Consider the following 57,671-nt stretch of genomic DNA (forward strand, 5'->3'; position numbering starts at 1 on the left):
AACAAGATTTTATTAGTATAAGGAGGATATTTAGCATGAAGTTACTAGGGATATCAGGAACAATTACTGGATCGAAACCACGGGTTGTCGTTCAACAAGTATTAGACGAAGTGAAGAGAAACAACCCGGAAATTGAAGTAGAATTACTTGATTTGAAGGATTATAATATTCAGTTCTGTGATGGCCGTAATCCGTCAACTTATACGGGGGATACGAAGAAAGTGATCGATATTGTTTCCACAGCAGATTTTTATATTATTGGTACTCCAATTTTCCAAGGTTCTATTACTGGGGCTCTAAAAAACTTATTTGACTTAATTCATCCAAAAGATTTACGCAATAAAGTTATGGGGTTTATTGCTACTGGGGGAACATATCAACACTATTTAGTCATTGAAAATCAACTGAAACCAATTGCAGGATATTTCCGTGCATTTGTTGCACCAGGATTTGTTTATGCTCATAATGATCATTTTAGTCCTCAAAATGAACTAGTTGATAAAGAAGTATTAGAACGGGTGACCGCTTTAAGTGAAGAAGTCGTGCTTATGCAGAAAGCACTAAAAGCTTCAAAGAGCGCTATTCAATTTAATTGAATGGCAAATTGAGGTGATCGTTCATTAAACGAAGCATTAATGAAAAAAAGAATGAACAACGTGTAGAATAACCTCTTTTTTCTAAGAATTCAACTAGGGAAAAGAGAGTTTTTCTTTTTAGAAACATTAACTATTTAGGAATAGCCGAAACAATGATTTTCTTGATTATTAAAGTGTTAAATGTGCAATTCTTCTCGACTGAACTTAGCCTATGGAAGTTGTTGAATATACGTATAGTTTCTTAGATGATAACGGTAATGAATTTCAGCGAACATTAGGATATGAAAATGAAGCTGTAATCATTACATTAGGAGGGGCAATTATGAGTTTAGTGGATATTGCTAGAACTAAACACAAAGAGAAGACAGTACGTTTGGGCTTTATGTGGGCTTTATGGGCAGCCATATTGTGGGGAGCATGGTATGTACCTGGATCAGCGATTTGGTATGAGTTTCCTTTCGTTTCCATGCCTTTTCATACAAATTCTGAATATGTGACAGCGGCAGCCGTAATAGCCGGTTTAAATGCAATCGCTGTATTATTGTTTATGTTTGTGTGGACAGGCGTTTTAGGTAAATGGAAAGATTACGGACGGACGATTGTTCAGTTTAAAAAAGTGACGAAATGGTATTTTGTAGCCGCAATTTTCGGCGGACCAATGGCTATTTTCGGAAGTTTTTTAGCAATCGGCTTTATAGGCGGTGTTTTTGCCGCAGTGGCAGCATTAATGTATCCCATAGTAGGATCAATATTAGCGTACAAATGGTACGGTGAAAAGATAACTCGTAGGGCTGCTATCGGGATCGCAATGATTATTATCGGTGGGATCGTCGTATTTGCACCCGGTATTTTAGGTGAGCTCAAGGACAGCTCTGGCGCTTGGTTAGGATACTTGGGTGGATTAATGGCTGCCGTTGGCTGGGGAATTGAAGGTGCCATTGCTGGACGGGCACTGGATGTTACAGATCCTGATATTGGGTTAACTCTTAGGTTCACGGGTGAAGTTTTCTGGTGGGTAGCTGTAATCTTTCCGCTGTTTATCCTATTTGGAGATGTACCTATTGTACCAATGATTGCGCAAACAATGACATTGTTACCGGTAACTTGGCTACTTTTAGCTGGAATTACATTTGGTTTTTGCTACGTGTCATGGTACAAGTCTTTCCCATTGATTGGTGTTGGAAGAGGTCAAGCAATCGGGGACTTATATGGAATCTTCGCCATCATTTTTATAAGTATCTTCACACTTACTCCGCCAGAATGGAATTTCGTTTTGGGAGCTTTGGTTGTAATTATCGGCGGATTTGTTATGTTTACTGAAAAGAGGGACGTCCTAGATGTTATCCGTTCTGTGCCTTCAGACAATAAAGAAAAAGAGGAGGCAATGTAAATGCCTAAAATTCATATAAAAGGTAGGATTCTACAAATAATCCGCGAGCACACCAAGGAAAGACCCGATAAAGGAATATGGGATTATGAAATTGCAAAGCAAATTCTTAAAGAGTATGGGTTGGCAGGAGCATATGCCTTAGGTAATGTTCGAGTAACATTAACTGATTTATTTTCAGGGGCGCTTATAGAAACCATTGATGAAAAGATAGACAAAGGTGAGCACTTTAGTGAAGGTAAGTTATTATTTAAATATTCACTTACTAGTTTCGGTGAAGACAGGATGCGTGATACAGGGATTATTTAACTAACAAAGGAGTGAATGATATGCCTGAAATGAGCGAGTTTTGGGGATTTAGCTTAGCACCATATATTTCAATCGTTGGAATTACTATCTTAGCACTATTTTGCCTGTTTATAGCTAGAACATATGTAAAGAAATTATAAGAAGTTTGAATAATTGTACAAATAGATAATAATAGGAAAAATAATATGAAATTCTAAAACGAGTGTGTCGCAAAAGTAAAGGGGTCAGACTATACAACATAATATCTAGTATTATTCGCTTTTTATTAATCTAGATATTATGTTGTATATGAGAGTTCCTCTTTTCTTATGGGACATCCTCGTTTTGCTTTTTTTATGGCTGTTTTCTAAAAGATTGTTGTTTTTTAAAGTGCAATTCCTGACTTCTTATATTTTCTGTTAAAATAAGGATATATCTAACACGAAATCGAGTAGAGAATAGGGTGTAAATATATAATAAAGTCAAGATGTTTCTCTTTAAATATATTTATCTAGGGCAATTTTTTTATTCAACTAAACTTATAATATGAAAGAAAACAGAATAGGAATCAAAGTACGCATTTTCTGGTAAAGGGGGAAATCTCATGAATAAATTTGTAAATGATAATCTTTATGAAACGAGAAATAACCTAGTAAAGGAAATTGTTTTATTAAGTGATGATCAACTTAATAGTAAACCTGATATGAATATGTGGAGTATAGCACAAGTTTGCCATCACTTGGTTTTAGTGGAAGAGGCTTCTATAAAGGCTATTGCATGGGGTTTAAAAGAAAGTGATCGTACTCAAAAAGAACGTAAAAATATACACTTTATATTATTGGATAGAACGAAAAAGATTAAAGCTCCAAAAATAGTTGAACCAGATGTAGAATCATTTGAAGTTCCGCAAATAATTGATTTGTTAAACGATTCGAGAAAAAAATTGATGGCTTTTCTTAGTACTATAGAAGATAAATCCATATTGGAGGAAAAATCAGTGAAGCATCCTTCTTTAGGTGAATTACCTCTTGATCAATGGATTGAACAGATATATTTGCATGAACAGCGACACATAGAACAAATAATAGAGATAAAATTACTTTTAGATGTAAAGCACTAAACTTAGGGGGATAAACGATTCTTGTGATCAAACTTTTTTATAAAAATCTAAAACTTAGCTAAAGTAAGTAACGCCAATTTGACCAATTTTTATTCAAATTGGAGATATTTACGTTTGCCGTTAAATAAGGAATGAAGGGAACTTTTTAATCAAACTTTATTCTAATGTTACATAGGGGTGATTAAATTGAAATTGTTACTAACCTCGAACGGTTTTACACTGATGCGATTAAAGAACAATTTTTAAAGCTCATTAACGGCGCTACTAACGAACTGGACGTTGCTATTATCACCACTGGATCGGACGCAAAAGGAGACTTTAGAGAAACGGGGTTCCAAAACATTGCTTTTATTAATTTAGAGTTCGATAATCCAGAAAGTCTTACACATAAAGATGTTATTTACATCAACGGTGGGAAGATGTGAATTTACGAGACTAAAAGATGATGAATATATCACAGTAGAAAAGTAATTTATTGACCCCTAATTTGATGTCTTTTTTATGCACATCGTAATATCTCAACCGTTGTATAATTGGATTTTTGACACGCTGAATTTAGCATTTGCTCAACACATATATCAAATGCAAAATTTTTCCCTATTCCAATCCAAAGAAACCAATATAAATAGTTGTCTAAATAATGAGTTCCTACACCTTGGAAATCGATCCATCCAACCTTTTAAACGATTGTGGAAGTTGGTGACGTGTTGGATATGATATATCCCTTTCTTAACTCTTAGTTTTTGGCGTTCATTTACGGTTTCGTGTAGTAAGCCTATCAGTGTAGCGAACTTCTTGTAAATTGTAGCAGTATATGTACATGACACAAAGAAGATGGGTGAAGAAATTCACCCATCTTCTTTGTGAATTTCTTCCTCTTTAACACGACCTGTCCCTGCTTTTCGGGCAATCATCTTACCATCGCGGTCTTGTGCAACTACGACAATAATTTTTTGGATTGAAATGCCCCTCTTTCGTATTTTTTTCACCACGTTTCTTGGGTATTCTATGAGAAATATTACGAAGACCTTTTAAAGACTCACGAAAGAAGGTTTCATCACTTTCAACGATACCTTGCAGTTGATTAAACACAAGACCTACTAATGCTTAATGCGTTCAAAATTTTACGCCTCCAATAAAAGACAGTAGAGATGTGTATTTTTAGTCGCTCTGCAATTTTAGGTAGAGTGAATCCTTCTAACATTAGCTCAATATTTCTTACCCATTTTTCAGGGTTGCGAGATCCTGAAAATGGTATATTTGTCATATCATTAAATGTTTTGTTGCAATCATTACAAAAATAGCGTTGTCGTGTGCTTGCCATTGGGCTTAACAGAAGTACTTCCGCAATGAACACAAGCCATTCCCGAAGAAAATCGGGCTTCACGAATAGTTTTGAGTAATTTTGTGATTTTGTCGGGTTCTTCTGAAAACAAGTCTTGTTTCATTGCTTCAAACAAAGCCAATCGCTATGATTTCGTTAACTCTAAACCTTAATACACACCTTCACACATAATTGAACGCCTCCTGAACCTCATTCTATCAACCATTATATGGAATTGTTCGAGGAAGCAACAGTCTTTGCGTAAACAGCCTTTTTTATTTAGGCTCTTTTCGTAAAGATTGTTGCTTTTAGCAAGAAACCAATTCGAACAGATGTTGATCTTCGTTACAGGTGCGAGACTCCTGCGGGAAAAGCGTGTTGAGGGAGACCCCGCAAGTGCAAAGCACTGAGGAGGCTTCTGAGACCGCCCGCGGAAAGCGAGTACCTGCAACGGAAATCAACCCGGGTTATTAGTGTAAAAATGATTGCAAAGCAACAAAGTATGTGAAAACAGCCTTTATTTATTAGGATATGGTAAAGAATAAACAACTGAATCTAGCTTTTTTAGTTATAAGTTGATATTATTGAAATATATAGTCAATTCGGAATATTATGTAGTCATTACTGACTAGGGAGGAAATTCATGCTTATACAACAAATTCACCTACTTTTAGATCATATTATTAAATATTCATTTGACGAAATCTTTGTAACAGATGCAACCGGTAACATTATATTTTTAAGTGAAAAATTTAAAGATTTGTTTGGAATGGAGACAGAGAAAATGCTCCATCAAAATGTATATTCTTTAGAGAAGAATGGCATATTATCACCTTCCGTTACTGGAAAAGTGCTGCAGACACAAAAAATTGAAACTATTATTCAAGAAACTGCAACGGGTAGAAAACTAGTTGTGTCTGGTTATCCCATTTTTGATGAAAAACAAAAGATTTTGGGGGCTCTTAGCTTTTCGAGAGATATTACTGAACTTGATTATCTCAAAAAATCTAATGATCAAGTGGCTAAAACAATGCTTTTATATGAAAAAGAAATTGAAAAAATGAAAAATAATCAAATGTACGCATCGCCGATTAATAACGGAAAAATGGGGCAAGTATTTCATATTGTTGAAAAAGTCTCTAGCTTAGATGTCACTGTATTATTAGTAGGAGAATCAGGTGTTGGGAAAAACTATTTCGCTCAAAAAATTCATCAGCAATCGAATCGAAAAAATGAACCTTTTATTGAAGTAAATTGTGGAGCAATCCCAGAATCATTAATTGAATCAGAGCTGTTTGGCTATGAGGAAGGAGCGTTTACTGGCGCAAGAAAAGGTGGGAAGAAAGGATATTTTGAAGCTGCTGGAAACGGTACTATTTTTCTTGACGAAATAGCTGAGCTACCACTTAATCTCCAAGTTAATTTATTATCTGTTCTCCAAAATCGAACGATTCAACGTGTAGGTGGCCAATCAATAAATCATGTAAATTGTAGAATAATCTGCGCTACTAACCAAGATTTACAAAAATTAATTGCTGAAAAAAAATTCCGCGAAGATCTCTACTATAGAATTAATGTGATTAAAATTGACATTCCACCTTTGCGTGAAAGAAGAGAAGAAATTAATCAATTAGTAACTGATCTATTAGATGAGTTTAATGATAAACATAAAATGAATAAAGAATTGTCTAGTAATCTAATTGCCTGGATCAATAGACAAGATTGGCTCGGGAATATAAGAGAGCTTAGAAATTTTATAGAGCGCATATTAATTACTTCAAATGATAACTTTATTGACGTTGACCAAGTGGGCATCACACCTTCAAATAAAGATGATCTGACCTTAGATCAATATATCGAGTTGATGGAAAGAGACTATATTGTTAGGATGTTTGAAAAATATCCAAGCAGTATTAAGCTAGCTAAGAAATTAGGGATTAGCCAATCCACAGCAAATCGGAAAATCAATCAATATGTTCGAAAAACTTAGTCAATTTTGACTAAGTTTTTATGAAAAACCTTTATTCTTCAGTTGGCACGGAACTTGCATTATATTAAGTTAACAAGTAAAACAGCGCTTACAAAGCTCGTTTTCTTGAAACTTTTACTATAGTGGGGGATGCACAATGACTAATCAAAATGAAAAACAAATTCTAAACCTTCCGTTTACAGGTATTTGCTCTTTTGGCAAATATCCTATTTGTACAAACCTTGATGAGCTAGATGCAGATGTGGCTGTTATTGGAGTGCCATATGATATGGGGACACAATGGAAATCTGGAACAAGGATGGGACCTCGTGGACTCAGAGAAGGTTCTACTTTATATAGTTTCGGTTTAGATGGCGCTTATGATATTGAAAAAGATATTATGTATCTAGGTCCAGACTGCAAAGTAGTTGATTGTGGAGATGTAGATATGGTACATGGTGATCTGGAACAAAGCTTCGACAATGTTGAAGAATCGCTTCGAAAAATCATTGCAAAAGGAGCAATGCCTGTCGTATTGGGCGGGGATCATTCCATTACCATACCAGTTGGTAGAGCACTAGATTCTATCGGTCCTTTCCACGTCATCCAAATAGATGCTCACTTGGATTGGGCAGACCATCGCTCAGGACAAAGATTTGGTCATGGAAGCTCACTACGCCGTTTAGCTGAAATGGATCATGTTGAACAAATGTTCCAATTTGGAATCCGTGGTATTAGTAGTAGTAAAAAGGAAGATGTAGATGCGGCTAGAGAATATGGCAGCCAAATCCTATCCCCACGTCAAATGCGAAAAATGGGTATCGAATCACTATTAGAACTAATCCCTGAAGGAGAAAATTATTATGTAACCATTGATATCGATGGACTAGATCCTTCTTTAGCACCTGGAACGGGTACACCTTCACCTGGTGGTCTATATTATGATGAGGTAAATGAACTGTTAGAAGGAATCGCGAAAAGAGGAAATGTAATTGGCTTTGATTTAGTAGAAGTATCTCCACCATACGATCCTACTGGAATTACAAGTCAAGCAGGAGCAAGAATTATCCTCGATTTTATCAGTTTCATATTAAAGGAAAAAGAAAATAAATTTCAGTTAGCATCAACTAGCGCAGTAAATCGATAAAGTGAAACTGCAATCAGTGGGTTTTTCACTGATTGTTAGTCCCGTTCTAGTATCGCTAATATTCCCGCTACCGCGAGGATAAAGCGATACTACGAACCCGATTGGTTCAACTAAACCTCTGCGGCAAGTTCAATGTATCTTACCAATCGGGCTTTTACGGGCAGTTAACCCCCACATACGCTTCTTCGAGATTCTTTCAAACCTTGAGATGGGGGCCTACTGCCCGTTAATGCGGGATAATAGTAAGTGAGATGAAATAGAGAAAGATATAAATTCTTTTCTCTATTTCATCTATTCCATTCATAAATGTATTATATGATTGAGTAATGCCTATTCTTAATCTCTAGTATGGACAAGCGAAACAAAGAAATAATCTTCCAAAATTTTGTAAGCGCTTCACTGTTAGGAATCTGCGAATAAATAAAAGATCAAGGACCTAGACTAGATTTATAGGAGGAACATGATGGAAACAAGTGCCTACAGTTCAAATAAAATGATTACTGGTATCGTATTTGCTGTACTTACATTTTGGCTATTTGCTCAGTCTATGGTAAATATCATTCCAGTCGTCCAAGGGGATTTAGGTATCTCATTAGGTACGCTAAATATTGCAATTAGTTTAACTTCCTTATTTTCAGGAATGTTTATCGTTGCAGCTGGTGGGATTTCAGATCAAGTTGGCCGTAAGAAAATGACTTTTATAGGGCTTATTTTAAGCATAATTGGCTGCTTATGCATTATATTAGCGCAAAATGCTACACTTTTAATTGCGGGGCGTATTATCCAAGGTTTTTCTGCCGCATGTATTATGCCCTCAACCATTGCCTTAGTTAAAGCGTACTTCGAGGGGGAAAATAGACAGCGGGCGCTTAGTTATTGGTCATTTGGCTCATGGGGAGGTGGCGGAAGTTGTGCTTTTATAGGTGGTGCAATTGCTACATATATGGGTTGGAAATGGATTTTCATCTTTTCAATTGCTCTTTCTTTGGTAGCGATGTACTTATTAAAAGATGCACCAGAAAGTAAGGCTGCTGAAAAATCAACCAAATCGAAATTTAATTTTAGTGGGCTCTTCATCTTTGTCATTATTATGCTGGCAATCAACCTAGTCGTTACACGAGGACACGATTTGGGTTGGACAAGCCCGATTACTATCGCATTAATAGGTGTCATTATTTTTGGTAGTGTGATCTTCTTTACTCTAGAAAGTAAAAAGCGCAATCAATTTATTGAATTTTCTTTATTTAAAACGAAAGCTTATACCGGTGCTGTCACTTCTAACTTTTTACTAAATGGTGTTGCTGGAACGGTTGTCGTTGCGAATACGTATGTACAAGTAGCAAGAGGTTTTACACCATTTCAAAGCGGATTATTAACGCTCGGTAACTTAGTCGCTGTACTTGTGATGATTCGTGTCGGCGAGAAAATAATGCAAAAAGTTGGCGCAAGGAAACCAATGATAGCCGCTTCAATAATATCAACTGTTGGGCTTAGTATGACAGCATTAACTTTCTTACCTGACTTAGCGTATATTATCACCTTCTTTATCGGCTTCATGCTTTCCGGTGTTGGCCTTGGCTTATATGCGACACCATCAACTGATACTGCAGTAGTCAATATTCCAGAAGATAAAGTTGGCGTTGCTTCAGGTATTTATAAAATGTCCAGCTCTCTAGGCTTTTCATTTGGAATAGCCATTTCAACAGCGGTATATGGTGTACTTGTATCTACAGGGAATCTAGAATTTGCAGCTTCTGCAGGCATCATGGTAAACATGGCATTTGCGATCCCTGCACTAATCTTAATCATGTTCACAATTACAGACAAAGAAGGAAAAATTATTTCCAAGCTTTCAGCGTAAAAATCTTGATTGCCTTGAAACAAGTGATATCCACTGAATACTTGGCGCTTCTTATCCGTTTAAAGAATAGTCAATTAAGCTAATATGTGACATTCTAAGTGTTATTTTCTATAGAAAACAGCTGTCCAATCAAAAACGTCATTCTTTTAGAGACTTAAACTGAAAGAATAACGTTTTTTTTAACTTTGGAGAATCTATTAAAATCATAGACTTCTAATTCTGAAATAACCATTCAAAGAATGTCTAAAAAAATGCATCTACACAGAAATCATTTCACAATAAAAATAACTGATTTGATCCGGATAAAAAGACATGAAAATTTTAAATATTAGGGTTGTAGCTTTAAAGAGATTTTGTTAGAATGTAAGAAATGAAAAGACTATGTGTGACTGGCGAAACACGGATCACCGTGAGGGAGCACATAATGTCGTAGCCGTTCGCCTGGGCAGAGGTAAGGGAAACTTCCCTTGCCTCTTTCTGTATATTAGGAGAGAATATAAAAGTCAATACTACTTTCTTATTCCATTTTTTTAGAAAATACAGATTTTCATAAAATTTGAATATTAAAAAGAGGGGCAAAAAAATGAGCACATTAATTTTAGACAAAGTGAAAACAATCAAAACTCTAAATAATATTACAGAAAGCGGACTAAATGTATTCAATAACGATACATTTACGATTGACAATGATAGCGAAAATCCCGATGCTATTGTAGTTCGTAGCTTTAACATGCATACAATCGAATTCGGCAATAATTTAAAAGCAATTGCACGTGCTGGAGCCGGTGTTAATAATATCCCCGTAGACAAATGTTCGGAACAAGGAATTGTCGTATTTAATACTCCAGGAGCTAATGCCAATGCTGTAAAAGAAATGGTCCTAACAACATTAATGGCTTCATCCCGTAACCTTTTTGCAGGTGTAGCTTGGACAAAGACTTTAGAAGGTGAAGGAGACAAAATTCCTAAGCTTGTAGAAACAGGAAAGAAACAATTTGTCGGTAAAGAAATCAAAGGAAAAACGCTTGGAGTTATTGGTTTAGGGGCAATCGGTGCACTAGTAGCGAATGATGCGCTTGATTTAGACATGGATGTTATTGGTTTTGACCCATTCATCTCTGTTGATACAGCTTGGAATTTGTCTCGAAATGTACAACGTGCTATGACGATTGAACAATTGTTCGCTAACTCTGATTATGTTACTGTACACGTTCCGTTAACTGATGAGACTGCAGGAATGTTTAACCAAGAAATATTTAGTATCATGAAGCCAGGTGTTCATATATTGAATTTCTCACGTGGTGAGCTTGTAAATGAAACAGATATGGAAGCTGCACTTGAAAGCGGAAAAGTTGGCATGTATATTACAGACTTCCCAAATGAAAATGTGTTACAAATGAAAAATACAGTTCCAATTCCACATCTTGGTGCTTCTACACAGGAATCAGAAGAAAACTGTGCGATTATGGCCGCTCGTCAAGTTAAGGATTTCTTAGAAACAGGAAACATCAAAAACTCTGTGAATTTTCCAAATACAATCCTTCCTTATACAGGAAAACAACGTGTGGCAGCTTTCCACAGAAACGTTCCTAACATGGTTGGTCAGATCACACAAGCAATATCAGGTCATAATTTAAACATTGCTGACATGGTAAACAGAAGCCGTGGGGAATACGCATATACGATGATTGATATTGATAATAAAGTAAATGGCGATATCATACCTGACTTAAAAGAAAAAATCAATCAAATTGAAGGTATCATAACAACTCGCATCATCTAATAATGGTAATCTGATTGTGATTAAAATTAATAAGCAAGAGTCTCAATTCTAAACTGCACCCTGAATATTAGACATGGTCTAATATTCGGAGGTGCTTTTCTATTGGCTAAATTTATTAGCAATGACAAATAAGAACAGTAAAACGTTATTTAGAGGGTAATGAAGGTTACGAGGTCATCGCAGAGGATATTAGGGTGAAAAGGGATAATCACCATGGAAAAAAGGCTTTTTTAAAGTACTATACAAATTATTCAGTCCAATATAAACTAGATGAATGAAAATGGTACGTCTATCTTTGGAACGGTTGCAATATTAATTTTCTTTCCGACTATACTCTTTGGTATTAGCAACACTTACTTGAAATACAAGGATTAGATGCCTAAAACTAAAGAATAAGTGACGTCCATCTATGAAATATAAAAAAACACCGGAATAACAAATGCCAGCTGAAAGTTCAATTGAGGCATTACTGGCGGAAAATGAAGATTGTGAATAGAGTATACATGTTAAAAAAGTTGAATGCCTTAGTTAGAAACAAGGTAAAATCACCAAGCAAAACAAAGTACAAGTAGTCTATGATAGTTGAATAAGCTTATGTTAGAAGGCCTCAACTATGGTAGCCGCGACTCTTCATAGCATTCAAACCCGTAATCTTACAGGAATATCGATTGCCGAATGCGTTCCTGACAATCTTGTGAAAGAACATTTGCATTTGTTGGAAATGCTACACATGCACTTACATAACAATACTACTGTTATTACTAAGGTGACTAGGTTTTATTTTTATCTTCAAAATCAGTTAGTTAACATACGAAAAAACGTCACAATGAAGGGAAAGTCATTATGCGAATTATTAGCGTTAAGGAACATCCAGAGTATAAAGAAAAAGCAATTAAATATTTTCAAAGCAAATGGGCTAACGAAAATAGTATGAAAGTTTATGAGGATTCTATTACACATAGCATAACAACGGACAGTCCCCTTCCTATTTGGTATATAATGGAGGATTCAGGTCGGATTATTGGCTGTGCAGGTCTTATTAGTAATGATTTTATTAGTCGTATGGATTTATGGCCTTGGATTTGTGCTATTTACATTGAAAAAAGCTATCGTGGTAAATCCTTAGGTAAAGAGCTACTTATACGTGCTAAAGGTGATGCAGAAAAAGCAGGATTCAATCAAGTTTTCCTTTGCACTGACCATATTGGATACTATGAAAAATATGGATTCACTTATATAGGTGACGGATATCATCCATGGGGGAGTAGGTCAAGAATTTATACGAGTAATAACTAAAATAAACATTTTTGAGTTTATCTATTTTTACTTCAAAAAACGGGTGCTAATTTTCAACAAAACATATCCTAAAATTACCAAACTTTTTTATAAAACTATGATCCATTTAAATATATTAAGAGAGTGTTTTGATCAATCTAAGTTTCAAAACACTCTCTTTCCTTTGTTCTTTTATCAAGGTTTATTTGAATCTGCTCAAACATTGTACTATAGCAACATAAAAATGTGGTGTGAACTTTTGGGTCTAACTAAACATTAAAGCTGGTAACTAAATGAGCATTTTTGTTCTCAAAATAATCCTTGGTACTGGCAGGAATTTTGAAAAGTATTCGGGAAGCAAATAAAAAGCTCATATTAATAATGCATTGACTATTATTTCGTACTCTCATATATTTAATAAATGCAATATTTTCACGTAACGAGTTTAAATCAAATTCCGAAAGAGTTTGGAGAACTCAGAAGGTCATTTGTTTTACCTCTTTCCAAACGGAAAAGAACAACTTGCCCTTGAATCGTTACAAATGACAGCTAAGTTCGTTACTGATAATATTATTGTGTAAGTTTTACAAAACTCGTCTGATCCTGTAATTGCAATTCATGACTTTATGATTTGAAACTTGAAACAATCCTAATTGCATTTTACAAGGGAGAATATCATGTTCATTCGAAGAATTCAAATAAGTATAGGTAGCTAATTTAAAAAAGGAGAGAAGGAAATGGGTTTTTTTCAAGATATGTTACAAATATTCAAAAAGAGAGAATTATTATTTTTAGAAAGCTATAAAGAATCAGATGATGTCTATACCTTTCTTTTTGAAAAAGAGAAAGATTTAACCTGGGTAGCAGGGCAATATGGTTTGTTTAAAATTACTCATAAATCGATAAAAAAGCCGACACGACCATTCACTGTGGCATCTGCTCCCACAGAAAATATTGTGAGGCTAACAATAGGAATTAGTGATGACCCCAGTGATTTTAAGAAAGCGATGTTAGAATTAAAACAGGGAATGAAAGTGAGTATGAGTGGGCCTGTAGGATCTTTTAATTTTAAAAATACCAGTCCTTCTCTCCTGATTGCAGGCGGAATTGGAATTACACCATTTCGGTCGATACTAAAACAAATAGAGGCAGAAGAAGATGGTGTAGAGAATCCAATAAATCTACTCTATATGGATAGCAAAAAGTCATATCTATTTAAAGATGAACTTGATGAAATGGCTAATAATACTTCAATAAATATTACTTATCTTGATTCAAGGGATGAATTACATCAGGAGATCGATAAGTTTACAACCTTTTATCAAAATAATGGGAAATACTTTATTGCAGGACCGAAGTCAATGGTAGATTCTATGTCTACTTATTTACAAAATCAAAAGATTTCAAAACAGAATATCAAAAAAGATGCCTTTTTTGGGTATTAGTTTTAAATGAGTACGAATGGTTTAAGAAAAGAAGTAGAGCTGTTTTAGATAAAATCTGCTGCAGTTCATCTTCTTTTTTTCTTTAAATTTTTGAAATTTACAGAAAAAACAATTTAACTGAAGGGATGAGGCGAATTGAATTAATGTCTTTTTTCGAATTTTCAACGGCTGGTTCAAATTGTCCTTAGTTCCTAACTTCTTAAATCTAGTGTTCAGTTAGCAACAATAATGTAAGTTAAAAACAGATATCCTTCCTTACTGAAAATATTATTTCCATATAATATATTACATCTAATACCTCGTGTATTATTGCATAATTGCAGTATTTAGGTATATTGATAATAATTTATATTGGATGACCTTGTGAAATATCCCATATTTTGTTACAGAATTGGTAGCTAGGTACTCTCTATCAGTATATAATTGAACATGACTTACGTTCTTTTTTATATGTCGCTGGAAGACGGGTTAATAATAGCTTTATCAATCGACATATTATAATAATTTATGTTGTTTTGAATATTAGTTCATTTTAGAACTCTATTTTCACAAATTAAATAGATTGTGAGGGATATATATGGGTAACCAACCGCGATGGCCCGGGTTTATATTTGTTATACTCGGTGCAAGTTTTTGGGGAATAGGAGGTACGGTAGCACAGCGCTTATTTCAAGAAGATGGTATAACAGTTGAATGGCTTGTATCCACTCGTTTATTAATTGCAGGCATTCTATTACTTGTTTTATCATTTATAAGAGATCGAAAACAAGTTTTAAAGATTTGGTCAGATAAAAAAGCAAGAATACAGATCGTGATTTACAGCTTATTAGGGATGCTAGCCGTTCAATACACGTATATGGCTTCCATTCAGTTGGGGAATGCAGCCGTTGCAACATTATTACAGTATTTAGCTCCTGTTTTTATTATTATATATTTAGTTTTGACTAAAGTAAGCAAATTGAAAGCTAGAGATATATTTGCTGTGGTTTTAGCTTTATCCGGTACATTTTTATTGTTAACGAATGGATCATTGGCTGGTCTTTCAGTGCCTGCATCTTCTGTAATATGGGGAATAATTTCAGCAATTGCTCTTGCATTTTATACTTTATATGCAGGTGTATTGCTGAAAAAGTGGGGCTCACTAAACGTTATTGGCTGGGCAATGATTATTGGTGGAATTGGTATGAGCATAATACAGCCTCCTTGGTCGGTTGACTCTAGTAATTGGTCCATTGACACGTATCTATTTCTAGGGTTTGTAATTTTGTTTGGAACGATGATTGCTTTTTGGTTTTACATTGAAAGTCTTAAATACTTAAAACCGCAAGAAACTACTTTATTAGGTAGTTTAGAACCATTAACAGCTATTATCACTTCAGTTTTGTGGCTTCACATCTCATTCGGAATTTATCAATTTTTAGGTACTAGCCTTATACTATTTATGGTTCTATATTTATCGATATTCAAAGATAAACCCGAAGAAAGTTTACAAATTATTCGAACAGAAGAATTGGGTTCTTAAAATTAGTCACTTTAAGAATGCGATTTTCTCATTAATCAACTGCATAATGTATAGTTAATGTGAGACCTTAGAGTATTAAATAACTCGAAAGTGGGATGAAATCGAATATGAATAACATAACAAAATTTAAAATATTAAAACCAGCTCATGAAGTATTTGAAGCGTTCGTAGACCCTTCAAAAATCGGCAATTTTTGGTTTACGTCAAGCTCTGAACGATGGGAACAAGGTAAGACGGTTACATTGAAATATGATGAATATGATGCACAAGTGGATATTAAAGTAATAGATGTCGAGCAAAATAAAAAAATAGTATTCAAATGGGGGGGATATGAGGAAGAACATATTGTTACAATAACTCTAAATGAATTGGATCAATCGAATACAATTATTGAAGTGACTGAACAAGGATTTAATGAAAGTGATGGAGAATTATTACATAAATTAGTTGACAATAAAGAAGGTTGGGTTTTTATGTTGACTTGTTTAAAAGGTTATTTAGAATTTGGTGTAAATAATTTGAGAACAGGAATCGTGAAGAATTAACCTAAAAAAGAGCCAATTGGCTCTTTTTTTGTATGGTATATTACCCTATATATTCTTATAACAACCGATTAACCATTTTAAGCGAGAGTAACAATTGATTTATTTGGTTTTAAAGGAAATTATGCTAGCTTAGACAAAGCTTGTACAACTGTTAGTAAGATCCCTATTATAAAACCGCAAACTGCTCCGTTAACACGAATCCACTGTAAATCTTTTCCGATATTATTTTCCATCATATCAATCAGTGTATCATTGTCTAACTTATCTAAATTCTCCTGCACAAGATTGCCAATTTGTTCATGATTATTTTCAACGAGAACTATTATTTGTTTCTGTATCCAATTATCAATATTCGTGCTATTTTCTTTTATATTGTCTAGTATGTGGTTCATTAATGGAATAAGATACATATCAATGAACTCATGATCTTCTACGAGATCTATTACATTTTTTTGAATTTGTTGAAGACTCTCAGTTATTGCTTGATCAGGTTCCCATTTATCTAGAAGTTGACCTTTCCATTTTTCAATACTTACTAATACGTCCTTATTATCGTTAATACCTTGTATCTCGTTCCGGATATATAAGATTAAAGCTTCTCGATTCGGTTCGTTCTCATATTGCAAACTCTTTATCACACTTAATAATAGATTTTGCACGATATTGCCGAGTTTCTCCTCGGTAAGCAGACTTTGAATGGATTTAAGTGCAAATTGAAGCATGCCATCTGCTTCAATTTTGCTAAGTACATTCATGGAAACTGTTCCTAATCGTTGACTAGTTTGTTCTTTTCTTAACCAAGTCTCAGCTTTATTCAAAATATGATCCAATGCTTTTTTATCAAACTGTTCGTTAAGCAGTTGTGAACTTACGAGTTGAAGAAACTTGCTCATTTCCATTTTAGATAGAGTCGATATGATTTGTTTTTTTACGAAGGGTGTAATCTTTTCGATTTCTATATATTTAATCATTTGCGTGATCAGCCTAATAATACCCTTTCTAAACTTTTCAGTGTGTATCTGCTTGACTAAAATGGCGATCAGCTTTTCTGTTAAAGGAATTTGTTTCACTTTTTCCTGAATACTTTCCTTCGAAAGCCAGTCGTTTTTCAACATCGAAACAAGGCCATTTGTCATTCTTTTTCGATTATTGGGTAGAAGTGCTGTATGTGGAATTGGTATTCCAAGTGGATGGCGAAATAGTGCAGTAACTGCAAACCAATCGGCTAATCCACCAACAAGACCCGCTTCAAACCCTCCATGTAATAATTCTACCCAAAATGAACCTTGAAATGGGGCAGTAGCAATGAATCCTACCCCCATAATAATTAGTGAATACCTAGCAATTTTCCTCGATGATTTTGTTTTTGTTGTCATTAAATTCCCTCATTCTTAAAAAATATACAAGTACTTAAACGATATCATTAGCAATTTTTAAATAGTACTTATGTTAATAATACTTTAAATCGAAATATGTATTAGTACTATTTAGTAGTATAACAGGTAGATTAATAAAAAATAACTATATTTCTTTTAGACATCTAATGTTTTCGGTTAATTCTTGTTAAGTAAATGATACATCAACCATTGCAGCCATCATTTTTAATGTTCCTGACATTAATCTTTTTAAGATTTATTACTTGCTATTCATTCATTTGAGTAGTAAAGTGATAACAAGATTAACAAAGAGGAGGGAAATAAAATGCGGAATAATACGCTAGGTTCATTAATTTGGTTACGTTTAATGCGATTTACGAATCAAAGTAACCAAATGTCGAATGACTTCTTAAAACGATTTGATATGACGACTGCTCAATTTGATGTTCTCATGCAAATCCGCATTTATCAGCCACTTACGCAAATGGAGTTAGCCGAGAAAGTGACAGTAACGCAAGGTGGTATATCGCGTATGCTCGTACGTCTTGAAAAAGAAGGTTATATTGTTCGTAAGCAAGATTGGAAAACGAAAACGATTAGCCTTACAGATAAGGCGGAATCTATTTTAAAACAAGCAATGCCTGAACAACTTGCCTTTCAATCGTCATTTTTTGAAGATGTATTAAACGAAGAAGAACAAAAAACGCTATATACACTAATGACACGTGTCCATAAATATAGTCAAAAAAGAGAATTACCGCCTGAGTAATTTTTTTTGCAACATCATTTGATTAGTCAAGTTAAAAAGGAGGAACAAACATGTATACAATTTCTGGCCATCATCATGTTTCGATGCTTACAAAAAATGCTCAAATGAATCATGATTTTTATCAAAATGTATTAGGGCTTCGCCGAGTGAAAAAAACTGTGAATCAAGATAACCCTTCTATGTATCACTTATTTTATGGAGATTTAACAGGTAGTGCGGGAACAGAGCTGTCGTTTTTTGAAATGCCGATTGCAGGAAGAACAGTTCGCGGCACAAACGCAATTACACAAATTGGTTTACTAGTTCCGTCATTTGACAGTCTTATATTTTGGAAAAAGCGTTTCGAGTCATTAGTTGTAAAGCACGGTGAATTAACGACATATGCCGGTCGAGATGCTTTACATTTTGAAGATTCAGAAGGCTTGCGAATGGTTTTGTTAAATAATAACGGCGAGAAGGTTCCTGAACAATGGTCAGGATGGGAAGGCTCCATCATCGAGCAACAACATCGCATTTTAGGAATCGGAACAATCGAAATCACAGTGCGTTACTTAGAACGATTAGCGAAAACATTAAAGGACATGTTTGGTTATCTAGAAGTGACTCGGTCTGACACAGAAGCCATTTATCAAGCTGTTGCTGGACAGTCATTCGGAGAGATTTTCATCAAACAGAAAGAAGGGCCAAGTGAGAAGCACGGAAGAGGAAGTATTCATCATTTAGCCATTCGTGTGAAAGATGAAGAAGAGCTGCGCTATTGGAATGAGATCGTTAAAGAACGTGGTTTCCAATCAACTGGGGTTGTGGATCGTTTCTATTTCCAAAGCCTCTATTTCCGTGAAGCAAACGGTATTTTATTTGAAATTGCGACAGATGGTCCTGGATTTACCGCCGATTCGACGGTCGAAGAACTTGGTAAAACTTTAGATTTACCACCATTTTTAGAAGAACGACGTGCTGAAATTGAAGCAAAATTGACACCACTTGATTAAAAGGAGAGAGAAAATATGAAGCAATATCGTATTGATACAGATAAAGGACTTGAATTCGGTTTATATTCAATTGGGGATCATTTACCTAATCCACATACAGGCTCAAAAATTAGTGCTGAACAGCGGATTCAGGAATTAATTGAAGCAAGTAAGCTAGCTGATCAAGCAGGACTTGACGTATTTGCTGTTGGTGAAAGCCATCAAACGTTTTTTACAACACAAGCGCATACGGTCATTTTAGGGGCCATCGCACATGCAACAACAAATATTAAAATTGCCAGTTCAGCAACGGTGTTAAGTACATCCGATCCTGTTCGAGTGTATGAAGATTTTGCCACACTTGATTTGATTTCAAAAGGTCGGGCAGAAATTGTTGCGGGTCGGGGTTCACGTGTTGGAGCATATAGTTTACTAGGGTTTGATGTCCGTGATTATGAAGAATTGTTTGAAGAAAAAATGGAGCTTCTTATGAAGTTAAATAACGAGGAAAAAGTAACGTGGGAAGGTCAATTCCGTGCGCCGTTAAACAATGCATCCATTTTGCCGCAACCTCAAAATGGTCAAATGCCAATTTGGCGTGCAGTAGGTGGCCCACCTGCAAGTGCAATTAAGGCTGGATATGCAGGTGTACCGATGATGTTGACAACACTTGGTGGTCCTGCTATTAACTTTAAAGTTTCGGTTGAGGCGTATCGTGAGGCAGCGGAGCGAAGCGGTTTTGATCCAGCAACATTACCAATCGCAACAACGAGTTTATTTTATACTGCAGAAAATTCACAGGATGCACTTCGTGAGTACTATCCACACGCTAATTCTGGTATGCAGGCATTACGTGGCGGCGGCTATCCAAAACAACAATTTGCGCAATCTACAGATTATCGTGATGCGTTAATGATTGGTAGTCCCCAACAAATTATTGAAAAAATGCTCTACCAATATGAATTATTTGGTCAACAACGCTTTATGGCACAAATCGATTTTGGTGGCGTGCCATTCGATAAGGTTGCAAAAAATATTGAACTGATTGCAACAGAAATTTTGCCAGCGATTAAGAAACATACAGCTAAAAAATAAGGAGTGATTAGGATGAAAATTGTAGGAATCTCAGGTTCTAATGTAGGCTCTAAGACACGAACAGCGATGGAAATGAGAAATATCCTGATGCAGAAATCACATTATTAGATCTAGCAGAATATGAACTGGTGTTTAGTGATGGACGAAATTATTGGGAATATGAAGGAGATACTAAGTATGTAACGGAAACTATCATGGCAGCAGATGCTATTATTATTGGTACACCTGTATTTCAAGCATCTATTCCAGCGACATTAAAAAACATTTTCGATTTATTACCAGTCAACGCTTTCCGAGATAAAGTGGTGAGTATAGTTGTTACTGCTGGTACAGCTAAGCATTATTTAATGGTGGAACAACAGTTAAAACCGATTTTAGCTTATATGAAGGCACATATTGTTCAAACCTACGTATTTATCGAAGAAAAGGATTTCCATAGAAAAGAAATAATCAACGATGATATCATTTTCCGTATGGAGCGTTTAGTGGAAGACACCGTGCTACTTGTTGAAGCATACTCGAACATTCGCCAAGCAAAAGATGCGGAATATGATTTTTAAAAAGAGTAAGATGGAAAATGCGTAGTCTTACAAAATACGTGGGATGCATTTATATAGATAGACATGATTAATAATGGCTCGTTATTTGCTAGTTCTTTATTTTAGTTGCTAATGATCTTAGTTGGGTTGCTAGTTAGGAGCAAATACGAACTTTATTGAGGCGATCGCAAACCGAAAACATTAATCACATGTAAATGGAAACTTCAGACTCTAAATAAACGCTGATGATATCCTTGTTGCGGCCATTACATCTCAAATTAAAGATTTATATTATTACGAAAGAGATATAAATATGTTAGCCCTATATAATAGAAGAAACACATTAAAAAAACAGCCTTAGCTCCATCGCAGAGGCTTTTTGAATAGGGACAAGGGAAAATCCTCATCTGCAATTTTAACATTCGCTTTGGCCCTTTTCTTTGGGAGAGCACCAATGCGAGCCCTGCATTGATTCATCATGAAAGCAAGTTGTAGAACAGCCGTCTTAATTATCATTCCTAAGAATTCTCCTTTTTTTAGAGTATTTTTTGGTGAAATTATCTCTTCTAAGTTGAAGATAGTTAAGCGTCTTTTGCTTAAATAGAACGCTAGAAACTCAGATGTTGGGCAAATTAATTGATAACAGAAACATTATTGTTTCGAATCTGATAATCTGGATTTATTTTTCGGTCTATCCATTCTCATAAAAAGGTATACCTGTTCAACTAGACCCAATGTATTAACTAAATGAGTGAAATTAATGTGATATTCATGTTTCCCGCGCACAGATTCAGAAAAAATAGTATTAAACACCACTCAAAACGTACTGCTTCTGTTGGGGAAAGGGTTAAAATAGGAATCAATAATAAAATTATTGGTTGATCGAAAAAAGTTCTTGAAAATGGAATTAAAGTCATTAATGAGCGAAGGTGTTGACAATAAGAATTGAATCACTTAATATTATCTCGTATTAAAGATATTTAAATATAATATATATTAATTCGAGATAATTTTATTAATAGATAATTGGATTGGAGGTAGATGGTGATATACAAGAACTTACTTTTGAATTTTTGTGGAATTTTTCTAAATCTGCACAAGAAATCTTCAAGTACGAATTGAGTAATAATACCCTTGGCCTTTCATAGTGATCTGTATTAGATACTCTGTATCATAATGGGAAACAAACTATTCGAACATATCGGCGCAGGGTTTCATTTCAAACACTTTAATGACATATGTCATCAATAAAATATGGCAGCTCGGTTAGCTCGGCTGGATAGATTGCCGAGAAGACCGATGAATTATATATAATAATAATGGAAAAGCAATACTTTTCATTGTTAAGGTTATTACAAGGTATCGAAAAGTAACTAAATTAAAGAGATAATGATGATAAGCATGTTAAATAAAATATAGCAAAAGCAAGTTTCCATTTTTGAACCAATAGCCTTGAATGAACAGTAACAAAGAAGCTAATAGTGCTTAAAGATTCTGTTAGGTAGCCATTAGTTTTTTTAAAAAAATATATTGAAATCGAGAATTTAAAATTAAAAGTAACCGTGTTGCTATGCGAAGGAGGAATAATTAATGATCGAAGTATTTGTTACAGTTAAATGTAAAGGTAAAAATTATCAAACTAACGTCATTGCCCATAAAGGAATATCAGCTGAAGAAATTAAGCTTTTAGCTGAAAAACAGGTATTAAAACAATTGAGTAAATAAGTAATTAAATTTTTATAACAAAGGGGAGATATTAAAATGAACAGAAATTTATCAATGGAACTTGTGAGAGTGACTGAAGCCGCAGCTTTAGCTGCTGGACAATGGATGGGAAGAGGGAAGAAAGAAGAAGCAGATGAAGCAGCAACACAAGCCATGAGGGACAAGTTTAATTCCATTCAGATGAAAGGCACTGTTGTTATTGGGGAAGGTGAAATGGATGAGGCTCCAATGTTATTTATTGGCGAAAAACTAGGAACAGGGACTGGATCTGAAATTGATATTGCTGTGGACCCATTAGAGGGAACGAATATTGTTGCTGCGGGGACATCAAACGCTCTCGCCACAATAGCAGTGGCAGACCGTGGTAACCTTTTACACGCACCGGATATGTATATGGAAAAAATAGCTGTAGGTCCCGAATCCGTTGGGAAAATCGATATTAATGCGCCGGTCATTAAGAATTTAACAGCTGTCGCGAATGCAAAAAATAAAAATATTGAAGATTTAGTAGTAGCCATTTTAGATCGAGAAAGACATGAAAAAATGATTCAGGAGATTCGTGATTCTGGTGCAAGAATTAAACTCATGCAAGATGGGGATGTGGCAGCTGCAATAAATACTGCTTTTGATAATACAGGTGTTGATATAATGCTTGGCTCTGGAGGAGCCCCAGAAGGTGTATTGGCTGCTACCGCACTGAAAAGCTTAGGAGGGGAGTTTCAAGGAAAGCTTCTTCCACAAACAGAAGAAGAAAAAAATCGTTTGAAGAAAATGGGCATTCTCGATTTTAATAAAGTTTTATTAATGGATGACATTGTGAAAGGCGATGATGCCTACTTTGTAGCAACAGGCGTGACAAATGGGGAGCTTCTAAAAGGTGTTCAATATAAAGGAAATATTGGTACTACACATTCAATTGTTATGCGCGCTAAAACGGGGACAGTTCGTTTTATTGAAGGACAGCATAGCTTGATCAATAAAAATAATTAAATAAAGTAGTTATTAGGATTTTTTAGTTGTTAGATTATATTTTGTGGCTTGGTAGCTAACTTAGGTTAATTAAGCATATTGAATTAATATCATATATTGGAATCTATTACCTATGTATTTACACATGATTCAATTGCAGTAGGCGAAGATGGTCCGATACATGAACCAGTTGAACAACTTGCAGCTCTTCGTGCGATCCCAGGACTGACAGTCATTCGTCCCTCTGACGCAAATGAAACAGCAAGTGCTTGGGCATATGCTTTAAGTCAAACAGAAGGTCCGGTTGTATTAGTATTAAGCCGTCAAAACTTACCTGTGTTTGATGAAACGCAAGCCAATATTGAGAACCTTACTAAAGGTGCTTATGTTTTAACTCAAACAAATGAAAATCCTAATGTTATTCTCCTAGCTACAGGTTCTGAAGTATCCTTAGCTGTCAACGCAAAAGCGGAACTTGCAAAAGACCACGTATCAGTACGTGTTGAGGCAATGCCGAGTTGGGAACTATTCGATCGTCAATCTAAAGCATATATAGAGCTGGTACTACCATCTACAATTACTAAACGAATAGCAATTGAAATGGGTATTTCCCTTGGTTGGGATCGTTATGTTGGAAATGAAGGGAAAATTGTATCCATTGCTACATATGGTGCTTCTGGTACTGGAGTAGCCGTAATGGAGTTATTAGGATTTACAACAGCAAATGTTGTTGAAACAACAAAAAGTTTATTAAATTCTTAAAGTGAAAACATAAGGACATTACGAAATATCTTTTTACAACTATGAAAAGTTAAATTGAGGGGGAAAAAACATGCAAGTCGGATTAATTGGATTAGGAAAAATGGGATTAAATCTTGGTAAAAACTTAATTGACCACAATCATCAAGTAGTAGCATTTGATCTAAACCCAAATGCAATAGCAGACATACAAAAGTACGGTGCAAAAGGGACAACGAATTTAAGCGAACTTTTCCTATCATTAGACAAACCAAGAGTAATGTGGATTATGGTACCACACTCGGTTGTTGATTCAGTTCTTAGTGAAATTACTCCATTGTTGGAAAAAGGAGATATTGTGATTGAAGCTGGAAACTCTCATTATAAGGAATCAATTCGACGTTACAATTACTTTAAAGAAATTGGGGTAAACTTCTTAGACACAGGTACTTCTGGCGGTATGGAAGGTGCACGTAATGGTGCCAATTATATGGTTGGTGGGGATGCGGAAGCATGGTCGATCGTAGAACCTATTTTCCGAGATACCTCTGTTGAAAATGGCTATATTTTTACAGGTAAAGCAGGTGGGGGTCATTTCCTAAAAATGGTTCATAATGGTATTGAATACGTAATGATGGCTGCCATTGGTGAAGGATTTGAACTCCAAAAGTGAATTTGACTATGATTATGAAAAAGTTGCAAGGATTTGGAACAATGGATCTGTTATTCGTTCATGGTTGATGGAATTAACAGAAAATGCATTCTCTAAAGACGCAAAACTAGACAATATCAAAGGAGTCATGCACTCTTCGGGAGAAGGAAAATGGACGCTTGAAACAGCGTTAGACCTTCAAATGGCGACTCCAGTCATTGCGATGTCCTTGTTAATGCGTTATCGCTCACTGGAAGAAGATACGTTTACAGGGAAAGTTGTCTCCGCACTCCGCAATGAGTTTGGTGGACATGCTGTAGAGAAGAAGTAAGCAAGTAACCAAAAACTCCATGAGGGTCTACACTAAGCCCAATTATGAACAAGGTTCAGGTTCTAAAAACTGTATCACCTAATGAAGGTGGCGGAGCGGAGCTGAGTTTGCGAGGCCCCGCACCTTTTCCACAGAAAAAATTAATGAAAATATGGGGGTAATTTATATTGAAATTTTTTATCGATACTGCAAACCTAGAGGATATTCAAAAAGCGTATAAAATTGGCGTTCTTTCTGGTGTAACAACAAACCCTTCCTTAGTTGCTAAAGAAGGGGTTAAATTTGAAGATCGTATTGAAGAAATACTTAAAGCTGTACCAGCTGTTGAATCTGTATCTGCGGAAGTTACGCCTGCTGCTGTTTCAGCAGAAGAAATGATCGCTGAAGCAGAGGAACTAATTAAAATCAATGGTGGAGATAATAAAGTAACAATCAAAGTACCGATGACATTAGCTGGTCTAGAAACAACTCGTTATCTTGCTGCAAAAGGTGTTAAAGTCAACGTGACGCTTATCTTCACTGTAAACCAAGCCCTTTTAGCAGCTCGTGCAGGTGCTGCTTATGTATCACCATTCTTAGGTCGTTTAGATGATATTTCTGAAGATGGTGTTCAATTAGTATCGAAAATTGCTGAACTATTCCGGGTTCATCAATTAGATTCACAAATCATTGCGGCTTCAGTACGTCATCCAGATCACGTAACTCGTGTAGCTATGGCTGGTGCGCACATCGCGACGATACCTTACAGTGTCATTGAACAACTTACTAAGCACCCACTTACAGATCAAGGTATCGAAAAATTCGCAGCCGATTGGGAAAAAGCACCTAAAAACTAAGAATTAAGAGTAAATTGTTTTAACATATCATAGACGTTTAATAAAATAGCAATCAGGTAAACCTTGATTGCTATAATCTTACATTTAATCTAGGAGGATTTACATGACTATTTCTTTTGACTACTCAAACGCATTACCATTCATGCAACAAACTGAAGTTGATTATCTAGATGAATTTGTAAAAGTTGCACATAATCGACTTCACGAAAAAAAGGACCAGGTTCTGACTTTCTTGGTTGGGTGGATTTACCGAATAACTATGATAAAGATGAATTTTCAAGAATAAAAAAAGCTGCAAAAAGAATTCGTAGTAATTCTGATGCGTTAGTTGTGATCGGTATCGGAGGTTCATACCTAGGAGCAAGAGCTGCAATTGAAGCACTTTCTCATGCATTCCATAACCAGATGAGTGATGCAACTCAAGTATATTTTGCTGGTCAAAATATTAGCTCTACATATGTAACTCATTTGCTAGAGTTGCTTGAGGGCAAAGATATATCTGTGAATGTTATCTCTAAATCTGGAACAACAACTGAACCTGCCGTAGCTTTCCGTATCTTCCGAGACCATTTGGAGAAAAAATACGGGAAGGAAGAAGCGAAAAAACGTATTTATGCTACCACTGATAAAGAAAATGGGGCACTAAAAAAACTAGCAGATGCAGAAGGATATGAAACATTCGTTATTCCTGATGATGTAGGTGGAAGATATTCGATATTAACTGCAGTAGGACTCTTACCAATTGCTACTGCTGGACTTGATATTGAACCCATGATGGAAGGTGCTCAATCTGCCGCACAAAAATACAATAACTCGGAGCTTGCAACAAATGAAAGTTACCAATATGCAGCAGTACGAAACGCTCTTTACCGTAAAGGAAAAACGATTGAGCTGTTAGTAAACTATGAACCTTCACTTCATTATGTATCTGAATGGTGGAAACAATTAAATGGTGAGAGTGAAGGGAAAAATCAAAAAGGACTGTTTCCTGCTTCCGTTGATTTTTCAACTGATTTACACTCGATGGGGCAATATGTCCAAGAAGGTCGCCGCGATCTAATTGAAACTGTACTACAAGTTAAAAAGCCACAAATTGAACTAACCATTCAAGAAGATCCTGATAATATTGATGGCTTAAACTTTTTAGCAGGAAAAACAATGGATGAAGTCAATAAAAAGGCTTTTCAAGGGACTGTTCTGGCACATGTGGATGGCGGAGTACCAAATTTAGTCATCGAATTGGATGAATTAACGGAGTTTACATTTGGTGAAAGGGTTTACTTCTTTGAAAAAGCTACTGCAATAAGCGGCCACTTGCTTGGCGTAAATCCGTTTGATCAACCAGGTGTTGAGGCATATAAGAAAAATATGTTTGCTTTACTTGGTAAACCAGGTTTTGAAAAGGAAAAAGAAGCTTTACTTCAACGCCTATCAAAATAATTTAGTAAAAAATATACTCTTATTAGAGCTGAAAATGAAAGCTCTAATAAGAGTATAGAATCATTTTTTAATACTTTATCTCGAAATAGAGATAATAAAATTCAAAATTTTTACTGATTAATAGATGAAAGATTTATATTTATTTTCATTACTGAAAGTGCTTTCTAACGACTTTGAAATTAAGCGACAAGTGAAGGGTGAAATAAAATGAGTCAAAGCATTAGTAAAAAAGAGATTAATACAGAATCAATTCATTCAAATGGAACAGTAAGAGCGTTTGGTCTAAGAGATAAGCTTGGTTATATGTTTGGCGACTTTGGAAACGACTTTTTCTTTATTTTAGTCAGTTCCTTCTTGATGGTTTACTATACAGATGTTTATGGACTTAGTGCTGCCTTTGTTGGAATTCTATTTTTAATTGCTAGGCTTTGGGATGCTGTTGCTGATGTGACTTGGGGGCGTTTTATCGATACTAGAACCCCAAGTAAACATGGCAAATTTAAACCATGGATTTTCAGAATGTCTTTTCCACTCGTGATTTCAGGTGTATTAATGTTCGTTCATATTCCAGGGATGTCGAATGGTTTTTATGAAGCATATGCTTTTGTCACCTACATATTATGGGGAACTTTGTATAGTACAGTCAATATTCCTTACGGTTCCATGGCTTCTTTGATTACAGATGACCCTATTGAACGTACTTCTTTATCTACATTCAGAACGATGGGAGCCATGTCGGCCAGTTTAATCATTAATGCGGTTGGACCATTGATTGTATTTGTAGACAATAAGGCAGACGCTGATGGTTTTCTCATGGCAGCTGTAATTTTTGGTGTACTTTCTTTTGCTTGTTACATGGCGTGTTATAAACTATCAACTGAGCGTGTAGCGATGCCTGAAAATAACGGGATCAAACCTAATTTAGGTCATACATTAAAAGCTTTATTAAAAAACAAACCATTAATTGCTATTCTTGGTGCATCTCTAATTTTTATGATGAGTACGATGCTCATCGGTGCCGTTAACGTTTATCTGTTTAAAGAATACTTTAGTAATACAGCAGCATTAAGCATTGTAGGAATTATCCAAACAGTTACTGTATTTATCGCGATTCCATTGGTAAAACCATTGGTTGCTAAATTTGGTAAAAAAGAAATAACAACAGTAGGAATGATCCTTGCAGCCGCTGTGTATATTCTTTTATTCTTCTTACCGAATTTATCTATTTCCCAATTTATTGCTGTTTCAGCTATTGGAATGTTTGGGTATGCATTCTTTAATACAATGATATGGGCTTTTGTCACTGATGTCATCGATTATCATGAATTATTAACTGGAATACGAGAAGATGGCACTGTTTATTCTTTCTATTCCTTCGCTCGTAAAATAGGTCAAGCACTTGCTGGTGGGATAGGTGGTTTTGCCATTACAGCCATTGGTTATGATGCCACTCGTGAAGTACAATCACAGAATGCACTTGATGGAATCTATGCACTAGCTACCATCGTGCCTGGAGCTATCTATTTAATTATCTTTTTCATTATCGTATTTTTCTATCCATTAAATAAACAACGTATGAATCAGTTAAAAATTGATTTAGCTGAAAAAAGAAAAAATAAAAAGTAAAAAAGGACAGACCTCACTAATAAACATCAATAGTATGAACGTTTAATTTGTAAAAGTTCATACTATTTGAGTCTAGTGGGGTCTCCTTTTGTTTTGGGTAAGCATCATGATCTATTTGGAGGAATCTATATTTTTGTTGGAAATAGAACGTTCTCAAATTCAATAAGGACTAAGGAAAAAGTGCGATCAAAAATAATAGTAATAGGCATGGTTCAAAATTATTCATTAAAAGATCGCAGGACTCCACTTTTGGCAATGGGGTCACTTTATTGTTTTATATCAAAGTGTTGAATGATCTTTTGACAAGTTTTAAGAAGAGCAGTCGCTAGTTTTTGCTCATTACCATAAAATCGAGTTGCTGGGAGTGGTATAGAGACAGCACTGATATTTTTCATACGATCAAAAATAACTGCGCCTACCGCACAAATTCCATGAATGTGTTCTTCTCTGGTAAAAGCAACACCATCTTTTCGAACTATTTCTAACTCTTTTAACAGTTCATTACGATTTGTAATCGTTTTATCTGTGTACTTTGTTAATTGATCGGGTAGCAGATTTTCAACCTCAGTTATAGGTAATGAGCCGAGTATAGCCTTTCCATTTGCCGTGCAATGTAATGGAAAGGCTGCTCCAGGTTGTGAGGTTGCTTGTAGTGGATGCGGAGCGATAATTTGATCCACAAAAAGGACCTTTCCGTTATCTAAAACGGAGAGGTCGACCGTTTCATTTACTTCATTAGATAGTTGAATTAAAAATGGTCTAATTTCTTCTCTAAGGTCACTATGGACAGCAGCAGCAAGCATCGAAATTTCAGGTCCAAGACGGATCCCGCCGTTAGAAGAGGCTTGTGCGATAAAATTTTCTTGTTCTAGTGTAGAAACAATTCTTTGCACCGTGGATCGTGCTAATCCCACTTCTTTTGCAATTTGTGACAGGCTTAATCCTTTTGGATAATCCCTAAGAGTCCTCAGTATGCTAGCCGCTCGAGAAATAACTTGCACGTTAGATGTCTTATTTTGATCTTGTTTATCGTTATTCAAAAGTATGTACTCCTTCCACTTTCTATACCCATTCAATATATCTGGAATTTTGATCTTTCACATAGAATTTCTGTCATTGATCAAATATCTAGAAATTAACTTTCAAGTTTTTTGACAGAAAAAATTACCCAATCGCACCAATTTTTTTTACTCATTATTTTCTATTATAACTGATGATTGTATGAAGAAAAACAATATGATTGACAAAGATGTTATAAATTCATTATACTCAATTCAACCAAATAACGATACATGTGTACCGCATAGTGGTTAATGTTCATTTAGATTGTTTCATACTATTAATTTGTTATCAAGATTTTAAAAACATTTAAATTAGAGGTGGATAGATATGAGTTTAGTAAAAGTTGGTATCATTGGAGTAGGGAACATGGGCAGTTCACATGTTCAATTACTGGATAAAGGACAAATCGAAGGGGCAACATTAACGGCCATTTGTAGTCGTAATGAAAGTCGAATTGAATGGGTGAAAAATAATACACAAGGAGATGTGCAAATTTTCCGGGATGAAGAGACCTTTTTTAGCGAATCAGGAATTGATGCCGTTCTAATTGCGACGCCCCATTACAGTCATCCAGAACTGGCAAAAAAAGCCTTTGCGAATGGGATACATGTCCTCATTGAGAAACCAGCAGGGGTTTATACAAAAAATGTGTTGGAAATGAATGAAGCAGCTAAAGCTAGTGGTAAAGTATTTGGTATCATGTATAACCAAAGGGCGAATCCCCTTTATCAAACATTACGGGATCTTATTCATTCAGGGGAACTTGGTGAGATTAAACGAACCAATTTGATTGTGACTGATATTTACCGTTCACAAAGTTATTATGATTCAAGTAAATGGAGAGCCACATGGAAAGGTGAAGGTGGCGGTGTTCTATTAAATCAGGCACTTCATCAATTAGATATTTGGCAGTGGACAATAGGGGATATGCCAAAACGGATTCGTGCAGTGGCTAGTGTAGGAAAGTACCATGATATTGAGGTTGAAGATGATGTAACAGCCTATGTCGAATATGAAAATGGGGCGACCGGTGTATTTATTACTTCAACAGGGGAAGTTCCAGGAACGAATCGCTTTGAGATTATTGGAGATCGCGGGAAAATCGTTGTTGAAAATGAAGAACTTACCTTTTACCAATTAACACAATCAGAGCGTGAATTTAATCAGACATACAAGGGTGGTTTCGGTAAGCCTGAATGGAAGAAAATTGATATTCCTGTAAAAAGTGAAAATGCGAATCATGCAAAAATTATTCAAAACTGGATTGATTCGATCAGAAAAGGTTCATCTTTAGTAGCGCCAGGAGAAGACGGGGTAAAGGCATTAGAAATTGCAAATGCCATGTACTTATCTTCTTGGTTAAATGAAACAGTAGAATTACCCATCGACCCAAACGATTATTTTGAAAAATTACAAGAAAAAATCAGTACTTCTGCATTTGAGAAAAAGAATGTAACAAACACAATATTAGATGTAAAGGGGACTCATTAATATTTTTAATTATTGGTTTGTTAGAATCGGAAACGAGGCTTTTGCAAATACAAAATAATCAGTTTAGTAAAATATTGGACAATATACTTTATTGTTTTGGAAATAGGAGGCATTGAGGTGAATACATCGAAATTATGGACAAAAGATTTTATCATCATGTCCGTATCTACATTTTTTGGGAGTTTAACCTTTTATTTATTAATAACAACTTTAACCGTTTATGCGATTGAAGAATTTAACGCTTCACAAAGCATGGCGGGTCTTGCGTCTAGTATATTTGTAGTGGGTGCACTAGTTTCACGTATTTTTGCTGGAAAATATATTGAGATCATTGGACGCAAAAAGATGCTTTATGGCGGATTATTTTTATTTTTGATTATGATGTTGTTATATTTTATTGTAGAAAACATGAACGTATTATTATTTATTCGTTTTATTCATGGAGCAGCGTTTGGGTTGTTTACCACAGTTATAGCAACAGTTATCATGGATATTATTCCGAATGAACGTCGAGGAGAAGGAATAAGCTATTTTTCATTAAGTATAACCCTTGCAATGGCAGTTGGCCCCTTTCTAGGTCTTTATATCAGCGAACAAGGAAGTTTTACGATAATATTTGTAGCTTGTACACTTTTCACTCTCATTAGTACTATTATCGTATTATTTGTGCATATCCCTGAAGGAAACATCACAAAAGAACAGATTGATGCGATGAAAGGCTTTAAGTTGAAAGATTTTTTCGAAATAAAGGCTGTTCCTATCGCTATCATTATTGCAATTATGGGTTTTGCTTACTCAGGTATCCTGTCATTTATGACTTCATATGCAAAAGAAATTAATTTAATGGAGGCTGCAAGTTTCTTCTTTCTTGTATATGCTGTCTTCATCTTGATTTCAAGACCATTTACTGGACGGCTATTAGATAAAAAAGGGGATAACATTGTGATGTATCCAGCGTTACTATTATTTGTGATCGGATTAGTCACTCTTAGTCAAGCCAACCAAGGATTCACTCTCCTTTTAGCAGGTGCGCTAATTGGTCTTGGATTTGGAACAATGAATTCTTGCTGTCAAGCTATTGCCATAAAGGAATCACCCCGGCACCGAGTGGGGCTTGCAACCTCAACCTTTTACGTGTTTATGGATTCAGGAGTAGGAATTGGCCCTTTTCTAATAGGGTTTATCATTCCAGTTGTTGGTTTTCGTGGCTTGTATTTAACCTTGGCAGTGGTCGTATTTGCGAGTATTTTTTTGTATTATGTCCTCCATGGAAAAAAGAAACTTACAGAAAACAATATCCTACAAGCGAGCTAGTATGTATGGGGATTTGAGGGAAGTTATAAATAATTCAATATAATGAGGTGGGCTTGCAGATGATAAAAGGGATTAATCACGTAGGATTGAAAGTAGTAGATATGGAACGTTCATTGGATTTTTATTGTAATAAACTCGGTTTTAAGAAAGCGTTTGAATTGAATCAGCCAAATGGTGAACCGTGGATTGAATACGTGAAAGTTGCTGAAGGGTGCTTCATTGAATTATTTTACCATGGTATCGAAGGTGTTAAAGAAAGAGAAAATCATATTTGTTTCGAAGTAGAGGATATCCACGAAACAGCGGAAAATTTAAAGAAAAAAGGAGTAACACTAGCAGTAGAAATTGCCCAAGGGGTGAGTTTAAACTACCAATTCTGGGTAGTAGACCCCGATGGGAATTGGATTGAGTTTATGGAGATGCACCCAGATTCATTACATATGAGGAGCTAATAATGATGGGAACTTCATATAATACGACAATTATAAAGAGAGAGGGAGTTAATAAAGTGATTAGAGTTGTTTGTAAGGCTAAATTAAAACCGGGTGTATACATTGAGGAATATTTAGAAATTGCTAGAGAAGTTGTTTTAGAAACTAGAAAAGAAAAAGGGTGTATAATGTACACTCTTCATGAAGATATTAATGACCCGTCCATCCTAACTACGCTCGAAGAATGGGAAGATGAAGAGTCTATTAATCAACACAATAAAAGTGAACATGTTTTGAGAATGGTTCCAGAGCTTAGAAAACTTCGAGAAAGTACAGAAATCAACCTTTATAAAGAAGTAAAATAATTTTCATAATCGGTTGTTTCTACTGAACATTACATTAGATGTCATCGAAACGCATTAAATATGATTACATAAGAAGGGGGAAAATCATGAAATTTGAAAAAATTCGTTGGGGCATTATTGGATGCGGTGATGTGACGGAAGTGAAAAGTGGACCAGCATTCCAAAAAAATAAAAATTCAGAGTTGGTTGCCGTTATGCGAAGAACTGGTGAACTAGCAAAAGACTATGCACAAAGACATAATGTTCCGAAATGGTACGATGATGCCGACGCACTTATTAACGATCCAGATGTCGATGCTGTTTATATTGCAACACCACCTAGTTCACATAAAGAATATACAATTAAAGTTGCAAAGGCTGGAAAACCTGTTTATGTAGAAAAGCCAATGGCACTCAATTTTGCTGAATGTAATGAAATGATCGCTGTTTGCAAGGCGGCTCGCGTTCCTTTATATGTTGCTTACTACCGTAGGGCACTGCCTCGATTTGTAAAAATAAAAGAGTTACTAGTAAATAAAGCGATCGGAGACGTTCGTTTCGTATCGACAATACAGTATCAAAAAGCTTCAGAAGATGTGTTGGACTCACAAAATCTCCCGTGGAGGGTTCAACCTGAATTGTCTGGAGGCGGACTGTTTTTTGATTTAGCCAGTCATACGCTTGACTTATTAGATTTTTTACTGGGACCTATTAAAGATGTTCAAGGTTTTACTTCAAATCAAGCAGGCTATTATCGTGCGGAAGATATCGTTACAGGTACTTATCGATTTGAATCTGGAATTCACGGCGTAGGAAATTGGTGTTTTTCTGCTTTTGAAGATGTGGATGTGAATGAAATCGTCGGCAGTAAAGGGAAAATTACCTTTTCCACTTTCGGAAATGAGCCCATCGTTTTGACGACTACTAGCGGAACAGAGCAATGGAATTTTGAAGCGCCGCAGCATGTTCATCAACCCCTTATAGAAACGATTGTAGCTGACTTAACGGGAGATAGCAGTCAGTGCCCAAGTACTGGAGTGACCGGTGCGAGAACAAACTGGGTTATGGGTGAAATAAGCTAGGTAGAGATCTTTGATTAGGATGGGAAAAAGAAGGAAGTAAATATTAAAGTTAATGATTTTCCAAAAAAAGATTGGGTGCTTAAATTGCACCCAATCTTTTTTTTGGGCAAAGCTATCGAAAACCCTAAAGAAATTCTTTAATATCCTTAGCATACAAAATTTAATGATCAAACTTCTATCCGGACTGGCGAACAAGATGATCGGCAAGTCTAATAGCCAAAGCAGTGTTAGAAAGCACTGGTCCAGCGGCTGTCAGGGTAGGAAGAACACTATTATCCGCTACATACAAACCTTGAACACCATGTATTTGACCGTGACGGTTTGTCCCTGAAGTTGCAGGATCATCCCCCATTCTACAAGTAGAAGCTTCATGCATATCTGATCCAGGCGGTCTGAGCACCAAGGTAGACTCATCAAGAGTTACTCCCATAGCAGCTGCAGATTGTCTAATACCTTGTGCAACTTGGTCGGCTGTTTGACGATCTTTGTTGCTTAAAGAATATTGAACTTGCTGTAGCGGTACACCGAATTCATCCTTTACAGACGGATCAACATATACTCTATTTTCAGCTCGAGGCTCAACTCTCCCAAAGGATGCGTAAGCAACCATTAACTGGTCTTTGAGTACTTTATCTTCAAATTGCTGGTAAGAAAAATATTGATCCGGTCCAAGAATTTGAATATGATAAGGGGATTCTTTCGTCTCAAATTTCAAAATAGAAAAATTTCCAAGTTTATCAGAGAACTGTCTACGGGGGATCGTACCAACAGCAATGATGGACACATGACCAGTTAAATAACGCCCAATAGCTTGACCTGGGATTCCTGAATTAAGCAATAGACGTGGTGTCTCTAATGTACTTGCCGATACGACTACATTTTTTGCCCGTATTCTGTGAGGTCTCATATCTGCTGAAAGGACCTCAACGCCAGAAACTCTCCCACCCTGTGTCGTGACTTTAGAGACATAAGCATTTACAGCGAGATCATATGGTCGATCAAACTGGGCGGCCGCTAAAGCATTAATCGAGCTATACCATGGATTCGAATGGACTTCTCCTTGGCGGGAAGGTGTCATGTCAAAAGCAACTGGCATGTCATCTGCTTCAAGTATCCCAGCTGCATGGAGTCTCTTTAAAAAAACATTTTGCATCGAGGAACCTTTAGCATAATCTGTTGTGACATGCAATAATTTCTCTGCCATTCCATAATACACATTTAACTCTCTACGATGGATAGGCCATTTATTAAGCTCAGAACTAATCGGCCTCGGAGTAGCTGCATTCCAAAACAGGGACCTTCCCCCAAGTGCGTATACCATTCTGGCTCCTGAAAATTGGGGTAAACGTTCTTCGAAAGTCGTTGAATTATCTCCAAGCAGTACATCCCGAGCCGTATTTACATTCTGCGTAGGTATATTAAGAGAATGAGAATGAAATAACTTATCTCCCTTTTCAAGAATTCCAATCTTTTTAGCACCTTGATTTTTCCATAGCTCACAGAGCCTCTGTAAGGTTGCTCCTCCTCCAGGACCGCTTCCCACGATGAGGACGTCGTAATTTGTATTTGACATTTCTTCAAGCGATTTTGTAGGAATCCAATTATTTTTATATTTAACCACCATAGTCGCCACCCCCTTTAAATATAGTTCTTTTAAAGATATGTTCTTTAGTTATCCAATATGAAAAATAACATTGTCATTTACTTTTTAGTTTTCGTTAACAAATAAATAGGTATTAATAATTACCTTTAATCCGAGATAATTTAGTTAAATGTAATTGACATCAATATAACAACGCGATATATTTATCTCATATTAAAGATATAATAATTAAAGACTTTTAAAGTGGAAAAGATCTTCCTTTCAAAAAGATAGGTGTTATTTTGCACTCTTATATTTTTATCTATCACTATAATTAAATAGTACAGTAAAAAGACATGTATAAAAGAATAAATATGATAGATGGATTAATATTGAACCTGGAGGAAGGATAAATGCTGGAGAGACTTCAGAAGTTAGAAGAAGTAGATCATGAATGTGTTGAGCTAATGCGAATAACCAAAGAAATGGGTATATCTATTCAGGACATTAGAGAATTTCTAAGAGCGGCATATATTAATAAGTAGACTAAATTCAGAAGATCCTTTGTTTAGGGAGTGTGATTGTCAATATGGTTACCTTATATACATCGACAAGTTGTACTTCTTGTCGTAAAGCAAAAGCGTGGCTTGAGAAATATGAAATTGCGTATATAGAAAAGAATATTGTTTCTGAACAGTTGACGATTGAGGATATTAAGGAAATTCTTCGTCTGACAGAAGATGGAACAGATGAAATTATTTCAGCAAGATCGAATGCATTTCAAGAATTGAAGACAGATATGGATTCTCTTTCGCTTCGAGAATTATATCAAACAATCATAGATCATCCAGGGTTATTAAGAAGACCCCTAATCCTTGATGAAAAAAGGTTACAAGTGGGATTTAATGAAGATGAAATTCGCAGATTCTTACCTCGAAAAGTTCGTTGCTTCCAGCGTCATGAAGCTAATAGAATGGTCGATTAATTGACTCAGAACTGTTCAATTTATTGGAAGAGGATGGATTAACTAATAAGCCCACATAGGATAACGTATTAAACGGATTATAACCATATATTACGTCTTCCATAGAAAGTTCATTTAAAATAGTAATAATAAAACTACAAGTCAACAAATTTGTTGACTAAAATGATTTAAATGGAGTTGGGGCAGTGATGATTCAGAACGGTACAAATTCCGAATTAGCAAGGGAAAGTCAGGTGTTTGAGCTTATTTGGAATAATACAACAGATGCCATTTTTACAATCGATCATAATGGTGCAATTATTGATGCGAATCCGGCTTTTGTAGAACTTTTTGATTGGAAGGTTGAAGAATTAAAAGGGTTAACGTTTCCTCCATTCTTCTCCCATATAACAAAAGCAGAACATCGAAATTTTTTACAGCACCTTCGAGAGGGACAAAACTATCCTTATGTTGTTTCAAAAAGGAAGCATAAATATGGAAAAGTGCTAGATGTTATCGCTTCGTACCGATCAATCAATAATCAAGATATCCTTGCGATTGGCATGTACAAAAATTTTACAGACCAGATGGAAATTCAACATAAACTTCATGCGAGTGAAAATACATACCGAACACTTGTTGAATCATTACCAGAAGCGATTATTGTGATACATCATGGAAAAATTGTCTTTGTAAATACTGCTGGAGTAAAGTTATTTGGGAAAAATAGAACAAATGATATCATTGGGTATTCGATATGGGATTTCATTTCTAGTGAACAACAAGAAAAGATTGAAGAAACATTTCATCGTGTAAAGAATCAAAGTAATAAGGATCAATCATTATCATTTGATGGAGAGTTTACACGAAACGATGGCAAGTTAATTTGTTCAGAAATGAAGGTGTACCTTATTGAATATAAGGGTGAACCGTCTATTCAAATTCTTATTCAGGATATCTCAGAAAAAAGGAATTATGAACGACAATTAGAATATCTAGCATTTCACGATCCTCTGACAGGTTTGAAAAATAGAAGAAAGTTTACAGAAATAGTGAAAGAAGCAATAAAAGAAACAGAAAAGAAAAGTGAAAAATTAGGAATCATGTATATTGATCTTGATCATTTCAAATCAATTAATGATTCTCTTGGGCATCATGTCGGAGATGAGTTGCTCCAGCAATTTGCTAAAAGGCTAAAATCAAGTGTTCGAAAAAATGATGAGTTATGTCGGATAGGCGGAGATGAATTTCTAGTGCTCCTAAATAAGATAATAAGTTATGAACAAGTTGAAAAAATTGTTGAAAGAATGCACACCATATGTATAGCTGCTTATCAGATAAATGGACATACATTTAATGTTACTCTAAGTATTGGCATATCGGTTTATCCTGAGCATGGATCAAGGGGAGAAGTTTTAATTTCTCATGCAGATCAGGCGTTATATAGAGCAAAAGAAAGCAGAAACCGATTTGTTATTTATTTGCAAGAAAAGTAATCATCTTTATTTCCTACGTCATGGAAATTTTTAATAATGAAGTTCGCTCACGTCATTGTATAAATAGGTTAGGGTATTTTGAAAATATTATCTATCAAAAAAAGTGCGCATTTTCTGTAAAAATTGTGTCTTTCTATGTGTATTTAACCAAATAACGTCTTAATGAATGTAAGGAAAAGTGTAGGATATGAAGAGATTCTGCATTATATTTTTAAAAAATCCCTAAGGTTATTGACAGAAGAGAATAAAAGTTTTAGAATTATCTCATATTCGAGATATTTTAATGAAAGATATATAATATAATTTCATTTGTCAGGAGGTGTTTAAATGGAAGAGAAATGTACAAACCAGGCTTATCTGGAACTGATGCAAACATCCAAAGCCATTCAGGATTGCATTAAGATGGAAATGATGAATCATAAGATCAATATTACTGAGTTCTCTGTATTAGAGGTGCTTTATTTTAAGGAGAAGCAAACGATTCAGCAGATTGGTAAAAGCATACTCATTTCTAGTGGGTCTATGACTTATGTAATAGACAAATTGGAACAGAAGGGCTTCATAAAAAGAATTGACTGTCCTAATGATCGTCGTGTCATACATGTAGTTTTAACGGAAAATGGAATGAACTTAATGGAGAAAATCATGCCTAAACATCGAGATTTGATTAATAACATGCTTGGTGATTTAACTGATCAAGAGTCACAAACAATGATAAAACTTTTGAAAAAAGTAAGTAAAAGAGTAGAAACATAATTTTTTCACAATAATATCTCGAATTCGAGGTAAAAATCGAGGAGGATGAAAAAAATGATAGATATTGGTTTATTATTGATTAGATTGGTAATTGGTCTCTTATTCATCGGTCACGGTGTACAGAAACTATTTGGTTGGTATGGCGGTTATGGATTAAAAGGTACAGGAGGTTGGATGGATTCACTTGGTTTAAAGCCTGGTGTGACGATGGCACTCATTGCGGGATTAGCCGAATTAATTGGAGGAATTTTATTTGCTTCAGGGCTACTCACACCGCTTGCTGGTCTAATGATTGCAGCAACAATGGTAATGGCAATTGTAAAGGTGCACGGTCCGAATGGGTTATGGTCAACACGAAATGGCTATGAGTATAATTTGACCCTGCTAGTGGTAGCAATAGGGATTGCTTTAATAGGGCCTGGTCAATATGCGTTGGATGCTTTTTTATTCTAATATATCTGGGTTTGAAGATATTTGATAGCAAAGGGATGTGTTGTTATGGCTGACTTTATACAGTTAGTAAAAGAGAGACGGTCTGCAAGCAATTTTCTTCCAGATCACATGATTACAAAAGAAGAGTTGAATGAAATTTTTGAGTTGGTTAAACTAGGACCTTCAGCGTTTAATCTCCAACATACAAATTATCTAACAGTTATGGACCCAGTAATCAAAGAGAAATTAAAGAAGGCTGCAAATGGGCAATATAAAGTATCCAGTGCTTCTGCGGTTATCCTAGTTTTAGGTGATAAAAATGCCTTTTGGCAGGCTCCTGACATTTACGAAGGTTTGAAGATGCTAGGGATTGTGAATAAACAGGAATATGATTTTATGGTTAATGACACCATTTCCCTCTATGAATCGAGAGGGTTAGACTTTCAACGAGATGAGGCTATAAGAAATGCTTCGTTATCAGCGATGATGTTCATGATGGCTGCCAAGGAGAAAGGGTGGGATACCTGCCCTATGATTGGTTTTGATTCTGAATCGGTCAAACAGAATTTGAACATCGATGAGCAATACGAAGTAGTGATGATGATTACAATAGGAAAAGAAAAGGTTGAAAGTAGAAAACCTCGTGGATATCGCAAGCCAGTTAGCGAATTTGTCACTTATATTTAGGAATTAACTGTTAATTGAATCGGAGTGAAAAACAAATGAGTAAAAAAACAATGGGAATTCATCATATCACGGCAATCGTCGGTCATCCACAAGAGAATGTAGATTTTTATGCGGGTGTTTTAGGAATACGTTTAGTGAAAAAAACGGTAAATTTTGATGACCCTGGTACTTATCACCTCTATTTTGGGAATCAAGGTGGAAAACCAGGAACGATTATAACATTTTTCCCTTGGGCTGATGCATATCAAGGGAAAATCGGTGACGGACAAGTAGGGGTTACTTCATATGTTGTTCCGAATGGAGCTATGGGATTTTGGGAAAAAAGATTAGAAAAGTTCAATGTTCCTTTTACAAAAAACGAACGTTTTGGAGAGCAGTATTTGGAATTCGATGATCCTCATGGACTTCATTTGGAAATCGTTGAAAGAGAAGAAGGTGAAGTGAACACTTGGCATTTTGGAGATGTCACACCTGACGTAGCCATAAAGGGGTTTGGCGGAGCGACATTATTATCAAAACAACCAGAAAAAACAGCTGAACTGTTAGAAAAAGTCATGGGGCTTGAGCAAGTTGGTAAAGAAGGAGATTTTATTCGTTTCCGTTCTTCTAGTGATATAGGAAATATCATTGATTTAAAATTAACAACAACCGTCAGTGGACGAATGGGTGTAGGAACTGTCCATCATATTGCGTGGCGAGCTCATGATGATCAAGATCAATTAGATTGGAAAAAGTATATTGAAGGTTATGGTTATGGTGTCACACCTGTTCAGGATCGAAACTATTTTAATGCGATTTACTTTAGAGAGCATGGTGAAATTCTTTTTGAAATCGCAACGGATCCACCAGGGTTCGCTCATGATGAAACTCAAGAGACAATGGGGGGAAAATTGATGTTGCCGGATCAATATGAACCAAGTCGAGATCAGATTGAACGATTGGTCCTTCCATTTGAAGTTAGAGAGTTAGATTAATTAACTTAAGGACCTAATCTGAGGTGAAATGGAGGGTAAAGAATGCAGAAAACAGCAGGTATTCACCATATAACCGCAATGGTTAACGATGCCCAAAAGAATATTGATTTCTACGCAGGGGTGCTTGGATTAAGACTTATTAAAAAAACAATAAATTTCGATCGACCAGAGGTGTATCATCTTTATTTTGGAAATGATACTGGTCAACCAGGAACTGTCATTACATTCTTTCCATGGACTAAACAGTTAAAAGGCCGTGTCGGTACAGGGCAAGTTGGAGTAATTAGTTTTATCATACCAAACAATTCCATTACATTTTGGGAAAATCGCTTAAAAAAATTTAAAGTAAAGTCTTTTCAATCAGTACGTTTTGGAGAAAAGTATTTAAAATTTCAAGACCCAGACGGTATTGAACTAGAACTAGTCGAACGCCAAGAGGGGCCAATAAATAATTGGCTTTTGGGTGAAATTCATTCTGACATTGCTATTAAAGGATTCGGCGGTGCGATGTTAATTTCAGCACAACCTAATAAAACGGCAGATGTGCTTGAAAATGTATTCGGATTCGAATGCATTGGTCAAGAAGATGACTTCCTAAGATTCAAATCGGAAGCACAGCTTGGAAATGCAATTGATATTAAGCTAACTCCTTCAGTTAGGGGACTCATGGGTGCGGGAACTGTTCACCATATCGCTTGGAGAGCTAAGGATGAAGAAGATCTTCTAAGATGGAGAAAACTCCTTCAAAGTAAGGGGTATTTTCCAACAGTGATTCGTGATAGAAATTACTTTAAAGCTGTTTATTTCCATGAAGAAGGTGGCATTCTTTTTGAAATAGCGACTGACCCACCAGGATTTACTGTTGATGAACCTATAAATCAACTTGGACAGAAACTCATGTTACCTTCATGGTTCGAGGGAAAACGAAAAGAATTAGAAGAGATCTTACCTCTTATTGAGGTTAGAGTTTTGGAAGGGGATAAATGATGAAACATATTTTTCAAAAAGGGAATGATCCAGCAAAACCAACTTTATTATTGCTTCATGGAACCGGCGGAAATGAATTAGATTTATTTCCACTTGCAGGGAGAATTGACGATGAGGCTTCGATATTAAGTGTACGTGGAAATATACTTGAAAATGGAATGCCTCGTTTCTTTAGACGATTAGCAGAAGGTATATTTGATGAAGAAGATCTCATTTTCCGTACAAAAGAATTAAATCAGTTTCTTGATGAAGCAGCTGAAAAATATGAATTTGACAGAGGCAATATGATTGCGATTGGTTACTCAAATGGAGCCAATATAGCTGCTAGTTTATTGTTTCATTATCAAAATGCATTAAAGGGTGCGATTCTTCATCACCCGATGGTACCGAGAAGAGGAATTGAGCTTCCTGATTTGTCAGGGAAGTCCGTGTTTATTGCTGCTGGGACAAATGATCCGATTTGTTCACCAATGGAATCTACTTTACTCCAATCCTTATTGGAAAAGGCGAATGCAAACGTTGAACTTCATTGGGAAAATAGAGGTCATCAATTGACCGCTAATGAAGTTGAGGCTGCGGCACTCTGGTATCGTAAGTTCTATTAATCTTTCATATTATAAATTCTCTTGAGGTTTAGTAGGTAATATTCATTGATTTGGAGTAGTAATAAAATTTGAAATAGATTAAATACTAGCTGACGCATAGAGGTGAAAGTAATGATTCAAATTATTCCAGAAACATCTCGATTCTCTGTTAAAAATGAGTGGTTGGAGAGCAATTTAAGTTTTTCATTTGGTGAGTATTATGATGAATCGAATATTCAATTTGGTCCCCTTCGTGTTTTTAATGATGATACGATCCAACCTGGAAGAGGATTTGGCATTCATCCCCACAGGGAAATGGAAATTGTTTCGATTGTATTAAAAGGTCAACTAAAGCATGAGGACAGTTTGGGGAGCAGTGGACATCTTAAATTTGGAAATGTTCAGCTAATGAGTGCAGGTACTGGTTTGTTGCATTCTGAAATGAATCCTTCAACGGAAGAGGAATCAAGCTTTTTACAGTTATGGTTTTTCCCTGACCAAAAACAATTAACTCCTTCTTATCAGGATATTACATTTAATATAGATGCAATGCATAATGAGCTATTACCAATTCTTTCTTCAAATCCAACCGAAGGAACGGCAAAAATTCATAGTGATGTTACCTTATACTTATCGAGGTTAGATAATGGACAAGAGCTATACTTCAAACAAGATCGGGGCAGAAAGATGTATGTCTTTGTTATTGAAGGTGAACTTGTTTTAAATCAGGAATTTGTTGTAAGCCAAAAAGACAGTGCACGTATTTCTAATGAACAGGAACTTACAATGAAATCAAATCAAGAATCATTCATTTTATTTATGGATTTAGCAGGTGGTGAATAAAATGTTAATGATTCGTCATGCGATTGGAAGTCGTTTATTTTATCAAACAGATGATTATAAAATTCAGCCTCATGAAGATAAATGGATCATTTCTATTTCTATCCCAGAGATTCATGCAAAAGAGATTTTGAAATTTAAAGAGGAATTAAATTTATTTGATGTAGAGGAAAACCAAAAGACGTGGTATTACTCTTCAGATGATCATGTTGTTTTTAACAAGGCTAAGGATCAGTTTATTATTTCCACAGACCATAAAACTGTGTACCCGGTTTAAATGAGTTAAGTCCTCGATCGATTAGTATCAGTCAGCTCCGATCGAAGGATCAGTTATTCAGCCAAGAAGACATATAATAATTATTTTCAAGAGGATAGTATTAGTTTTTATTTTAAGGCTGAGTTAAATAATATTGTTGTTAAAAATAAATTTGGCTATTCGTTACATTACCGATTTTCAATTTAAAGACCTATATATAAGTATTTGGTAACAAGCAAAGTAGAAAAAAATTAAGATAATAAAGCATTCTTATTAGGAAATAAGGGTATTTTATTAATGGTAAGATAACACTTACTAAAATTATGGCATAAGATCCGAGGAGAAGCTGATACCAAAGCAAGTTATTTGACAATAAGTTCTCATTGTTATAAAATTACATTTAATTCGAGACATGTTATATAAAGATATATGAATTCAAGATTACGGATTGGAGGAATACTTGTTATGACAAAAACACTGACAACAGATTTTTACACTGCACTTAAAGAAAGACGTTCAATTTACGGAATCAATAAAGATGTACAAGTATCAGATGATAGAATTAAAGAAATTGTAGAATTTGCTGTGAAATATACGCCTTCAGCTTTCAATTCTCAAACTGCGCGTCTTGTTGTATTATCGGGCGAGACTCATAATAAATTATGGGACATTACAACTGAAACATTAAGAAAAGTGGTTGGTGATGGAGATTTTTCAGCAACTCAACAAAAAATGAATTCTTTTAAAGCAGGATATGGAACCGTATTATTCTTTGAAGATGAAGCGGTAGTTAAATCACTTCAAGAACAATTTACCCCTTATGCTGATAACTTCCCAATTTGGTCAAACCAAGCATCAGGTATGCACCAATTAGTTGTATGGACAGCATTAGAAGCAGAGGGACTAGGAGCATCTTTACAACACTATAATCCGCTAATTGATGATGAAGTGAAAAAAGAATGGAATATCCCTGAGAATTGGAAACTAATTGCACAAATGCCATTTGGTAATCCAACAGCTACACCAGGTGAAAAAGAATTCCAACCGCTTGAAGATCGTGTGAAGTTTTACAAGTAATCTATAGCTTTATATAGAAGGATCTACTAAACCAGTTTCTATATCGGAACTGGTTTTTTACAATAGGCTTTAATAGTAGGAAAAAGGTATAAATTTATCCGTAACAGTTAAATACATAGATTGTAGTAAGCGTCTTTTAGAGTTTTGAGAGTGAAAGAAAAGAGGAGGAGCTAATATGAAAAATTTTATTTATGAAGCTTTAGCTACTAGGGTCATTTTCGGGGCAGGGGAAATAAGAAAAGTGCAATCTGAACTGAAAAATATCAGTGTCAAACGAGCACTTGTTATCTCTACACCTGGACAAGAAGAGCTAGCTATTAAAATTTCAAGCTTACTCGGAGACTTATGTACGGGTATTCATGCAAAAGCAGTTCAGCATGTGCCAATGGAAACTGTTGAGAAATCAGTGAAATTGGTAAGTGAGCTGAATATAGACAGTCTTGTTCCAGTTGGCGGGGGATCCTCCATCGGTTTAGCCAAAGCCATAGCTTTATATACTTCTCTTCCAATTGTAGCTATTCCTACCACATACGCAGGATCGGAAATGACGCCAATTTGGGGGATTACGGAAAATGGAATAAAGAAAACAGGGAAAGATGTGGTCGTTAAGCCAAAGTCGGTCATCTATGATCCTGAACTTTCTGTTAATTTGCCCGTTCGAGTTTCGGTAACAAGCGGATTGAACGCAATGGCTCATTGTGTGGAAGGACTGTACGCAGAAAACACCAATCCGATTATTTCGCTTCTTGCTGAAGAGGGAATTCGTGCACTTCATTCAAGTTTACCGTCCATTTTAGTTGACAAGAATGATGTTGTGGCACGCTCCAAGGCTCTTTACGGGTGTTGGTTAGCCGGTACGGTCTTAGGGTCTGTAGGTATGGCGCTTCACCACAAGTTATGTCATGTATTAGGGGGAAGTTATAACCTGCCGCATGCAGACACTCACTCTGTCATTTTACCCTATGCACTCTGGTACAATGCTGCCTATGCACCTGATGCAGTTCAAGCAATTGCAAGGTCACTTGGAACGGAAAAGGATGCCGTGGCTGAGGCTCTTTTTGATCTGAATACTTCCTTAGGTGGTCCAACCTCATTAGCTAAAATTGGAATGAAGGAGACAGATTTAGATCAGGCAGCAGAACTAGCTACCAAGAATGCTTATTATAATCCTCGATCAATTGATCAACAATCGATTCGACAATTACTTGAGTATGCTTTTAAAGGTAAACGACCTGAAAAAGGAATCGAGATTTAGTCAGAAACATATTATACAATGGATTTATGGTTAAGATAAAGAAAAAATGTTGACTTTTTACAACTCTGAAAACACTTCAACAAGAAGTATAATTTTCTTGTTAAAAGAACTGGTGCTTACATACAGTATGATCTTCCACTGTATTCAACGTAAGTGAAGATACCAAAAATTCCAGTTTTCTATCTTTGTAGAAGCTTTACGAGACATACTCTGCGTAATTTTGTGCTGTTCTAATGTTTTTTGATACTGTTTCATTTAATAATGCCAGCCCTGATCAGGATGAAGAATCACTGGATCTCGTGGTTGAAGACGCTCACTCGTCTTGTCTAACTTATCGCCAACGAGTTTATAAACTGGTCGTTTCATAACCGTATACGCGATGAATTCACCATTGCACAATCGAGTACTGGCGAAAGATAGCGCTTCTCTCCATATATGTGGAATTCTTTGACGTCTGTATCCCATTTTTGATTCATCTTCTCTTTCTTAAATTGCGTTGTAATATGTTTGGGTAATTTATCTTTAGTTTCCTTTATAAGAACGATATTTCTTCATACGTACCAGACATTTTAAGCCCATTTCATTCATTCATGTTTTGGATGTCGGTAATTGATCAGTTGACGAAAGACTTTTCTTTTAATGGCACATATGATGATGCCTATAAGCTCTATATACTTTCATTTTTTGGGATATAAAATGAGGGATTTGCCAAGGTGTGCTGGTAATAAAGGATATTAATTATTGTTGAACGAACTGGAACTTTAAAATAAACATTACAGGAGTGGGGGATTATCAACCCATTATGAATTCAAATTAAAAAATCCCATTAATGGAAAAACAATTATCTTCAATTCAAGACTTTTTAAGTTGAGATTTCAACTGATTGGGTTTAAGATATGTTTATGAGTTACAAAAGGTAACCAGTAAATAAAAAGTAGAGACACTCCAATGAACCTACTTTTATATACCGGACTTTTTGAACTTTGTTCCCGGGAACTAAGCGTCACACATATTATAAAATTCTAGTTTACATCTCAAATAATAGGGGGAATAGATCATGATTCAATCAGTGAAAAAAACAATTTTAACAGGGGCAACAACAGTAGCGATTTTAGGATCAACATTTGCGCCCATATCAGGTGCGGAAGCTGCTCCTTACCATAATATCAAAAACAAAATAGTGAAAGTGTATAATCAAGAAAACTTCCAAAATCACGACATGAATAGTTACAATCACCATTATTATCATTTAAGAAGTTATACCCAAGCACAAATTAAACAGTATGAACTACGTTTCAAACAATTAGGTTATAACATTTATGACCAGTACTCTATTAAGAATTTTCAAAAGCATTATCATTTACAGGCAGATGGAATTCTTGGTAGAGCCACAATAACTAAATTAATGATGCTAACATACAGCCAATATGAAGTTGACCTGTTAGCACGTACGATTTATATGCAATCCTACAATCAACCATTCAATGCCCAAATTGGTGTAGGAGCTGTTATATTAAATCGTTTGCAACACAGTCATTTTCCTAATACGGTACATGGAGTCATTCAAAATGACCGCTATTTTAAACAAGTAACATTTGGTAGATATGCTGATATGACACCTGATGCTAGATATTATCGTGCAGCATATAAAGCGATTCAGGGTGTTGACCCTACTCGAAAAGCTCTACATGTTCAAAATAAGAGTTTCAACATAGCAACTAGCAGCATTTCAATATCAGAGACAGGTGTAGTTACCTATGGACAAACTGTATTTACTAGATAAATAGTTTAACATTCAAGCCCAGCTGTTTTTTGAAGCTGGGCTAGTAAATGAAATTTTATAGAAAGAAAGAAGGAAGGAAATAAGATGAATAGACTAAGTAAATATATTAAGCCGGTAATGATTTTTTCTTTATTTGTGGGAGGTTTATTATTTACAACTACTTATACCGATGCCGCAACAATTAATGAGGAAAAATTAATCATTATTAATAAGAATACTAATACGTTAGCCTATATTAATAGTCAAAATGAAATGTATACTTTTTCTGTCGCTACTGGAAAATCAAAGAACCTGACTCCAGTAGGGGAATATAGAATTGTAAATAAAATAATAGATCGTCCTTATTATAAAAAAAATATTCCGGGTGGTGTTCCAGAGAATCCCTTAGGACGTAGATGGCTTGGGTTGAACGTTTATGGTACTCCTGGTACCACCTATGCGATACATGGGAATAATAATGAAAGTTTAATTGGAAAATATGTAACTGCAGGTTGTATAAGAATGAAAAACAGTGAAATCGAATGGTTGTTTGAAGAGGTAGAAAATAACACAAAAGTATGGGTCGTAGCTAGCAACCAATCTTTTGAAAAAATGGCTGCAAACAATTTTTCCGAAATAGAAAACCAAGTTTCCCAGAGATAAGAACTATTTTCTTGAACCATTAACAGAGCTATTTTTTTAAAGAATATACAATACAGGACACGATGTGATAAAGTCAAGAAAACTAAAAAACAGCTTAATTCACATATTACAATGAAATTAACACATAAAAACGCTTGGAATTTTTCTAAGCGTTCTTAACAATGTTTTTTAGATTGAGCTTGTCCATCTAGTCTCTCTTCGTTAGAAAAAAAGTGGGGTTGTTATCTAATTACTCAAACTTCGCAGACTAAAATCGGCAAATAAGTCTTGATGTAATAGGCGTTACCCCACAACAGAGTGAAATAAGAAAAAACAAGCCGAGATTACACTGCGGATCATGGAGTCAGAATTTTACCGAGGTGAGGTCTTCCTTCATGATGGGTTAAAAGTATCAATTTGATAATTATTTTTTTCAATTACAGGCTGCAATTGAGGAGTAGATAATCCTAATATTGGAAGACCTCTAACGTTGTAAATCCGCGTTTGTCGGCAGTAGCCCTTTTACTAGATTTAAAGGAAAACAATGATTTATATGTATTGGTTAACCACTGTTGATTTAGTTGTTCTGCTCACCAAGATCACTCTGAGCCCCCATATAACTCCCGATTACATTTTGATAACCTGGGAGTTGGCTAGCAAGAAGTGCGCCAAAACCTTCGCTGTCGTTACGCCAATCGCGTTGTAATTCGCTCGCCACGCTAAACCAGTTCATGAGCTGCGCTCCAGCATGGGCCATGCGCATCAGCGCGGCGTTCGCCACCTGTTGGCTAAAGGTCCCAGAAGCATCGGTTACAACGAAAGCTTCATAACCCGCCTTTAGAGCGGAAAGTGCCGGAAATGCGACACAGACATCGGTAACCACACCCGCTATGATAAGTTGCTTCTTGCCAGTAGCCTCGATCGCCTTAACAAAATCTTCGTTGTCCCATGCATTAATTTGGCCTGGACGAGAAATCTTTGGCGCATTTGGGAAGAGATCGACAAGCTCCTGCATGAGTGGTCCATTTGGACCATTCTCAAAACTCGTAGATAGGATGACGGGTAGATTAAAAAATTTAGCAGTATTCGCCAAAGCTAGGACATTGTTTTTGAACTCGTCTACACCGTAGTCACGAACAAGGCCAGATATAAGGCCAGTCTGATGGTCCACTAGAATAACCGCGGCATTATCTTTGGAAATTCGGGAATAGAGTTCGGTCATTTTGTAGTCCTCCTTTCCAAATAAATAAGAAACATAAATAGCTTTGTCTAATCTAACAATTATTATTCATTGGATTGTACATCGATTTATTTTAAATGGGGTATTTTAATTAGGAATTTGAGAAAGTAACAAAAATTCAAACTCAGAAATAAAAGGTATTAACTGAGGTAATGGGATTCCGTTAAAACGGTTCTTATCCATCTCTTGAAGGTGATTACCCTGTTATCTATGTTTAGGTGGTAGTTGGGCAGAAGTACATATTGAAACAAGACCAGATTTACCACCATCTCGTATAGGTCGTGGTGGAGTTCATCATGTTGTCTACCGTGTTCCAAATGAAGAAGAATATGATAAGTGGGCACAACATTTAATTGATTTTCGTTTGCCGAAATCGGGTAAATTTGAACGTTATTATTTCAAAGCAATATATTTCAGAGAACCGAATGGGATTTTGTTTGAATTGTCCACAAATACACCAGGATTTGCAACAGCCGAACCTATGGAAACGATGGGTGAAAATCTTGAACTTCCACCATTTTTAGAACCAAATCGAAAAGAGATTGAAGTAAAATTATGACCATTATACCTCGGCTGAATCAAGTTTTATCTGGATATAGGATTTGTAGGGGAAACACGCCTGAAAAAACATTTATGCCTAAACTACAAATGGGGAAATATTACCTGAATGTTTGAATTTGGGTAATGGATGGTAATCTTTAAAGATGGTTTCATTCATTTGAAAGAAAATGTGAGGGGAATAAACAAGGAAATATATAGACAAACTATTTGAGGATTAACTTAAAAAAGGGGACAAAGAAATGACAAATGTAAAATTAGCAGTTATTTATTACAGTTCAGGTGGTACTAACTATCAATTAGCACAATGGGCAGAAGCGGGAGCTAAAGAAATAGGTGCTGAAGTCAAAGTATTGAAAGTGCCAGAAACAGCCCCACAAGCAGCAATTGATTCAAATCCAGTATGGAAAGCTCATTTAATAGATACAGCTTGTGTTCCAGAGGTGACTCTTGCAGATTTAGAATGGGCAGATGCTATCATTTTCAGTATACCAACTCGTTTTGGTAATGTACCTGGTCAAGTAAAGCAATTTTTAGATACAACTGGTGGTCTTTGGTTCCACGGAAAACTTGCGAATAAAGTAGTTAGTGCGATGACTTCTGCACAAAATCCTCACGGTGGGCAAGAGCAAACAATTTTAGCATTATATACAACTATGCATCACTGGGGTGCGATCGTAGCATCCCCTGGTTATACGGATCCAGTGATTTTCGGATCTGGTGGCAATCCATATGGAACAAGTGTAACAGTTAACCAAGAAGGGAAAATGGTTGAAGATGTTCAAGCTACTGTTAAACATCAAGCAAAACGTACGGTTACAGTTGCAGAATGGGTTAGAAAAGGGAATCAATAAATAAAAGGAATGGGCTGATCGACATAGTTCGATTAGCTCTTATTTTAATTATACATATGATTCTTACAGAACCTCAAATTAGAAATTTAAGAAATAATGAAGAAAAAGTAATTTATTATTTCTATCTATAAGTCATGTCCCTACATTAAGAGTAAAACCACCCCCATAAGAGGATGGTTTTACTCTTTAATGTAGGGATTGGGCAGTAGTAATGGGATGAAGCTTTCCATCCATTGCAAAGGAAACTCTGCCTGTCTCCTCTGACACAACCAGAACAAGGGCATCACTTTTCTCTGTTAAACCTAAGGCGGCTCGGTGCCGTGTGCCGAGCTTTTTCCCACTTATAACCTCAGTTGTTAAGGGAAGTACATTTGCTGCTGAAATGATTTGATTACCACAAATCATTACAGCTCCATCATGAAGAGGGTTTCCAGGATAAAAGATGGCTTCTAACAATGCAGGGTTTAATGTAGCTCCTATGGCTGTTCCTTTTTGGATGAAAGAATCGAGAGGATCGCGTCGTTGCACAACGATTAATGCACCATGCTGGCGATCGGACAATCTTTGAACACAGATAGATAGATCTACATATTTATCCGTATAAGAAGATAAATAACAGTTAAGATAAAAAGAAGCAGCGATTGATTCCGTTTGAATAAATTGATCCCTGATTTCTTCCAGCTTCCCTAAGAGACAATAGTTTTCGTTACCAAGTATTTCTAAACTGTTTTGGAGTTCATTAGTGATCTGTTGTAACCCTTCTGACATTTTCTTTTTCATTGGTGAAAAATCGCAATTAGTAACGCTCACTGTTACCAACTCCAATCAATAATCTTTTTTAATATGAACAAACTCTTTTTAGCATCTTTAAGAATAGTATCGGCTAGTTTTCATCTTTACAAAGCAGGTAATTTTTTTCAAAAATTCATCCACTTTTTAACTGGTATTAGAATCTTTAAATACCTAATTCTTAATTTACTTTTGGGTATTTTACAAAGTGTTTATTATAAAAATAAAAGCTCAACTCGATTCGTAGTATGCACATTGTAGGGGTATGGGCTGACTAGCTTTTGGGGTATCAATCCCGGTATATCACAATTTAGCAGTCGGGGTTGGTTTGACTCTGAAATGGGGTGCATCAACTTTTTTCTATTAAATGCAATCATTATTTTAACTGCCGGTCTTTTTAATGGGTGTGAAAAAGCTCTTTACACGCTTGTTACTCTATACGCATCAACAAGGGTTATTGATGCATTTCTTACAAGCATGAGAAGCTAAGCAATGATTGTTACGTAAAAAACTGATGATTTTAAAAAAGCCATTCACTCAAAACTTGTTCGAGGTATTACTATTGTCCCAGCAAAAGGAGCATTCACGAATGAATCATAGGACATGTTCATAATTGTCATCACTTGGTATGAATCGTATGATTTGGAAAAGGTAATTAAGGAAGTTTATCCGCAAGCATTTACAAATATCATTCAAACAACTGCTATATTTGGTTTCTTTCGAAAAGATTAGTAAGATACCGACTTGATAAAGTTATTCTTTTTTATGGGGTTATTTGTACAGTCATCCTCAAGCAGTAAGTTCTATCGATTCTATTAGTAGTGCGGTATAGTATGCAATCAGCGTGATTTTCTGAAACAAAATTCTGGGCAACATTTATAATGACTGCAAGCATCCTACTTTCAAAATAACAAGTGAGTACATCAATTATGATCGGATTTGTTGGTACGAATATTGTGACTGACAGCAGGAAACATTACATAACTGGATCTCTTAATAGCTTAGGACAACCAAAAACTATGTTTCGCAATGAGCAAGACCACTGAAAATTAGGAGACATAATATATGACAAACCAACAGAACAACGTGTTTATTGATCCGAATGATGCTGCTCTTTTATTGATCGACCACCAAAGTGGTCTGTTTCAAACCGTTAAAGATCTCGATGTGCCCACGCTGCGTAGGAATGCGATCGCCCTCGCAAGATTGGCGAAAGTAACCAATATTCCCACCATTACTACCGATTCTGTCCCAAGTGGACCGAATGGCCCATTGATTCCTGAAATCAAAGAAATTTTGCCAGAGTTGGTGTATGTACCGCGCAATGGGGAAATCAATGCTTGGGACAATCCTAATTTTGTGAAAGCAGTGGAAGCAACCGGTAAAAAACTTTGATTATTGCAGGCACCCTTACCAGCGTTTGTATGGCATTTCCCACATTATCCGCACTTTCTGAAGGCTATAAGGTGTATACGTTTGTTGACGCATCGGGTAACTGGAGCGAGTTGGCTACAGATGTTACACTTGCCCGCGTGGTGCAAGCAGGAGCAATTCCAATTGATACTGTGGCAGTGATATCCGAAGTTCAGAAAACCTGGAACCGTCCAGATGCAATGGAGTTCGCTGCGATCTTTGGGGATCTAATGCCAAACTATGGTCTACTCATAGAAAGTTACCAAAGAGCATTAAGTGAGGGTCAGACATCTGACGGAAGCAAAAAGGGGGGCGTTTGATTCCTGAAATGTTAATTGTAACGGATACGTTCATCGATGAAATCATAATCGCACATGATTTAGCCTTTTAGCTTATGATTTGGCTGAGGTGATCCCTGTAATTTGGATGCTAATGTTTCTTACAAGAGGAAGCGGATAATGCGATTAAGATGGCGATTGATTTCACCAGAGCTCATTGGTTGGTGCTCAGAGAATATAGGCGAAGCAAAAAAAGTTAACACAGCTGGCTAATCACATCAGTAGATGATGCAGTAAATCGGTCTATATATGACCGATTTACTTATCTCAAATTTACCATTACACTATATATTCTGATAATAAACTCCTATTTGGCACAATCTTAGAATATCAATACTTAGAATATTCTGAGCCCCCACAATAGGGAGAAAGGCTTTTGGAATACAAAATGCATCTCCCTTGGCCCTTCATAAAGTTTAGTAAGCTCAACTTACACTTTTCTTTTAATCGATACACATCTTATATGTCCGGAGACATTGATTATTTTTTTACTATAAAAATTTATATTCCGGGTACGTCAGTAGATTAAATTTTATTAATAAATGGTCAAGAAAAAGACCCGCGTAAAACCGTTTTTTCATCGAACTAGTTATTTCTAAAGGTTTCAAAAAATCCGTATTATCTCATTATTACTAAACCGTATCTATAATTATAGGCATTTGGGTTATCCAATGATTTTTTTTGGAATCATAAATTCATTCACTAAAATAGCAGATTGAATAAATTGTAATCCTAATTGCCAAGCCCCAACGCCTCCTAAACGATAGGTAACCACCAATTGGAGCTTTTGAGCACGCGCTCTAGCGTTTTCAAACCACACAATGTGTCGCTTCCCCGTTTCATCTCGGTATTGATAAAAAGGCTGCTGATATTCCGTAGAATATTGGATTGGTACTTGATATTTCAATGCAGTTTCTAATGCACTAGAAACAGAAACAGCACGGGCACTAGTCACAGCTCCATCAGACATTGTCCAGTCGTACCCATAGCGGGGAACGCCAAGGATAATTTTATTTCCTCTCATATGATTAAGAGCATACTCGATAGTTTGTCTTACCAAACTAATAGGTGCAACAGGTCCAGGGGGGCTACTTGCTTCATGCCAGTCATAGGCCATAATAAAGACAAAATCAACGGCTGCACCAATTCCTCCGTAATCATATCCCTTTAACCAAGAAATATCATCACTTGTTTTAGCCGGTACAGCAACGGATGTATAAAATCCTTCTGGCCTCAATCGTTCACTTAACGAACGTAAGAACCCACTATACAAATCCCTTTCACCTTCACGTATCCGTTCAAAATCAATATTCACCCCAGCATAGTTTTTTGTCTTGACTAGGTTATAGATATTATTAATTAATCGCTCTCTAATTTCAGGAGAACTTAATACTCTTTTTGTTAATTCAGGACTAAATCCAGTCGGTGTCAAATTCGTAATAACTGCAAGGGGGGCTACCTTATTCTCTCTTGTTATACTAATAAGTTGTTGATCATTTAAAGTACTCAAACTTCCATCTTCAAGAACATGGTACTCGAAAATTCCAAAGTAAGTATTAATCGGTGCAAAGGTCTGAACTATCAATTGATTCTTTTCAGGTGTAGATGGTGTTATATAACTAAAACCTTCTGCTTCATACTTAGGTCTAGGAGGCAAATATAACCTCATTCCCACCGATAAAATATCCGAATGTAAACCGTTATATAGACGTAGAGTTTCAACTGAAATGAAACTCATTTGGGAAATGGTATATAGTGAATCCCCAGGCTGAACAATATACATATTTGTTGGAATGAGTAAATCTTGTCCGGGTACTAATCTATCGGTTTTTAATCCGTTCAGTATGCGAATACTATCCACAGAAATTTGATATTTTGTTGCAATGGAAAACAAGGACTCACCTGTTTTAACTACATAGATAAACATAAATTCACCTCTTTTTCAATATTTAGTTATTGATTCAATTATATGTAACTGTCAATTAAGAATGTCGAGTAATCATTATTTTATTGACAATCAAAAGATCCTCAAATTTCAAATCCGATACCACTATGAATTACATAAAATGCAAATTCGTTGAATTTTGTGTTTTTTATTATCGAGATAAGTGAATACTATGTAAAGGTTTTTCGGTATTCATCAATTAATAAGGGGATGTATTATTATGCCAATCGTAACTGTTTCAGATCATGGATCTTTTGAAGTGGAAAAAGGGAAAAAGTTAGTATTAGCTCTAGAGGATAATGGTGTAGATATTCTTCATCGTTGTGGAGGGAATGCAAAATGTACGACATGCAGAGTAGAAGTATTGGCTGGTGAGTTTTGTGATTTAAGCAATGTAGAAAAAAACGCCTTTTCGGAAAAAGGAATTGAAGATCATTTGCGTTTATCCTGTCAAATTCGTGTGAATGGAGACGTGACCGTTCGCCCCATCATGACAGTTAAAGATTCTAAAATGAATGCTGGCCCAAGACCAGCCGAATAAATGAATTCTGTATTGAAAATAAAGAAAACAACATATCAATTTAATTCGTTTTAAACGATTGTCGTGATCATGTATCCGTGAGACTACTATTATTAAGTATGGTGAGAATCATATTACGATTACAAAAGAGCAATTGGTAATGAAAGTACTGAAATTTTTTTTCAGAGTCAACTAGATATAAAAATTTTATACCTTCTAGGTGTTGGGCAAGACGCAGACTAATTTAATAAATATACCAAGAAGATCGTTGAATTAGGTATGAGAGGGAACAGACAGCATTGTGCAATTAATAAAACTTTTATCAGAATTCATTAAGGGGTAGCTTGTAAGAGTATTCACAGATTGTCTTTTTACTTATAACATAAAGGTTTATATGTGTTAAATAATAAGGGATTAATAAATTTGAACTTTAACATAAATCTACTGCAACACACATCTCAATGATACATAAAATTTCAAAAAATAATATATATTCTTTAAATAAAATAATAAAATAAAGCACCCTAAAGATGGACATTTTAAGTGTCTATCTTTAGGGTGCTTTTAGAAGTCTTTTTAAATGTAAAAAAGGGTTACAGTTCGGTCCTAGACCGCCTTTTAGACTGAATTACTTTATTAATCTAATTGGTGATTTAGTCCGAATTTC

51 protein-coding genes, 7 pseudogenes and 1 riboswitch (1 of these 59 cut by a window edge) are annotated in these 57,671 nt (G+C 35.7%); of the genes and pseudogenes, 49 read left to right on the top strand and 9 right to left on the bottom strand.

Annotated elements, in window-relative coordinates; translation table 11 throughout:
* Positions 1-35 precede the first annotated feature (35 nt).
* The 4 genes from HNP81_RS11785 to HNP81_RS11800 all read left to right on the top strand — a co-directional run bounded on the left by HNP81_RS11785 (position 36) and on the right by HNP81_RS11800 (position 3,391).
* Positions 36-596, top strand: a complete 561-nt coding sequence (locus tag HNP81_RS11785; RefSeq protein ID WP_028391239.1) for an NADPH-dependent FMN reductase — start codon at positions 36-38, stop codon at positions 594-596.
* Between the two features lie 322 nt (positions 597-918).
* Positions 919-1,986 carry an EamA family transporter gene (locus HNP81_RS11790; RefSeq protein ID WP_028391238.1) on the top strand — a complete coding sequence of 356 codons (1,068 nt, stop codon included), beginning with the start codon at positions 919-921 and terminating at the stop codon, positions 1,984-1,986.
* On the top strand, positions 1,987-2,292 hold the full coding sequence (locus HNP81_RS11795; protein ID WP_034300973.1) for a hypothetical protein: 306 nt from the start codon (positions 1,987-1,989) through the stop codon (positions 2,290-2,292).
* A gap of 583 nt (positions 2,293-2,875) precedes the next feature.
* Positions 2,876-3,391, top strand: a complete 516-nt coding sequence (locus HNP81_RS11800; protein ID WP_182502748.1) for a DinB family protein — start codon at positions 2,876-2,878, stop codon at positions 3,389-3,391.
* A 499-nt stretch (positions 3,392-3,890) separates the two neighbouring features.
* Here HNP81_RS11800 and HNP81_RS11805 read toward each other — a convergent pair.
* Positions 3,891-4,857 (bottom strand): annotated as a pseudogene (locus HNP81_RS11805) (IS1595 family transposase).
* 501 nt (positions 4,858-5,358) lie between these two features.
* On the opposite strand from HNP81_RS11805, the gene HNP81_RS11810 reads away from it, so the two are divergent.
* The 8 genes from HNP81_RS11810 to HNP81_RS11845 all read left to right on the top strand — a co-directional run bounded on the left by HNP81_RS11810 (position 5,359) and on the right by HNP81_RS11845 (position 16,262).
* Positions 5,359-6,705, top strand: coding sequence for a sigma-54 interaction domain-containing protein (locus HNP81_RS11810; protein ID WP_182502749.1), 1,347 nt, complete (start codon positions 5,359-5,361; stop codon positions 6,703-6,705).
* Positions 6,706-6,841: 136 nt separating this feature from the next.
* The gene (gene speB / locus HNP81_RS11815; RefSeq protein WP_028391235.1) at positions 6,842-7,831 is read left to right on the top strand and encodes an agmatinase; all 990 of its coding nucleotides are present in this window, start codon (positions 6,842-6,844) and stop codon (positions 7,829-7,831) included.
* A gap of 460 nt (positions 7,832-8,291) precedes the next feature.
* Complete coding sequence (locus HNP81_RS11820; RefSeq protein ID WP_376766742.1) at positions 8,292-9,692, top strand: MFS transporter; 1,401 nt, start codon at positions 8,292-8,294, stop codon at positions 9,690-9,692.
* 375 nt (positions 9,693-10,067) lie between these two features.
* Positions 10,068-10,146: riboswitch (ZMP/ZTP riboswitch) on the top strand.
* Positions 10,147-10,275: 129 nt separating this feature from the next.
* Positions 10,276-11,475 carry a phosphoglycerate dehydrogenase gene (locus tag HNP81_RS11825; RefSeq protein WP_182502750.1) on the top strand — a complete coding sequence of 400 codons (1,200 nt, stop codon included), beginning with the start codon at positions 10,276-10,278 and terminating at the stop codon, positions 11,473-11,475.
* Between the two features lie 843 nt (positions 11,476-12,318).
* Positions 12,319-12,771 carry a GNAT family N-acetyltransferase gene (locus HNP81_RS11830; RefSeq protein ID WP_182502751.1) on the top strand — a complete coding sequence of 151 codons (453 nt, stop codon included), beginning with the start codon at positions 12,319-12,321 and terminating at the stop codon, positions 12,769-12,771.
* 716 nt (positions 12,772-13,487) lie between these two features.
* A complete protein-coding gene (locus HNP81_RS11835) occupies positions 13,488-14,195 on the top strand; it encodes an FAD-dependent oxidoreductase (RefSeq protein ID WP_182502752.1) in 708 nt (235 codons plus the stop codon).
* Between the two features lie 577 nt (positions 14,196-14,772).
* On the top strand, positions 14,773-15,717 hold the full coding sequence (locus HNP81_RS11840; RefSeq protein WP_028391231.1) for a DMT family transporter: 945 nt from the start codon (positions 14,773-14,775) through the stop codon (positions 15,715-15,717).
* A gap of 107 nt (positions 15,718-15,824) precedes the next feature.
* Complete coding sequence (locus HNP81_RS11845; RefSeq protein WP_182502753.1) at positions 15,825-16,262, top strand: SRPBCC family protein; 438 nt, start codon at positions 15,825-15,827, stop codon at positions 16,260-16,262.
* A gap of 119 nt (positions 16,263-16,381) precedes the next feature.
* On the opposite strand, the gene HNP81_RS11850 is transcribed toward HNP81_RS11845, so the two are convergent.
* Entirely contained in the window at positions 16,382-17,638 is a 1,257-nt protein-coding gene (locus HNP81_RS11850; protein ID WP_182502754.1) for a DUF445 domain-containing protein, read from the bottom strand.
* 325 nt (positions 17,639-17,963) lie between these two features.
* On the opposite strand from HNP81_RS11850, the gene HNP81_RS11855 reads away from it, so the two are divergent.
* The 11 genes and pseudogenes from HNP81_RS11855 (at position 17,964) to HNP81_RS11905 (ending at position 29,329) form a co-directional block, all read left to right on the top strand.
* Positions 17,964-18,407 (top strand): MarR family winged helix-turn-helix transcriptional regulator, encoded by a 444-nt coding sequence (locus tag HNP81_RS11855; RefSeq protein ID WP_028391228.1) that lies wholly within the window; start codon positions 17,964-17,966, stop codon positions 18,405-18,407.
* A 50-nt stretch (positions 18,408-18,457) separates the two neighbouring features.
* Positions 18,458-19,399: a ring-cleaving dioxygenase gene (locus HNP81_RS11860; protein WP_182502755.1), complete on the top strand. Its 942-nt coding sequence runs from the start codon at positions 18,458-18,460 to the stop codon at positions 19,397-19,399.
* Between the two features lie 15 nt (positions 19,400-19,414).
* Complete coding sequence (locus HNP81_RS11865) at positions 19,415-20,473, top strand: LLM class flavin-dependent oxidoreductase (RefSeq protein WP_182502756.1); 1,059 nt, start codon at positions 19,415-19,417, stop codon at positions 20,471-20,473.
* A gap of 12 nt (positions 20,474-20,485) precedes the next feature.
* Positions 20,486-21,033 (top strand): annotated as a pseudogene (locus HNP81_RS11870) (NADPH-dependent FMN reductase).
* A gap of 1,569 nt (positions 21,034-22,602) precedes the next feature.
* Positions 22,603-22,737, top strand: a complete 135-nt coding sequence (locus HNP81_RS11875; protein ID WP_182502757.1) for a BA3454 family stress response protein — start codon at positions 22,603-22,605, stop codon at positions 22,735-22,737.
* A 36-nt stretch (positions 22,738-22,773) separates the two neighbouring features.
* Positions 22,774-23,727, top strand: coding sequence for a class II fructose-bisphosphatase (glpX, locus tag HNP81_RS11880; RefSeq protein ID WP_182502758.1), 954 nt, complete (start codon positions 22,774-22,776; stop codon positions 23,725-23,727).
* 105 nt (positions 23,728-23,832) lie between these two features.
* Positions 23,833-24,468: pseudogene (locus tag HNP81_RS11885) on the top strand (transketolase-like TK C-terminal-containing protein); the annotation flags it as partial.
* A 70-nt stretch (positions 24,469-24,538) separates the two neighbouring features.
* Positions 24,539-25,427: pseudogene (gene gnd / locus HNP81_RS11890) on the top strand (phosphogluconate dehydrogenase (NAD(+)-dependent, decarboxylating)).
* Between the two features lie 167 nt (positions 25,428-25,594).
* Positions 25,595-26,263: a fructose-6-phosphate aldolase gene (fsa, locus tag HNP81_RS11895; RefSeq protein ID WP_182502759.1), complete on the top strand. Its 669-nt coding sequence runs from the start codon at positions 25,595-25,597 to the stop codon at positions 26,261-26,263.
* A 103-nt stretch (positions 26,264-26,366) separates the two neighbouring features.
* Positions 26,367-27,703 (top strand): annotated as a pseudogene (locus tag HNP81_RS11900) (glucose-6-phosphate isomerase).
* A 207-nt stretch (positions 27,704-27,910) separates the two neighbouring features.
* Positions 27,911-29,329 carry an MFS transporter gene (locus tag HNP81_RS11905; RefSeq protein WP_182502760.1) on the top strand — a complete coding sequence of 473 codons (1,419 nt, stop codon included), beginning with the start codon at positions 27,911-27,913 and terminating at the stop codon, positions 29,327-29,329.
* Between the two features lie 266 nt (positions 29,330-29,595).
* Here the strand turns inward: HNP81_RS11905 and HNP81_RS11910 are convergent, their stop codons facing one another.
* On the bottom strand, positions 29,596-30,369 hold the full coding sequence (locus HNP81_RS11910) for an IclR family transcriptional regulator (RefSeq protein WP_220478564.1): 774 nt from the start codon (positions 30,367-30,369) through the stop codon (positions 29,596-29,598).
* A 349-nt stretch (positions 30,370-30,718) separates the two neighbouring features.
* On the opposite strand from HNP81_RS11910, the gene HNP81_RS11915 reads away from it, so the two are divergent.
* The 5 genes from HNP81_RS11915 (at position 30,719) to HNP81_RS11935 (ending at position 35,053) form a co-directional block, all read left to right on the top strand.
* Positions 30,719-31,882, top strand: coding sequence for a Gfo/Idh/MocA family protein (locus tag HNP81_RS11915; protein WP_182502761.1), 1,164 nt, complete (start codon positions 30,719-30,721; stop codon positions 31,880-31,882).
* Between the two features lie 117 nt (positions 31,883-31,999).
* Positions 32,000-33,196 carry an MFS transporter gene (locus HNP81_RS11920; protein ID WP_182502762.1) on the top strand — a complete coding sequence of 399 codons (1,197 nt, stop codon included), beginning with the start codon at positions 32,000-32,002 and terminating at the stop codon, positions 33,194-33,196.
* A 59-nt stretch (positions 33,197-33,255) separates the two neighbouring features.
* Entirely contained in the window at positions 33,256-33,648 is a 393-nt protein-coding gene (locus HNP81_RS11925) for a VOC family protein (protein WP_028391215.1), read from the top strand.
* 2 nt (positions 33,649-33,650) lie between these two features.
* Entirely contained in the window at positions 33,651-33,992 is a 342-nt protein-coding gene (locus HNP81_RS11930) for a putative quinol monooxygenase (protein ID WP_246399323.1), read from the top strand.
* Positions 33,993-34,078: 86 nt separating this feature from the next.
* A complete protein-coding gene (locus tag HNP81_RS11935; protein WP_182502763.1) occupies positions 34,079-35,053 on the top strand; it encodes a Gfo/Idh/MocA family protein in 975 nt (324 codons plus the stop codon).
* 175 nt (positions 35,054-35,228) lie between these two features.
* Here HNP81_RS11935 and HNP81_RS11940 read toward each other — a convergent pair whose 3' ends face one another.
* Positions 35,229-36,677 (bottom strand): GMC oxidoreductase, encoded by a 1,449-nt coding sequence (locus tag HNP81_RS11940; protein ID WP_220478565.1) that lies wholly within the window; start codon positions 36,675-36,677, stop codon positions 35,229-35,231.
* Positions 36,678-37,048: 371 nt separating this feature from the next.
* On the opposite strand from HNP81_RS11940, the gene HNP81_RS24280 reads away from it, so the two are divergent.
* The 13 genes from HNP81_RS24280 to HNP81_RS12000 all read left to right on the top strand — a co-directional run bounded on the left by HNP81_RS24280 (position 37,049) and on the right by HNP81_RS12000 (position 46,943).
* Positions 37,049-37,180, top strand: a complete 132-nt coding sequence (locus HNP81_RS24280) for a hypothetical protein (RefSeq protein ID WP_281384499.1) — start codon at positions 37,049-37,051, stop codon at positions 37,178-37,180.
* A 44-nt stretch (positions 37,181-37,224) separates the two neighbouring features.
* Entirely contained in the window at positions 37,225-37,620 is a 396-nt protein-coding gene (gene spxA / locus HNP81_RS11945) for a transcriptional regulator SpxA (protein ID WP_182502764.1), read from the top strand.
* Between the two features lie 188 nt (positions 37,621-37,808).
* A complete protein-coding gene (locus HNP81_RS11950; RefSeq protein ID WP_246399332.1) occupies positions 37,809-39,095 on the top strand; it encodes a sensor domain-containing diguanylate cyclase in 1,287 nt (428 codons plus the stop codon).
* A 327-nt stretch (positions 39,096-39,422) separates the two neighbouring features.
* Positions 39,423-39,851 (top strand): MarR family winged helix-turn-helix transcriptional regulator, encoded by a 429-nt coding sequence (locus HNP81_RS11955; RefSeq protein ID WP_028391209.1) that lies wholly within the window; start codon positions 39,423-39,425, stop codon positions 39,849-39,851.
* 54 nt (positions 39,852-39,905) lie between these two features.
* Positions 39,906-40,304 carry a DoxX family protein gene (locus HNP81_RS11960; RefSeq protein ID WP_028391208.1) on the top strand — a complete coding sequence of 133 codons (399 nt, stop codon included), beginning with the start codon at positions 39,906-39,908 and terminating at the stop codon, positions 40,302-40,304.
* 45 nt (positions 40,305-40,349) lie between these two features.
* Complete coding sequence (locus HNP81_RS11965) at positions 40,350-40,970, top strand: nitroreductase family protein (protein ID WP_182502766.1); 621 nt, start codon at positions 40,350-40,352, stop codon at positions 40,968-40,970.
* A gap of 35 nt (positions 40,971-41,005) precedes the next feature.
* Positions 41,006-41,944 carry a ring-cleaving dioxygenase gene (locus tag HNP81_RS11970; protein WP_182502767.1) on the top strand — a complete coding sequence of 313 codons (939 nt, stop codon included), beginning with the start codon at positions 41,006-41,008 and terminating at the stop codon, positions 41,942-41,944.
* Between the two features lie 42 nt (positions 41,945-41,986).
* A complete protein-coding gene (locus HNP81_RS11975) occupies positions 41,987-42,931 on the top strand; it encodes a ring-cleaving dioxygenase (RefSeq protein ID WP_182502768.1) in 945 nt (314 codons plus the stop codon).
* Positions 42,931-43,536 carry an alpha/beta hydrolase gene (locus HNP81_RS11980; protein WP_182502798.1) on the top strand — a complete coding sequence of 202 codons (606 nt, stop codon included), beginning with the start codon at positions 42,931-42,933 and terminating at the stop codon, positions 43,534-43,536. The genes HNP81_RS11975 and HNP81_RS11980 overlap by 1 nt, the downstream gene beginning before the upstream one ends.
* 111 nt (positions 43,537-43,647) lie before the next feature.
* On the top strand, positions 43,648-44,358 hold the full coding sequence (locus HNP81_RS11985) for a pirin family protein (protein WP_182502769.1): 711 nt from the start codon (positions 43,648-43,650) through the stop codon (positions 44,356-44,358).
* A gap of 1 nt (position 44,359) precedes the next feature.
* Positions 44,360-44,632 carry a hypothetical protein gene (locus tag HNP81_RS11990; protein ID WP_028391204.1) on the top strand — a complete coding sequence of 91 codons (273 nt, stop codon included), beginning with the start codon at positions 44,360-44,362 and terminating at the stop codon, positions 44,630-44,632.
* 456 nt (positions 44,633-45,088) lie between these two features.
* A complete protein-coding gene (locus HNP81_RS11995) occupies positions 45,089-45,688 on the top strand; it encodes a nitroreductase family protein (RefSeq protein WP_182502799.1) in 600 nt (199 codons plus the stop codon).
* 175 nt (positions 45,689-45,863) lie between these two features.
* Complete coding sequence (locus tag HNP81_RS12000) at positions 45,864-46,943, top strand: maleylacetate reductase (RefSeq protein WP_182502770.1); 1,080 nt, start codon at positions 45,864-45,866, stop codon at positions 46,941-46,943.
* A gap of 255 nt (positions 46,944-47,198) precedes the next feature.
* On the opposite strand, the gene HNP81_RS12005 is transcribed toward HNP81_RS12000, so the two are convergent.
* Positions 47,199-47,408 (bottom strand): hypothetical protein, encoded by a 210-nt coding sequence (locus HNP81_RS12005; RefSeq protein ID WP_182502771.1) that lies wholly within the window; start codon positions 47,406-47,408, stop codon positions 47,199-47,201.
* Between the two features lie 592 nt (positions 47,409-48,000).
* Here HNP81_RS12005 and HNP81_RS12010 point away from each other — a divergent pair.
* Together HNP81_RS12010 and HNP81_RS12015 are read left to right on the top strand one after the other, a co-directional pair.
* Complete coding sequence (locus HNP81_RS12010) at positions 48,001-48,726, top strand: cell wall hydrolase (RefSeq protein ID WP_182502772.1); 726 nt, start codon at positions 48,001-48,003, stop codon at positions 48,724-48,726.
* 84 nt (positions 48,727-48,810) lie between these two features.
* Positions 48,811-49,368: a L,D-transpeptidase gene (locus HNP81_RS12015; protein ID WP_182502773.1), complete on the top strand. Its 558-nt coding sequence runs from the start codon at positions 48,811-48,813 to the stop codon at positions 49,366-49,368.
* Positions 49,369-49,924: 556 nt separating this feature from the next.
* Here the strand turns inward: HNP81_RS12015 and ycaC are convergent.
* Positions 49,925-50,569 (bottom strand): isochorismate family cysteine hydrolase YcaC, encoded by a 645-nt coding sequence (gene ycaC / locus HNP81_RS12020; RefSeq protein WP_182502774.1) that lies wholly within the window; start codon positions 50,567-50,569, stop codon positions 49,925-49,927.
* Positions 50,570-50,724: 155 nt separating this feature from the next.
* On the opposite strand from ycaC, the pseudogene HNP81_RS12025 reads away from it, so the two are divergent.
* Positions 50,725-51,146: pseudogene (locus tag HNP81_RS12025) on the top strand (VOC family protein); the annotation flags it as partial.
* A 241-nt stretch (positions 51,147-51,387) separates the two neighbouring features.
* Complete coding sequence (wrbA, locus tag HNP81_RS12030; protein ID WP_028391198.1) at positions 51,388-51,999, top strand: NAD(P)H:quinone oxidoreductase; 612 nt, start codon at positions 51,388-51,390, stop codon at positions 51,997-51,999.
* 186 nt (positions 52,000-52,185) lie between these two features.
* On the opposite strand, the gene cdaS is transcribed toward wrbA, so the two are convergent.
* Positions 52,186-52,809, bottom strand: coding sequence for a sporulation-specific diadenylate cyclase CdaS (gene cdaS / locus HNP81_RS12035; RefSeq protein WP_028391197.1), 624 nt, complete (start codon positions 52,807-52,809; stop codon positions 52,186-52,188).
* 333 nt (positions 52,810-53,142) lie between these two features.
* Between cdaS and HNP81_RS12040 the strand changes: the two are divergent.
* The 3 genes and pseudogenes from HNP81_RS12040 to HNP81_RS23645 form a co-directional block, all read left to right on the top strand.
* A pseudogene (locus HNP81_RS12040) lies at positions 53,143-53,520 on the top strand (YitT family protein); the annotation flags it as partial.
* Positions 53,521-53,853: 333 nt separating this feature from the next.
* Positions 53,854-54,183, top strand: coding sequence for a cysteine hydrolase family protein (locus HNP81_RS23640; RefSeq protein ID WP_220478566.1), 330 nt, complete (start codon positions 53,854-53,856; stop codon positions 54,181-54,183).
* 29 nt (positions 54,184-54,212) lie between these two features.
* On the top strand, positions 54,213-54,521 hold the full coding sequence (locus tag HNP81_RS23645; protein ID WP_220478567.1) for a cysteine hydrolase family protein: 309 nt from the start codon (positions 54,213-54,215) through the stop codon (positions 54,519-54,521).
* Positions 54,522-55,203: 682 nt separating this feature from the next.
* Here HNP81_RS23645 and HNP81_RS12050 read toward each other — a convergent pair.
* Positions 55,204-56,466 carry a glycosyl hydrolase family 18 protein gene (locus HNP81_RS12050; RefSeq protein WP_182502775.1) on the bottom strand — a complete coding sequence of 421 codons (1,263 nt, stop codon included), beginning with the start codon at positions 56,464-56,466 and terminating at the stop codon, positions 55,204-55,206.
* 238 nt (positions 56,467-56,704) lie between these two features.
* Between HNP81_RS12050 and HNP81_RS12055 the strand changes: the two genes are divergently transcribed.
* On the top strand, positions 56,705-57,025 hold the full coding sequence (locus tag HNP81_RS12055; RefSeq protein ID WP_028391195.1) for a 2Fe-2S iron-sulfur cluster-binding protein: 321 nt from the start codon (positions 56,705-56,707) through the stop codon (positions 57,023-57,025).
* Positions 57,026-57,640: 615 nt separating this feature from the next.
* Here HNP81_RS12055 and brnQ read toward each other — a convergent pair.
* A protein-coding gene (gene brnQ / locus HNP81_RS12060; RefSeq protein ID WP_028391194.1) for a branched-chain amino acid transport system II carrier protein crosses the window boundary here: on the bottom strand, positions 57,641-57,671 show its 3' end. 1,310 nt of this gene lie beyond the right edge of the window; 31 of the gene's 1,341 nt are visible here — the last part of the coding sequence; its start codon lies beyond the right edge, outside the window; it ends in the stop codon at positions 57,641-57,643.

The organism is Peribacillus huizhouensis (assembly GCF_014138605.1).
GTDB classification, from domain to species: domain Bacteria; phylum Bacillota; class Bacilli; order Bacillales; family DSM-1321; genus Peribacillus; species Peribacillus huizhouensis.

What these genes read in the sequence shown, in the direction of transcription:
- HNP81_RS11800 (WP_182502748.1), top strand. Translation starts at nt 2,876, where the DNA reads ATGAATAAATTTGTAAATGATAATCTTTATGAAACGAGAAATAACCTA.
- HNP81_RS12050 (WP_182502775.1), bottom strand. Translation starts at nt 56,466, where the DNA reads ATGTTTATCTATGTAGTTAAAACAGGTGAGTCCTTGTTTTCCATTGCA.
- HNP81_RS11935 (WP_182502763.1), top strand. Translation starts at nt 34,079, where the DNA reads ATGAAATTTGAAAAAATTCGTTGGGGCATTATTGGATGCGGTGATGTG.
- HNP81_RS11980 (WP_182502798.1), top strand. Translation starts at nt 42,931, where the DNA reads ATGAAACATATTTTTCAAAAAGGGAATGATCCAGCAAAACCAACTTTA.
- HNP81_RS11790 (WP_028391238.1), top strand. Translation starts at nt 919, where the DNA reads ATGAGTTTAGTGGATATTGCTAGAACTAAACACAAAGAGAAGACAGTA.
- wrbA (WP_028391198.1), top strand. Translation starts at nt 51,388, where the DNA reads ATGACAAATGTAAAATTAGCAGTTATTTATTACAGTTCAGGTGGTACT.
- HNP81_RS11825 (WP_182502750.1), top strand. Translation starts at nt 10,276, where the DNA reads ATGAGCACATTAATTTTAGACAAAGTGAAAACAATCAAAACTCTAAAT.
- HNP81_RS11855 (WP_028391228.1), top strand. Translation starts at nt 17,964, where the DNA reads ATGCGGAATAATACGCTAGGTTCATTAATTTGGTTACGTTTAATGCGA.
- HNP81_RS11975 (WP_182502768.1), top strand. Translation starts at nt 41,987, where the DNA reads ATGCAGAAAACAGCAGGTATTCACCATATAACCGCAATGGTTAACGAT.
- HNP81_RS11985 (WP_182502769.1), top strand. Translation starts at nt 43,648, where the DNA reads ATGATTCAAATTATTCCAGAAACATCTCGATTCTCTGTTAAAAATGAG.
- HNP81_RS11845 (WP_182502753.1), top strand. Translation starts at nt 15,825, where the DNA reads ATGAATAACATAACAAAATTTAAAATATTAAAACCAGCTCATGAAGTA.
- HNP81_RS11990 (WP_028391204.1), top strand. Translation starts at nt 44,360, where the DNA reads ATGTTAATGATTCGTCATGCGATTGGAAGTCGTTTATTTTATCAAACA.
- HNP81_RS12000 (WP_182502770.1), top strand. Translation starts at nt 45,864, where the DNA reads ATGAAAAATTTTATTTATGAAGCTTTAGCTACTAGGGTCATTTTCGGG.
- HNP81_RS11865 (WP_182502756.1), top strand. Translation starts at nt 19,415, where the DNA reads ATGAAGCAATATCGTATTGATACAGATAAAGGACTTGAATTCGGTTTA.
- HNP81_RS11850 (WP_182502754.1), bottom strand. Translation starts at nt 17,638, where the DNA reads ATGACAACAAAAACAAAATCATCGAGGAAAATTGCTAGGTATTCACTA.
- HNP81_RS11940 (WP_220478565.1), bottom strand. Translation starts at nt 36,677, where the DNA reads ATGGTGGTTAAATATAAAAATAATTGGATTCCTACAAAATCGCTTGAA.
- spxA (WP_182502764.1), top strand. Translation starts at nt 37,225, where the DNA reads ATGGTTACCTTATATACATCGACAAGTTGTACTTCTTGTCGTAAAGCA.
- HNP81_RS11840 (WP_028391231.1), top strand. Translation starts at nt 14,773, where the DNA reads ATGGGTAACCAACCGCGATGGCCCGGGTTTATATTTGTTATACTCGGT.
- HNP81_RS23640 (WP_220478566.1), top strand. Translation starts at nt 53,854, where the DNA reads ATGACAAACCAACAGAACAACGTGTTTATTGATCCGAATGATGCTGCT.
- HNP81_RS11810 (WP_182502749.1), top strand. Translation starts at nt 5,359, where the DNA reads ATGCTTATACAACAAATTCACCTACTTTTAGATCATATTATTAAATAT.
- HNP81_RS11905 (WP_182502760.1), top strand. Translation starts at nt 27,911, where the DNA reads ATGAGTCAAAGCATTAGTAAAAAAGAGATTAATACAGAATCAATTCAT.
- HNP81_RS11915 (WP_182502761.1), top strand. Translation starts at nt 30,719, where the DNA reads ATGAGTTTAGTAAAAGTTGGTATCATTGGAGTAGGGAACATGGGCAGT.
- HNP81_RS11835 (WP_182502752.1), top strand. Translation starts at nt 13,488, where the DNA reads ATGGGTTTTTTTCAAGATATGTTACAAATATTCAAAAAGAGAGAATTA.
- HNP81_RS23645 (WP_220478567.1), top strand. Translation starts at nt 54,213, where the DNA reads ATGGCATTTCCCACATTATCCGCACTTTCTGAAGGCTATAAGGTGTAT.
- speB (WP_028391235.1), top strand. Translation starts at nt 6,842, where the DNA reads ATGACTAATCAAAATGAAAAACAAATTCTAAACCTTCCGTTTACAGGT.
- HNP81_RS12010 (WP_182502772.1), top strand. Translation starts at nt 48,001, where the DNA reads ATGATTCAATCAGTGAAAAAAACAATTTTAACAGGGGCAACAACAGTA.
- HNP81_RS11955 (WP_028391209.1), top strand. Translation starts at nt 39,423, where the DNA reads ATGGAAGAGAAATGTACAAACCAGGCTTATCTGGAACTGATGCAAACA.
- HNP81_RS11960 (WP_028391208.1), top strand. Translation starts at nt 39,906, where the DNA reads ATGATAGATATTGGTTTATTATTGATTAGATTGGTAATTGGTCTCTTA.
- HNP81_RS11820 (WP_376766742.1), top strand. Translation starts at nt 8,292, where the DNA reads ATGATGGAAACAAGTGCCTACAGTTCAAATAAAATGATTACTGGTATC.
- HNP81_RS11925 (WP_028391215.1), top strand. Translation starts at nt 33,256, where the DNA reads ATGATAAAAGGGATTAATCACGTAGGATTGAAAGTAGTAGATATGGAA.
- glpX (WP_182502758.1), top strand. Translation starts at nt 22,774, where the DNA reads ATGAACAGAAATTTATCAATGGAACTTGTGAGAGTGACTGAAGCCGCA.
- HNP81_RS11965 (WP_182502766.1), top strand. Translation starts at nt 40,350, where the DNA reads ATGGCTGACTTTATACAGTTAGTAAAAGAGAGACGGTCTGCAAGCAAT.
- HNP81_RS11930 (WP_246399323.1), top strand. Translation starts at nt 33,651, where the DNA reads ATGATGGGAACTTCATATAATACGACAATTATAAAGAGAGAGGGAGTT.
- HNP81_RS12055 (WP_028391195.1), top strand. Translation starts at nt 56,705, where the DNA reads ATGCCAATCGTAACTGTTTCAGATCATGGATCTTTTGAAGTGGAAAAA.
- HNP81_RS11875 (WP_182502757.1), top strand. Translation starts at nt 22,603, where the DNA reads ATGATCGAAGTATTTGTTACAGTTAAATGTAAAGGTAAAAATTATCAA.
- HNP81_RS12005 (WP_182502771.1), bottom strand. Translation starts at nt 47,408, where the DNA reads ATGGGATACAGACGTCAAAGAATTCCACATATATGGAGAGAAGCGCTA.
- HNP81_RS12015 (WP_182502773.1), top strand. Translation starts at nt 48,811, where the DNA reads ATGAATAGACTAAGTAAATATATTAAGCCGGTAATGATTTTTTCTTTA.
- HNP81_RS11785 (WP_028391239.1), top strand. Translation starts at nt 36, where the DNA reads ATGAAGTTACTAGGGATATCAGGAACAATTACTGGATCGAAACCACGG.
- HNP81_RS11970 (WP_182502767.1), top strand. Translation starts at nt 41,006, where the DNA reads ATGAGTAAAAAAACAATGGGAATTCATCATATCACGGCAATCGTCGGT.
- HNP81_RS11860 (WP_182502755.1), top strand. Translation starts at nt 18,458, where the DNA reads ATGTATACAATTTCTGGCCATCATCATGTTTCGATGCTTACAAAAAAT.
- HNP81_RS24280 (WP_281384499.1), top strand. Translation starts at nt 37,049, where the DNA reads ATGCTGGAGAGACTTCAGAAGTTAGAAGAAGTAGATCATGAATGTGTT.
- HNP81_RS11950 (WP_246399332.1), top strand. Translation starts at nt 37,809, where the DNA reads ATGATTCAGAACGGTACAAATTCCGAATTAGCAAGGGAAAGTCAGGTG.
- HNP81_RS11795 (WP_034300973.1), top strand. Translation starts at nt 1,987, where the DNA reads ATGCCTAAAATTCATATAAAAGGTAGGATTCTACAAATAATCCGCGAG.
- HNP81_RS11830 (WP_182502751.1), top strand. Translation starts at nt 12,319, where the DNA reads ATGCGAATTATTAGCGTTAAGGAACATCCAGAGTATAAAGAAAAAGCA.
- ycaC (WP_182502774.1), bottom strand. Translation starts at nt 50,569, where the DNA reads ATGACCGAACTCTATTCCCGAATTTCCAAAGATAATGCCGCGGTTATT.